Genomic DNA, 49,139 nt, shown 5'->3' with positions numbered 1-49,139 from the left:
GCTGGCCGAGCTGGCGGGCCAGGCCGCCGAAGTCGATGGCGCGGATCGGTCGCCCGCGCCGGGTGAGGAACCGTAGCGAGTCGAAGGCCTGGGCGCGGGTAAGGTCAGGGCGCACGCCGACCCTCTCCAGGGCGGTCAGCGCGTTGGGCATCAGCGACAGCGCCGAGCCGACCGCGCGCAGCTCCCTGGCCCGCTCGTAGAGTTCGACCTCGAAGCCGGCGGCCTTCAGGCAGGCGGCCGCGGCGAGCCCGCCGATGCCGGCGCCGGCGATGACGATCTTCAGGGGATGTCTGCTCATGGGCGGGTCCGTTCGCTGGAGGTGGAGGGTTCGAGCAACGCGGCGATCTCTGCCGCGACCGTCTCGACATAGGGTTCTTTCATCAGCACCAGGTGGTCGCCGGGTACGTCGATCACATCGAGGCGGCCGCTGGTCCAGTGCTGCCAGCCGTTCTTCGGGTCGCCGTAGTGGGTGCCGGCGGCGTCGTGCATCGGCTTCAGCGCCAGCGGCAGCGGGCCGTCCGCGCGCAGCAGGGTCATGTCCTGGTCGCTGACTTCCGGGCGATAGCCGATGAGTGCCTGCCAGCTCGCCCGGAACAGCTCGTAGAGCCGCTGCACGGTGGCGCGCGGGGTGCCGGCGGGAAGTACGCCGGCCTCGATGGCGCGTTCGACGATGTGGTCGAGTTTCTGCTCCAGGCTCGCGCCTTCAGGCAGCGGCTCGACTTCCTCGTCGCTGCGCTCGAACCAGACCAGTTCCCAGTAGAAGAACAGCAGCAGGGCTTCGTCGCTGGCGCTGCCGGCGTGGTTGCGGTCGACGGTGATGGAGTCGAGCACGATCAGTTGGGCGACCGCCTGCGGGTCGAGCGCGCGCAGTTGCCGGGCCATCTCGTAGGCGACGAAGCCGCCGAACGACCAGCCGCCGAGGTAATAGGGGCCTTCCGGCTGCACCCGGCGGATCGCCGCGAGGTAACTGGCGGCGATGTCCTCGAGGACCGCCAGCGGCGTACTGCCCTGGCCGGTGCCGGCCGCCTGCAGGGCATATACCGGCTGGTCCGGCGGCAGTGCGCGGACCAGCGGCAGGTAGCAGAGTACGTGGCCGCCGAGCGGGTGGACGAGGAACAGAGGCGGGCGGCTGCCGCCGGCACGGATCGGTACCAGCGGGTCGAAGGCGCGCACCGCCGAGCGTTCCCGCAGGCGTTCGGCCAGGCCCTCCACGGTCGGCGTCTCGATCAGCGCGGCCATCGGCAGGTCGACGCCATAGCGCTTCTCGATCAGCAGCATGAAGCGCATCGCGCTGAGCGAGGTGCCGCCGAGGTCGAAGAAGCTGTCGCGGATGCCTACCCGGGGACGATCCAGCAACTCGCCGAGGAGTCCGGCCAGGGTGCGCTCGTAGTCGTCGCGCGGGGCCAGGTACTCGATGTTCGACCCGTGCTCCAGCGGCAGCGCGCGCAGGGCGGCGTCGTCGCGCTTGCCGCTGGGAGTGAGGGCGAAGCCGTCGACCCAGGCGAAGTGCGCCGGCACCATGTGTTCCGGCAGTTCGCTGCGCAGCGCCTGCTTCAGTTCGGCGAGATCCACCGCCTCGGGCTCGCCGAGCAGGAAGGCAGCGAGGAATGCATCGTTGCCCTGGCGCTCGCGAGCCACCACCGCCGCGCCGCGCAGGCCCGGCTGGCGCTCGGCCTGGCGCATGATCGCCAGCTCGACCTCGGCCGGCTCGATGCGGAAGCCGCGGACCTTGACCTGGGTATCGGCGCGGCCGAGCCAGACGATCTCGCCGTTGCCGAGGATGCGACCGAGGTCGCCGGTGCGGTAGAGCCTGGCGCCGGGGCGCCAGGGATGTTCGACGAAGCGCTCGGCGGTGAGTTCGGGGGCGCGGTGGTAGCCGCGCGCGAGGCAGTCGCCGCCGAAGTACAGCTCGCCGGTAACGCCGACCGGTACCGGGCGCAGCGCGGCGTCGAGCACCTGCACCTCGACCCCGTCCAGCGGCCGGCCGATCGGCGGCAGGTCCGGGTAGTGCGCCGGATCGCCGCTCAGCGAGTGGTAGGTGACCTGGTGCGTCTCGGTGGGACCGTACTGGTTCTCCAGCAGTAGCCCGGGCATCGCCGCGCAGAACGTGCGGACGTCTTCGGTGATGCGCAACTGCTCGCCGGAGGACACCACCACGCGCAGGGCGCCGGGGCGTACGCCCAGGGTGTTGGAGGCCTCGGCGAGGCGTTGCAGGGCGACGAAGGGCAACAGCACGCGCTGGACCTGGCGGCGTTCGAGGACATGCAGCAGCGCGGAGGGGTCCATCCGCTCGCGGTTGGAGATGAGTTGCAGCTCGCCGCCGCCGCACAGCGTGGAGAAGATCTCCTGGAAGGCCATGTCGAAGCTCAGCGGCGCGAACTGCAGGGTGCGCAGCCCCGGTACGCCGCTGGCGACGCGCAATTGCCACTGGGTGTAGTTGGCCCACATCCGGTGGCTAAGCTCGACGCCCTTCGGCCGCCCGGTGGAACCGGAGGTGAACAGCAGCATGGCCAGCTCGTCGAGCTGCGGCGCGGCGAAGGTCTCGGGCTCGATGTCGGCGACCAGTTCCTCTACCGGCAGCACCCGTTCCGCCGCGGCGACATGGGCGTGCTCGGGATGCGCGACCACCCGGAACGGCTGTGCGGTCTCCAGGATCAGCGCCAGGCGCTGCGCGGGATAGCTGACGTCCAGCGGCACGCAGACCAGGCCGGCGCGCAGGATGCCCCAGATCGTCGCGATCATCTCCGGCGAACGGTTCAGCGCCACTCCGATCGCATCGCCGCGGCGCGCGCCGGCGCGGACCAGGCGGGTGGCCACGCAGCGCGCCACATGGTCGAGGTCGCGATAGGTCCAGCGTTGCTCCTCGAAGGCCAGCGCGGCGCTGCCCGGCAGCGCCTCGACCTGGCGTTCGAACAGGCTGACGACGTCGACCAGCGGCTCGGGCTGGGAAGCGGCGTCGCGGCGAGGGGCGAGGAAGGCGAAGTCGGCGGCTTCGTCGGGATGCTCGGCGAGGCGCCACAGGAGTTCGACGAAGGTCGCGCCGATCAGCGCGGCCTGGCTGCGGCTGATGCCGCGGCCGTCGCTGTCGATGCGCAGGTACATGCCGTCGCTGGGCGTGGCGATCACGTTGACCAGCAGGGCGAAGTTGGTTTCTTCCCAGACGCGGAAGTCGCGCAATTGCCACAGCGGTTCGAGGACATGCAGGTTGACGTAGTTGAAGGCGCTGCTCAGTTCGTCGCCGACGATCTGCTGGATGGCGCTGAGCGGATAGCGGCGATGGGCGTGTCCGTCGCGCTCCTGGCGGAACAGCGCATCGGCTACCTCGATCCAGCTATGCCCGGCAATCTCCGAGCGGACCGGCACGGTATTCAGGAACAGGCCGACCATGCGGTCGGCGTCGGGCAGTTCGGGGCGGCCGTTGCTGATCGCGCCGGTGACCACGCTGTCGCTGCGGGAGAACAGATGCAGGGTCAGGCAATGGGCGGCGAGCAGCAGCGATTTCAATGGCAGTCCGCGTTGCGCCGCAGTGGCCTTGAGTCGTTCGAGCAGCCCGTCCGGCAGCGCTTCGCGATGGCTGGCCGGACCTTGCGCGGCTTGCGGCTCGTGGGCGCCGAAGCCGTCGAGGCGGGTCATCCTCGCGCCCTCCAGCAGCCCGGTCCAGTACCCCACGGCGGCCGGCGAAGCCAGCGCGGCCAGCTCCTCGCGGACATGGCAGGCCAGCGCCGGCGCGGGGCTCGGCAGCGGCTCGCCACGGTAGGCGGCGACCAGCGCGACGATCAGGTTGGCCACGCTCCAGCCGTCGAGGATCGCATGGTGGAAGCTGAACACCAGGTCCAGGCCGTCCTCGCGGACGAACGCGGCGAACAGGAACAGCCCGGGCTGTTGCAGCGAATAGCGATGGAAGCGGCGTTGGCGGATGTGCTCGTCGAGCACCGTCCCGGCCTCCGGGTTGCCGCGCAGGTCCAGGATCAGCGGTTCGCTGCGCGCCTGGGCATGCACCAGTTGCAGCGGTTCGGATGCGCCGCTGAGGTCGAACGACGAACGCAGCGCGGGATAGGCGGCGACCACCCGGTCCAGCGCGTGGCGGAACGCGGCTTCGTCCCAGGCCAGATCGAAGCGGTAGTGGAACACGTCGTGGTAGACCGACGAGTCGGGGCGCTGGCGGCTATGGAAGAGCAGGCCGAGACTCAGCCGGCTGGTCGGGAAGGCGTCCTCCAGCCCTTCCAGGCGCGGCTTGTCGACTTCGGAAACCAGTTCGAACGGCTGGTAGCTTCGCTCCGCGAGCGGACGCACCAGGCGCTCGGCAAGACCCGCCACCGTCGGGTTGCGCATCAGGTCGGCGAGTTCGAAGCCCAGGCCGCGCCGCTGTGCGGCGGCGCGGATGCGCAGCATCAGGATCGAGTCGCCGCCGAGGGCGTAGAAGTCGTCGTGCACGCCGACCTCCGCCACGCCGAGGACATCGGCCCACACCGCCGCCAGTTCGGCCTCGGTCGCCGTGCGCGGCGCAACCGCCGCCACCTGTTCCGGCGGTGCCGGCAGTTGCCGGCGGTCGAGCTTGCCGTTGGCGCTGAGCGGGAGGCTGTCGATGCGCACGAAGAAGGCTGGCAGCATGAAGTCCGGCAGCGTCGCCGAAAGTCCGGCGCGCAATTGACCGGCGTCGAGTTCCGCCGCAGCCACGTAGTAGCCGACCAGGTGCGTGCCGCGTACCGCCGAATCGCGTGCCACGACCGCGGCGTCGCGTACGCCGGGAAGCGCGGCGAGGCGGTCGCGTACTTCGTCGGGTTCGACCCGGTTGCCGCGGATCTTCACCTGGTCGTCGGCGCGGCCGAGGTATTCGAGGTTGCCGTCGGCCAGCCAGCGGGCCAGGTCGCCGGTACGGTAGAGACGGCCGCCGGCGACGAAGGGGTCGGCGAGGAAGCGCTCGGCGTTCAACTCCGGCCGGTTCAGGTAGCCGCGGGCGACGCCGACGCCTCCTATATATAGCTCGCCGACGGCGCCGAGGGGCTGCGGCCTGAGCGCGCGGTCGAGGACGTACAGGCGCAGGTTGTCGATCGGCCGGCCGATCGGGACCCGCGTGGGGTTGTCGCTGGCGCACTCATGGTCGGACACGTCGACGGTGGCCTCGGTCGGTCCGTACAGGTTGACCAGTCGCACGGCGTCGCCGAACAGCCGGCGGAAGCGCGCGACCTGCAACGGCGCGAGGGCTTCGCCGCTGCAGAACACCAGGCGCAGCGAGCTTGCCGCCGCGCGGGCGGTCGGGTCGCCGTCGAGCAGGTCGAGGAACGGCGTCAGCATCGACGGCACGAAGTGGATGACCGTGACCGCGTCGCGCTGGATGCTCCGCAGCATTTCCCGCGGGTCCTTCTCGGCGCCGGGCGGCAACAGCGACAGGCGGGCGCCGGTGAAGCTCCACCAGAACAGTTCCCAGACGGATACGTCGAACGTCACCGGAGTCTTTTGCAGAAGCACGTCGCGTTCGCCGATCGGATAACGACGCTGCATCCAGTTCAGGCGGTTGACCACCGAGCGGTGTTCGACCATCACGCCCTTGGGCACGCCGGTCGAACCGGAGGTATAGATGATATAGGCCAGGTCGCTGGGCGCCACGTTGGCCGCCGGCAGGTCGCCGGTGCTCTGCGGCAGGCGTTCGAGGTGCAGCACGCGCGTCTCGCCGAGGCTCTCGCCGAGTGTCGCCGCGCGTTCGTCCACCAGCACCACGCGGGCGCCGCAGTCTTCCAGCAGCAGGCGGACGCGCTCCAGGGGATGGTCGGGATTGATCGGCACATAGGCGCCGCCGGCGCGCTGCACGCCGAGGATCGCCGGCAGCAGGTGGGGACCGCGGGCGACCAGTAGCGCTACCCGCTCGTCGGCGCTAACACCCGCTGCGCGCAAGGCGTCGGCCACGGCCTGGACCTTGGCGTCCAGCTCGGCATAGCTGAGCGTGCCGCCGTCGGCTTCCAGCAGCGCGGTGCGTTGCGGGGTGCGTGCCACCTGCTCGGCAAACAGCGTGGGCAGGGTAGCCTGCTCGGGGAATGCCTGGTCGGTGGCGTTGCGGGTGTGGATCAGTTCCTCGCGCTCGGCGGCCGACAGCGGATCGAGTTCGCCGAGGCGGCGCTCGCCGCCCTCCACCAGGGCGCGCAGGAAGGTTTCGATATGCCGCGCCGCGGCGTCCATGGGGAAGTCGGCGTCGAACACATCGCAGGCGTATTCGAAATCCACCTGCGCGTCGCTGTGCCCGTCGAACTCGGAGACCCAGATGGCCAACGCGTCCGGGTCATGGGCGTGGGTCTGCGCCACGGTCTCGACGCTGGCGTTCGGGATCGCCTGGGCGGCGGGCCAGCGCATGTAGGAAAGGGTGGTGTCGAACAGTGGCGAGGCGCCGCGCAACAGGTCGCCGAGGGGCATCTTCTGGTGGCGCAGCAGCGTCCGGGTCGCCTCGCGCAACTGCGCCAGGAATTCGTCGACGGTCTGTTCCGGCGCGGTGCGGATGCGTAGCGGCAGGGTATTGGCGAAGTGCCCGACCACTTGCTTGGCCGCGCGGTCGGCGCGGTTCAGCACCGGTACGCCGAGGACCACGTCGTCGTTCTGGTGGATCCGCGCCAGGTACAGCGCCACGGCGGCGGAGAGGAACAGGAAGGGCGATTCGCCACGATCGCGGATCGCATCGAGCAGTGTGCGTTCCAGCGTCAGCCTGTGGCGCGCGGTGCGGCGCAGCCCGGCCGGGCGCCTGCGGGTGAAGAGGGCCGGCTCCAGGCCCTCCAGGGCCTCGGCGAAATAGGCGCGGTCGTCGCGGTACTGTTCCGAACCGGAGTAGTCGTCGGTCTCGAGCTGCGCCAGGAGGGAAGCCGTCGGCATCTGCGCCTGCGGCTCGCCTAGCTCGCCCAGGTAGCCGGCGCGCACCCGGCTGAGGAATAGCTGCAGGCCCCAGGCGTCGCTGACGATATGGTGGGTGCGCACGTAGACGTAGAGCGCCTGGTCGCTATGCAGCAGGGCCAGGTCCACCAGGCTGCGGCCGTCCAGCGGGTAGGCGTGACGGAAGGCGTCGCGCAGCCAGGATCGCACGGCGGCCTCGGGGTCGCGGTCGGCGCGCAGGTCGACGTGGCGCGCCTCGAACTCGGCATCCGCGTCCAGCCACTGGTACGGCGTACCGTCCGTCTCGCCGAGGCGCAGGCGGAACGCCTCGGTGTCTCGCGCCGCCTGCAGCAGCGCCCGTTCCAGGGCCTGGGTATCGACCTCGCCGGTGAAGCGGTCGTAGCTGAAGATGGTGTACTGGTCGAGTTCCGGAAACTGCGCGGCGGCGACCCAGATGTCCCGTTGGTAGGGCGATAGCGGCAAGCGAGCGAAACGAACCATCCCTGCGTCCTCTTCAACAATCCATCGATTCGGCGAACACGGGCACCGCACGCCTCGCCGGACAGGTTCCACCCGTCGACGTTTCAGCGCGCCGTAGCCAGCGTGGTTGGCAGGGAAGCGGCGGCACCCGAAGCAAGAGCGGGGTGTACTATTACTTTTGGCAGGCTCGAAGAAATAGCTGTTAATTCTTGCAGGGTAATCGCGTTGTTAACTGTTAATTCTGGTAGGTATTTACGAGGCAACTTACAAATCTGTTAGGTTCCGGGAAACGTACGTCGCGGCCCTGCATGGCTATGCTTCACGAGATTACCTTCGCCGGTCTTTTCGAAGTTGAAGCAAGCCTTTCGAAAGTGTCTGGCTGATGCATAATGGGGCGCTCGGAAGAGGCGCATTAACGGATATATATCCGCGCCCTGGCGAACAACGAACGCATGCCCTGAAAGGTTTGCCGGATGGATTACCAACAGTTCCAGGAGGTTGCATGAAAACCGATGACAAGGACCGCGAAGGCGGCGACTCCCACGGCGCCATCGGCGCCAAGCTGATGGAGTACGCGCTCAAGGTCAGGAAGGTGTTCGTCACCGGCGGGGTCGACGAGAAGATGGCCAAGGACGTCGTCCAGCAGCTGCACATCCTCGCCTCGATCAGCGACGATCCGATCTACATGTTCGTCAATTCTCCGGGTGGCCACGTCGAGTCCGGCGACATGATCTTCGACGCGATCCGCTTCATCACACCGAAGGTCATCATGATCGGTTCCGGCAGCGTAGCCAGCGCCGGCGCGCTGATTTACGCCGCGGCGGACAAGGAAAACCGCTATTCGCTGCCCAATACCCGCTTCCTTCTGCACCAGCCGTCGGGCGGCATCCAGGGGCCGGCGAGCAACATCGAGATCTACCGCCGCGAGATCGTGCGGATGAAGGAACGCCTCGACCGGATCTTCGCCGAAGCCACCGGGCAGACGCCGGAGAAGATCAGCGCCGACACCGAGCGCGATTTCTGGCTGAACGCGGAAGAAGCCGTGCAGTACGGCCTGGTCAACAAGATCATCGTTTCGGAACGGGAGATCACGCTGCCTGGCCAGTGAGTCACCGCAGGTCGGACAAATACGAAGGCGGGCGCGAAGAGCGTATTTCTCGATTCTCTTCTCGCTCGCTTTTCTTTCTTTAATTTCCGATCGATAGGGTAACTTTTCTTACTTTTATTTTGCTTGTCTTCAAAATGCCATCAGAAGAATGGCTGGCTTTTTGCAAAGTCTCGCCTCACGCGCCCGTTATTTTCAATCATTCTATCGAGCACCATTTTTCAGGCTTACGGAAATTACCTTCCGTCTGCCGGCCTTGTTTGACGTCGACCTGACGTAAGCAATGGGCAAGCGCCGCGAAAGTTCCAACTTTCGCGGCGCTTGCCGGTATTTCCAGTGAATTGTTTTCAGGCGTTCGCCGCGCGCCGGGCCGCCGGCGAGTTGGCCAGGTATTCCAGGGCTTCCTGGGTATTCGCCTCGTGCTCGGGGTGGTACCAGGGATTGAAGTAGCGGGCGACGTCGCGGAAGGTGTGCGCGAGGTTCGGCAGCAGGCCCTGCTTGCCGAGCCGCCACCAGGTTCGTAGGAATCCCTGGCGCTTGGCGCCGCGCAGGCTCGGGTCCTGGTCGAGGAGGGTGCGGGTGCCGTCGGCGAGCAGGTAGACCAGTATCGCGATGACCAACAGCATGGTCAGTTGCCGGGTGACGAAGCTGCCGCCCAGGTGCACGTGCAGGTCGTGGGCGACGCTGCGGTGCTCGACTTCCTCGGCGCCGTGCCAGCGCAGCAGGTCGAGCATCACCGGGTCGCTGCCGCGGCGATCCAGCTCCCGGGCCTCCAGCACCCACTTGCCGAGCACGCAGGTGAAATGCTCCACCGCGGCGATGATCGCGCAGCGCTGGCGCAGCCACCAGCCGTCGAGGGCGCGGGTCAGGCGGTTCTGCCCCAGCGGGTAGTCGCAGAGCAGGCGTTCGAAAAGGAAATCCATCTTGTCGGTGAACGGCTTGGAGTCGATGTCGAACCTGCTCAGGTAGCGCTGGATCGCGCCGTCGTGGGCCCGCGAATGCATCGCTTCCTGGCGGATGAAACCCTGCACGTCGTCGCGCAGGCGGGCGTCGCTAACCAGCGGCAGGGCCTTGTTGTAGAGGCGGCAGAACCACAGTTCGCCCGAAGGCAGGAGCATGTGCAGGACGTTCATCACCTGGGACGCTTCCGCTTCGCCGGGAACCCAGTGCAGGGGGGTATCGCTGAAGTCGAAGCGGACCTTGCGCTGGACCAGCTTGTGGTGGAATTCGCTCATGGCAGGCTCTCAGGAAGTCAGGTCGAAGCGCGCGAGAAACCGCGTGGCCCAGGGCGCGAAGCGCCATTGCAGGGCGCCGAGGTGCACCTCGCTGCCCACCGAGACCACCGCCTTGTTGCGCTCCACGGCGCGCACCAGCTTTTCCCCAACGGTGTCCGGGCTGAGCCGGCGTCGCTTGTAGAAGCGCTGGATCTTCGCCTGGCGCCGCGCCTGGCGTTCGGCGTCCATGCCGACGAAGCGGGTGGCCTGGACGATGCCGGTATCGACGAAGCCCGGGCACACCGCGGTGACTCCGATCGAACGTCCGGCCAGTTCCGCCCGCAGGCATTCGCTGAGCATCAGTACCGCGGCCTTGCTGGTGGCGTAGGCGGGGTAGTTGCGCGACGGCGCGAAGGCCACGCCGGAGGCGACATTGACCAGGTGCCCCGGCTTGTTCGCCGCGATCATCTGCCGGCCGAACAGGCGGCAGCCGTCGATCACGCTCCACAGGTTGACCCGCAGCAGGCGCTCCCATTCCGCGGGCGAGGTGTCGAGCATCGGTCCGGCCATGCCGATGCCGGCATTGCTGACCACCACATCCGGGACTCCGAGGGTGTCGCGGACCCACTCGGCGAAGCGCTCCATGGCCTGGGTATCGCCGACGTCGACCTGGTAGGCATGGGCCGTGGCGCCAAGGGCGCGGGCCAGTTCGGCGCTGCGTTCGGCGGCTTCCAGGTCGAGATCGGCGGCGAGCAGGCTGGCGCCGCGCTCGGCGAAGCTGAGCAGGGTCGAACGGCCGATGCCGCCGCCGGCGCCGGTGACCACCACCAGCTTGCCGCTCATCGAGCGCGCGTCGGGGCGGACCTGTGCGCGTTGCAGGGCCGGCGGCGACTCGCCGGTTTCCTGGGCGTCGATGAACTCGCCAAGCCAGCCGGCCAGTTGCTCCGGCTCGGCCAGCAGTTGCCAATGGCCGACGCTCGCCTCGCGCCGCCACAGGCGTGGCGCCCACAGGCTGAGGTGCTGGAACAGCTGGGCGCCGACGTAACGGTCGCGGGTCGGTACGATCAGTTGCACCGGCACTTCGGTGTGGCGCTTGCGCGGACGGAACAGGCTGCGGATGAAGTTGCCGCGGTACAGCTTGACCCCGTGCCGGCCGTCGCTGGCCTGGGTCGGGTTGACCTGTGGATGGCGGACGCCTTCGGCGCGCTTCAAGAACTGCGGCCAGAGCCGGGCCAGGCCGACGCTCCAGAGCAGCTCGGGTACGACGGGGGTATGGAAGAAGGCGATGTACCAGGAGTGGAGCAACTGGCCGAATACCGCTTTCAGGGCCTTCGGACTGCGCTGCCTGAGGTGTTCGCGCATCCAGAAGCCGACATGGTCCAGGCAGGGCCCGGAGATCGAGGTATAGGACGCGATCAGCGGGCGGCACTGCGGATCGGTGACGCTTTCCCAGGTCTGGATCGAGCCCCAGTCATGGGCCAGCAGGTGCACCGGGCGATCCGGGCTGGTGGCGCGAATCACCGCCTGCAGGTCTTCGCTGAGCCGTTGCAGGTGGTAGTCGCGGCTCCAGCGTGGCTTGTCCGAAGCGCCGGCGCCGCGCACGTCGTAGGCGACGATGCGGTAGCGCCCAGCCAGTTGGCGGATCAGCGGCAGCCAGGTCTCGTGGTTGTCCGGGTAGCCATGCACCATCAGCAGCGTCGGCTTGTCGTTGTCCGGCGCGCCCCAGCAATGAACCGCCAGGCGCACGTCGCCGGACTGCACGAACAGCCGTTCCGGCTGCAGGTCGGGGAGGGCGAGGAGCGCGTTCATGCGGCCTCCCGTGCTTGCGGCAGCAGGCCGCGCGCCTGCCAGCGGCGGACGTGCGGCAGGTCGTCGTCGAGCCAGTAGGCGTCGTCTTCGGTGACTACCAGCAGTTCCTCGAACTTGGCGCCCACCCCGCGTAGCCCCAGGTGCGGTTCCACCGCCCAGAGACCGGGCGTCGGCGGGTGCTCGGAGCGCTTGCCGCTGGACCACAGCGGCGACCAGCCTTCGCGCTTGCCGGTGACCAGCGCGTTGCGCGTCAGGGTGTACAGGTTGCGCACGCCGAAGCGCGCCACCGAGGGACCGCGGCGGTTGCCGAGCTTTTCCACGCGATGGGCGAGCACTTCGAAGGGATAGGCCTTGTGCCGTGGCAGGGTGCCCTGGATCACGCAGAGCCGGTCGACCGCCTGGCTGACTTCGGCCAGGGGGCGCCGTTCGCGGACCAGGTCGAGGATGGTGCGTCGGTGTATCAGCAGGTCGTCCATCAGCCGCTCCTGCAACAGGTTGTGGCCGAGCGCGCCGGAGTAGCCGACATCGGCGGTATAGGCGCCGAGGGTCGGCGCGCAGTCGAGGATGAACGGCATGCCTTCCTCCAGGCGCTGCTTGCCGGGGTAGAAGGCCAGGTTGAAGCCACCGAGATGACGCAGGCCGTCGAAGCCCTTGAACGAGGTGCGGCTGCCGAACCAGGCGAAGGGCTGGTGGAACCAGTCGTCGACGCCGTGATCCTGCAACCAGGTCTTCATCAGCGCCGCGGCTTCCCTCTCGCTGATGCCGGGGCGCAGTTCGCCGTGGATGGTTTCGCAGCAGGTATAGGCCAGTCGCTGGACCTGGCGGAAGTGATCGAGATCGTCGGGAGTGGGTACCCAGGCGCCTTGGGACATGGCTCTCTCCAGGCTGGCTTGTCGTTATTGTGACATTGATTGATGTCATGGTTGATGCTGGCCCATAAGCAGGCGTTGCGCCAGCCCTGGGAAGTCTCTTCACGCCGGTGTTACGGCACTTGCTACCGGCGCCGGAAGGCCCGGGGCAGAAGGCTCGGGACGTTTCCCCCGGGTTGTGGCGGCGGTGCCGGAGGAGCGGCTGACCGACGAGTCCAGTCTTTGGTTGGCGCCCGCGCATCCCGACGCCGGCAAAGAGCGTTGCACCCCCGGAGGTTGTGGCCGTTCGGCGGGCCTCGTTATGATCCGCCTCCATGAGCACACCCCTGACCCTCCTGCAGCGCCTGCTGCAACGTGGCGAGCAGCCGTCCGCCGAGGATGCCCGCGAATACAGTGTCGACGAACTGGCGCGCGCGGCCGGCAGCAGCGTGCGCAACGTGCGTGCCTACCAGGACCGCGGCCTGCTGCCGCCGCCGGAGCGGCGCGGCCGGGTCGGCGTGTATTTCGACAGCCATCTCAAGCGCCTGCGGCTGATCAACCAGTTGCTCGAACGCGGCTATTCCAGCGCCAACATCAAGGAATTGCTGGAGGCCTGGGAACAGGGCCGCGACCTCGACCACGTGCTCGGCCTGGACCAGGCGATCATCGGCGAGTGGAACCTGGAGACGCCCGGCAGCATCGGCTTCGACGAACTCCAGGCGATCTTCGGCGACGAACTGAACGACCGGGTGATCGACAAGGCCCAGGCGCTGGGCCTGCTGCTGTTCGACGGCGAGTGCATGAAGATCCCCAGTCCGCGGCTGTTCCAGGCCGGGCTGGAGCTGTACCGCAGCGGCATCCCGCTGGAGGCGTTGCTCGATCACCTCGGCGAGTTGCGTAGCGACACCGAGCACCTGGCGGCGGGGATCGTCCGCCTGATCGTCACCCACCTGGTGGACGGCCGCGGCACCGACCTGCTGCCCGGGGCGCCGGACCTGCAGGAGCTGGCCAAGGTATTCCTGCGCCTGCGTCCGCTGGCGGAACACGTGGTCCAGGTGGAACTGGCGCGCGGCCTCAAGCTGTCGGCCAACGAAATGCTCGGCGAGCGTGTCGGCGAGATGCTGCGCAAGCTGGAAAAGCCTTCCTGACTCTTCTTCAGATCTTCCGCGCCGCCGCCTGGATCTGTTCCCGCAGCCAGGCGCCGGCCGCTTCGCGCTCGGCGTCGCCGCGCCAGATCTGCACGTAGTCGAAGCGCGGGATCGCCAGCGGCGGCTCGCAGACCGCCAGTTCCTCGGGTAACCGCAGGCGTTCGAGGATGCGCTCGGCGATGGTCAGTACCAGGTCGGTGCCGGCCAGCAGCGCCGGGGCCACGGTGAAGTGCGGCAGGGTCAGCGCTACCTGCCGGCGCAGGCCGCGCTTTTCCAGGGCGCTGTCGACTTCCTCGGCCGGGTTGTCCTGTAGCGAGACGCGCACGTGGCGGGCCGCCAGGTAGCGGTCGAGGGACAGGCCGTCGGGGCGGTCGAACAGGCTGCGCCGACAGACGCAGACGAAACGCTCCTCGAACAGGCGCCTGGCGCGCACGCCCTCCGGAAGCAGGGGGAATACCCCCAGCGCGCAGTCCAGTTGTCCTTCGGCGACCTGCCGGGCGGTTTCCAGGCGCGGTTCCTGGACTATCCCGAAGCTCACCCCGGGCGCCAGCGCCTGTTGCTGGCGCAGCAGCGCCGGCAGCACCACCCAGGCGCCGTAGTCGGACATGCCCAGGCGGAAGTGGCGCCGGCTGCGCACCGGCTCGAAGGCCGGCCCGCCGATCACCCCGCGCACCTGGTCGAGGCTGGCCTGGAGCTTCGGCGCCAGCTCCAGCGCCAGGCTGGTCAACTGCATGCGGCTTTTCACCCGCACCAGCAGCGGATCGCCGAACAGTTCGCGGAGACGCCCGAGGGCGTGGCTGACCGCCGGCTGCGACATGGCCAGGCGCTGCGCCGCGCGGGACACGTGGCGCTCGCTGAGGAGCGCGTCGAGCACCACCAGCAGGTTGAGGTCGATACGGCGTAGGTCATGAATCTGCTGCATGGAGGCTGTACCAACTATCGATTTCCATTCGCGAAGTGGATAGCAAAAACTCCGCTCCAGAGGCAATGGCCGGAGGAGGAGAATCAGCATGCCCAATTATCTGATGGTACTGATGGCAGTTTCGGTGGGCGGCATGGTGGTGCTGCAGGCCGGCAGCAACGCCTTGCTCGGGCGCCTGCTCGGCCATCCGCTGAGCGCCAGCCTGACTTCGCTGGGCGTCAGCCTCGGGGCGGTCTGCCTGGGCCTGCTGCTGGTGCGGGTGCCGCTGCCGGCTACCGCCAGCCTCGGCGGCGCGCCCTGGTGGAGCTGGCTCGGCGGGCTGTTCGGCGCGGCCTACCTGACGGTGGCGATCCTGGTCGCGCCGCGCCTGGGCGCCGCCACTTTCATCGCGTGCGTGGTGGCCGGGCAGATGCTGGTCTCGGCGCTCTGCGACCAGTTCGGCTGGGCCGGTTTCCCGGTGCGCCGTTTGTCCTGGGAGGGCTATCTCGGCCTGGCGCTGGTGGTGGCGGGGGTATTGCTCCTGCAATGGCGGGGAAGAGCGTGAGGAGAGTGCCGGCGAGGGCTGTCAAGTGGAATCTGGCCTAGACCAAAAACTTGATCTGAAATTGTGACGAAGTTGGCATGAATAGTTGTTGCAAAGCGTGTTGAAACCAAAGCGTCTTTTTCCCTCACTAGCGTCGTCGGGGTTCGAACAGCTTGCTGCCGAGTGAGCCTGCGGGCGTCATGGATGCGCTCGGCAGCCCTGTGCCACACCCTGACCTGGTGAGTCCCCCCGATGATTTCGAAAAGCAGAAGAAGCTTCATCCGCCTGGCCGCCGGTACGGTCGGCGCCACCGTCGCCACCAGCATGCTGCCGTCGAGCATCCAGGCGGCCCTGGCGATTCCCGCGCACCGCCGGCATGGCAACCTCAAGGACGTCGAGCACGTGGTGATCCTGATGCAGGAGAACCGCTCCTTCGACCACTATTTCGGCACCCTCAAGGGCGTCCGCGGCTTCGGCGACCGCATGGCGATCCCGCTGCCCGACGGCCAGCGGGTCTGGCACCAGAAGGGCAGCAAGGGCGAGATCCTGCCCTACCACTTCGACACCAGCACCACCAGCGCCCAGCGCGTCGACGGTACCCCGCACACCTGGCCGGACGCCCAGCAGGCCTGGAACGAAGGGCGCATGGACAAGTGGTTGCCGGCCAAGACCGAGCGTTCCCTGGGCTACTACAAGGAGCAGGACATCGCCTTCCAGTTCGCGATGGCCAACGCCTTCACCATCTGCGACGCCTATCACTGCTCGTTCCAGGGCGGCACCAACCCCAACCGGCTGTTCCTCTGGACCGGCACCAACGACCCGCTCGGCCAGCATGGCGGCCCGGTAACCACCAACGACCACGACAGCAACGGCCCGGTGGAGCAGGGCTACACCTGGACCACCTATCCCGAGCGCCTGCAGGCCGCCGGCATCACCTGGCGGGTCTACCAGGACATGGCCGACAACTTCTCCGACAACCCGCTGATCGGCTTCCGCCAGTACCGCGCCGCGGCGCCTGACTCGCCGCTGATCGTCAACGGCCTGAGCACCTGGAAGCTCGATGCGCTGAAGCGCGACGTGCTGGCCAACAGCCTGCCGCAGGTGTCCTGGATCGTCGCCCCGGCCAAGTACTCCGAACACCCCGGCCCGTCCAGCCCGATCTGGGGGGCCGAGTACACTTCCTGGGTACTCGACGCGCTGACCGCCAACCCGGAGGTCTGGAGCAAGACCGCGCTGCTGGTGATGTTCGACGAGAACGACGGCTTCTTCGACCACATCGCCCCGCCGGCCGCGCCGAGCCTGAACAAGGACGGCACGCTGCGCGGCAAGACCACCGCCGACGCCACCCTCGAATGGCACACCAAGGGCGATATCCGTTATCGCAACCAGCCCTACGGCCTCGGCCCGCGGGTGCCGATGTACGTGATCTCGCCGTGGAGCAAGGGCGGCTGGGTCAACTCCCAGGTGTTCGACCACACCTCGGTGATCCGCTTCCTGGAGCAGCGCTTCGGGGTCATGGAGCCGAATATCAGTCCCTGGCGTCGTGCGGTCTGCGGCGACCTGACCTCGGCGTTCAACTTCGCCAACCCGAACAACGAGCCGTTCCCCGAACTGCCCGACACCAGCCAGGCCGACGCCATCGTCGCCAGCCAGATCAAGCTGCCGAAGCCGAAGCCGCCGGCGGTGGCCGCCATGCCCAAGCAGGAAATGGGCATCCGTCCGGCCCGCGCCTTGCCCTACGAGTTGGGCGTGCATGCGCGCTACCGCAGCGGCGGAGACGCGCTGAGCCTGACCTTCGCCAACACCGGCAAGGCCGGCGCGGTGTTCCAGGTGTTCGACCTGCTCGACAGCGAGAACCCGCCGAAACGCTACACCGTTGGCGCGCGCAAGCGCCTGCACGACAGCTTCCAGGGCGACGCCAGCGGCGACTACCACCTGGAAGTGCACGGTCCGAACGGTTTCCTCCGGGTCTTCCGCGGCAACCTGCGGCGCGACCTGGCGGAGCGCAAGGCGCCGCTGCCGGAAGTGCGGATCGACTACGAGCCGCTGTTCGGCAACCTGCGCGTGCAACTGATCAACCGTGGCCGCCATCCGGTCAAGCTGACGGTCAAGGACAACGTCTATCGCCAGGGCGAGCGGCGTACCGTCAACGTGCCGCCGGGACAGCGTCGGGAAGTCCGCTATTCGCTGCGCAGCAGCGGCAACTGGTACGACTTCAGCGTCAGCGCGCAGGGGTCGGACAGCTTCCTGCGGCGTTTCAGCGGTCGCATGGAAGATGGTCGCTCCGGCTTCAGCGACCCGGGCATGGGCCTGGGCACGCTGACCTTCTGACCCGGACGGCCGCGCCGGCTCCCTGCAATGGGGCGGCCGGCGCGGACGGCCTGCGCCCTAGTCGAGGGGAACCGGGTAGAGGGTATTGAGGATCCACTTGCCGTCCTTCAGGACGAAACCGTACGAAATCTCCTTGGCCATGTACGTATCCCAGCGCGTGCAGACGCCCTGGCCGTCGGCCTGCTTGCAGGAGTAGGCATCGATCTTGCCCATGTGCAGCTTCTCCAGGGAAACCACCTGGAACTTGCTGTTGCCGCTGCAGGCCACCGGATTGTCGATGTATCCGTACTGGCGCCAGGCCGCGTCGTAGTTGCCTCTCGACTTGAACAGGGTCTTGTCTTTCTGCGACGAGCCGGACGGCGGCGTCATCCCGTAGATGTGCTGGGTCACGTGGCCGCCCATCGAGGTATTGCGCGTGGCGTCGGCGCTTTGCTGCACGCTGGTGATGTCGCGGCAGGCGGCGGCGTTGGCCGAGGAGGCCAGCAGCAGAAGGGCGGAGAAACCCAGGCCGGCGACGCACTGGCGTGCGTCGGGGCGGGGCAGTGAAAAGCGGTTCATCGGCGGCTCCTGTGAGATGGATTGCTTATGGAGGAACGCCGCCGCGCAGTTTTCGTGAAGATGCCTCAGTCGCGATAGCGTGGCGGCGGCGCGTAGCCGCCGCCGTTCCGGGCGTCGGCGGGAAATGCCTGCGGTCCGTCGGCCGGCGCCTCGCGACCGCTGGCCGGAGCGTCCAGCTCGAACAGGGCCACGCCGATCACGCCGAGGTTGCGGCTGTCGCCGGCCGCGCTGTTGCTGGCGTAGGCATCGTCGGGACTGGCGAAGCGGAATGCCGCGACTTCCCGTTCGCTCTTGCGGAAGCCCTCGATCACCAGGTTCTCGCCCGGTTCCAGCACATAGCCGCGGTTCTTCAGGCTGCCCGGCTGGCCGTTGAGCACGTCCAGGCCGTCTACCGTGGCGACCACCTCGTAGGTCGCGCCGCCGAGGTTGTTCAGCCACAGTCGGTAGCGCTGGCCTTCACGACCCTGGAGTTGCAGGGTGCTGCGGTGCTGCACCAGGTCGAACTTGCCGCCATCCTCGTCGAGTACGGCGAAGCCGACCCGGCCCTTGGCCAGGGGCAGTTCCTTGATGGCACGTCCATCGAAGCGGCTCGCGCTGTAGAACACCTGGCGGCGATCGACCGGTTGCTCCGATAGACGTCGCAGGGCCACCGAGGTGACCGGCGAGGCGACGCCTTCGCCCCATTGGGTGCCGAGCCGCTGCTCGGTCGGCGCGCCGGCCTGCTGTTGGGGCAGGCTGCAGCCGCCGAGGGCCAGCAGGCCCAGCAGTAGCGCGGATAGCAGTGGTGTACGCATGATTTTCCTCTCCCTGGATGAGCGGAGGCGCAAGCCGCCTCCCCGATGTCTCTGACCGTCGATGATGGCCGATCTTCGACGGGATTCGGAAATTTCTTAAGGGAGGTTATTGACTGACCCAGCGCTGCCGGGCCCAGGCGCTCAGGCTGTCGACCCCGAGCACCAGGATCAGCATGGCCAGGATCACCGTGGCGGCCTGGGCCTGCTGGAACAGGCTGAGGCTGAAATAGAGCATCTGCCCGAGCCCGCCGGCACCGACGAAGCCGAGCACGCTGGCCATGCGGATATTGTTCTCCCAGCGGTACAGGGTATAGGCCACCAGTTGCGGCCAGACCCCCGGCAGGGTGCCATAGGCGAATGCCGCGAGGCGTCCGCTGCCGGCCAGGCGCAAGGCCTCGGCGGGCTGCGCCGGGGTGTTCTCCAGGGCTTCGGCGAACAGCCGGCCGAGCACGCCGCCGGTGTGCAGCGCCAGGGCGAGGGTCCCGGCGTTCGGCCCGAGCCCGGCCGCCAGCACCATCAGCGCACCCCAGACCAGCTCCGGCACGGCGCGCAGCGCATTGAGCAGGAGTCGCGCCAGGCTCTGCGCCGGCACGCCGAAGCGACCCGCCGCCGGCAGCGCGAAGAGCAGGCCGAGCAGCGCCGCCAGCAGGGTGCCGATGGCCGACATGGCCAGGGTTTCCAGCAGCCCCCGGCCAATCGCCCGCAGGTGCGGGGCGGACAGGTCGGGCGGGAAGAACTCGCTGGCGTAGGCGGCCATCTGGCCCAGTCCCTTGCCGCTGAAAAGACCTGCGGTGGCCATGTCCAGGTAGGCGAACGAGGCGCCCACCGCGGCCACCACCAGCAGCGGCCAGAGCAGCAGGCGCCAGGTCCGGCTCATGCCAGCCTCCCGCGCAGGAAGCGGCTCAGCAGGTCGGCGAGGAGGACTAGCAGGAGGAAGGTCAGCAGGATGCTGGCAACCTCGCCGCCGGCGAACATCCGCAGCGACAGGTCGATCTGCTGGCCGAGGCCGCCGGCGCCGACGAAGCCCATCACCACCGAAGCGCGGATCGCGCACTCCCAGCGATAGACGGTGTAGGAAATCATTTCCCCGGCGGCGTTCGGCAGCACCCCGTAGGCGAACGCCGCCAGCCGCGATCCGCCGCCCAGCAGCAGGGCGCGGGTGGGGCGCGGATCCACCGACTCGAAGATTTCCGCGTAGACCTTGCCGAGCATGCCGGCATAGGTGATGGCGATGGCCAGCACCCCGGCGGTGGGCCCCAGGCCCACGGCGCGGACGAACAGCAGCGCCCAGACGATTTCCGGCACGCTGCGCAGGAGGATCAGCAGGCCACGCACCGGCCAGCGCAGCGCCCGTGCCCACCAGGCCGGCAGGCCGCCGCGCGGCAGCGCCGAGAGCGACAGGGCGCGGGTCGCCAGCAGTGCGGCGGGAAACGCCAGGAGCCAGGCCAGGGCCATGCCGGCGGTGGCGATGGCGAGGGTTTCCAGGGTCGCGCGGCCGAGCAGGGCGAGGAACTCGGGATCGTGCGCCAGCGGCCAGAAGCCGGCGAGGAAACCGCCCATGGTGCGCGCGTTGTCGCCGCTGAACAGGCCGGGGATATCCAGTTCGCTGAGGCGCAGCCCCGGCCAGAGCAGCAGCAACGCGGCCAGGGTCAGCAGCAGGCGCGGCAGGGCGGCGGGATCGCGCGGTGGAGAAGCGGCGTTCAGCATCGTGGGATGTGCACCACGGCGGGTTCGCTGGCCGGGCTGGCGCGCTCGGCCTGCAGTTGTTCGTTGGCGTAGAGGGCGTCCAGCGCGGCGCGGTCGACTTCGCCGGCGGGCAGGTCGAAGGCGATGCGTCCGGCGCGCAGGCCGATCACCCGGGGGAAGTGTTGCAACGCCAGGTCCACCGCGTGCAGGCTGGCCAGCAGGGTGCTGCCGCGCGCGGCGGCCTCGCGGTTGAGCAGGGCCAGGGTATGGCCGGCGAGCACTGGGTCCATGGCCGAGACCGGTTCGTCGGCGAGGATCAGCTCGGCGCGCTGGTAGAGCACCCGGGCGATGCCGACCCGCTGCAACTGGCCGCCGGAAAGCTGGTCGCAGCGCTGGAACAGCTTGTCGCCGAGATCCAGGCGTTGCAGCGCGTCGTGGGCGCCGGCGCGGTCCAGCGGATAGACCAGGCTGGCCAGGCTCTTCCACAGCGGCCACTGGCCGAGGCGTCCGGCCAGTACCGCGCTGACCACCCGCTGCCGTGGCGGCAGCGGCGGCGCCTGGTGGACCAGGCCGATGCGCGCGCGCAGGCGTTGGCGGGCGGCGGCGGATAGCGCCCAGGGCTCCTCGCCGAGCAGTTCGACACGGCCGGCGCTGGGCCGCCATTGGCTGGCGAGCACCCGCAGCAGGCTGGTCTTGCCGGCGCCGGAAGGTCCGATCAGGGCCACCCGTTCGCCAGCGGCCAGGCGCAGGCGGATGTCGGCAAGGGCGCGTTGGCCGTCGGCGTGGACCAGGTCCACGCCGTCGAGGCTCAGGCTCACTTCAGCAGGCCGGCGGCGCGTGCGGACTCCTCGATGCCCTTGTAGTTGTCCGGATTGGTCTCGATGAAGCGGCTGGCGGCCTGCAGGTCGAGGATCTCCTTGTCGGCCGGTTTCGCCGGGTCGAGGGCGAGGAAGGCCTGCTTGATCTTCTCGGCCAGGGCCGGGTCGAGGTTGCCGCGCACGGTCCAGTTGTAGTCGTAGTAGGTCGGCGTGGTGGCGAAGACCTTGACCTTGGCGGTATCGACCTTGCCGCTGTCCACCAGCTTCTGCCAGACCGAGGCGTTCAGCACGCCGGCGTCGACCTTGCCGGCCTGGACCCAGGCCGCGGTGGCGTCGTGGGCGCCGGAGTAGGCGACGCGGGAGAAGAACTGCTCGGGGACGATGCCGTCCTTCTGCATGAAGTAGCGCGGCATCAGGCTGCCCGAGGTGGAGGAGACCGAGCCGAAGGCGAAGGTCTTGCCCTTCAGGTCCTGCAGGGATTTCACTTGGGGATCGGCCGTGATGAATTTGCTGGTGAACTGCTGGTCCTGCTCGCGCTGCACCAGGGGGATGGCGTTGCCGGTCTTCAGCCGCGCCTGGACGAAGGTGAAGCCACCCAGCCAGGCCATGTCCAGGCGGTCGGCGGCCAGCGCCTCGACCACCCCGGCGTAGTCGGCCACCGGGACGAACTTCACCGGCATGCCGAGTTGCTTCTCCAGATAGGCGCCGAGCGGCTTGAACTTGCGCAGCAGTTCGGTGGGCGCTTCGTCGGGGATCGCCGAGACCTTGAGTTCTTTCAGGGCTTCGGCGTGGGCGAGCGCGGCGGACAGGGACAGGGCGATGCCGGCGGCGAGCGCCAGGGAGCGTTTCAACATGGGAGAGTTCTCCGGTTCAATGGCGGAAAAAACCCGGGGAGTATAGTGGTGCGCGGCCCGCTTGGGCAGCCGTCGCGGCGTTGCTCGCCGGCGCCTCGCGGGTAATATGGCGCTCCCCGTGCCCATTCGCTGCGTATTGGAGTCCGCCATGTCCGCTTCCCTGCCTTCCCTTGCCTTCGCCGGTCTCGGCCTGATGGGCGTGCCCATGTGCCGCCGGCTGCTGGCCGCCGGCTATCCGCTGGCGGTGTGGAACCGTTCGCCGGGCAAACGCGAGTTGCTCGCGGCCGAGGGCGCGAAAGCCGTGGAGGTCCCGGCCGAACTGGCCGCCGACGCGGAAATCCTGATGCTTTGCCTGGCCGATACCGCGGCGGTGCGCGAAGTGGTGTTCGGCGCCGGCGGCATCGTCGAGAACGCCAGGCCCGGGCAGTTGCTGGTGGATTTCTCCAGCGCCGAGCCGGCCGCCACCCGCGAGATGGCCGCCGAGCTGGAGGCGCGCTGCGGCGTGCGCTGGGTCGACGCGCCGGTCTCCGGCGGCACGCCGGGCGCGGAAAGCGGCAGCCTGGCGATCATGGCCGGCGGACGCGCAGCGGATATCGAGCGCCTGCGGCCGGTCCTCTCCCGGCTCGGCCAGCGCCTGACGCGCATGGGCGAGGTGGGCGCCGGGCAGGTGACCAAGGTCTGCAACCAGATGATCGTTGCCTGCAACGCCCTGGTGATCGCCGAAGTGGTGGCGCTGGCGGAGCGGGCCGGGGTCGACGCCAGCCTGGTCGCTCCGGCGCTGGCGGGCGGCTTCGCCGACTCGAAGCCGTTGCAGATCCTCGCCCCGCAAATGGCCGAGAGCCGTTACGAGCCGGTCAAGTGGCACGTACGGACCCTGCTCAAGGATCTCGATACCGCGGTGAAGCTGTCCCGCGAGCAAGGCGCGGCCACCCCGATGAGCGGGTTGGCCGCGCAGTTGATGCGTCTGCACGGCAGCCAGGGCTATCTCGAACGCGATCCGGCGACCCTGGTGGAGCAATACCGGACCGCCGTCGAGTGAACCTCAGGCCTGGTTCAGGCTGCGCAGCGGCGGCGCGGCGTCGAAGCGGTAGGCGCGGAGGAACTCTTCCAGGGCCGCCAGCGGCAGCGGCCGGCTGAACAGGTAGCCCTGCACCAGCTCGCAATGGTTCTCCCGCAGGAACGCCAGTTGCTGCGGGGTCTCCACGCCCTCGGCGACGACTTTCAGATGGAGCTTCTGGGCCATCGCGATGATCGCCTGGGCGATTTCCATGTCCCGCTGCGAGGCGGGGATGTCCATGATGAACGAGCGATCCACCTTCAGCGCGTCCAGCGGCAGGCGGCGCAGGTAGGCGAGCGACGAATAGCCGGTGCCGAAGTCGTCGATCGACAGGCTGACGCCCAGCTCGCGGAGGCGTTCGAGCAGCGGGATGGTCTGGTCGATGTTGTACATCAGCGCGTCCTCGGTCACCTCCAGTTCGAGGAAGCGCGCCGCCAGCCCGGCCTGGTCCAGCGCATGACGGACTTCGTCGACCAGGCTGGCCCGGCCGAGATTGCTGGCGCAGCAGTTGACCGCCACCCGCAGCCGTTCGTGGCCGGCCAGGTGCAGGCTGCGCAGGTCGCGGCAGGCGCGTCGCAGCACCCAGTCGTCGAGCTGGTCGATCATGCCGTTGGCTTCGGCCAGGCCGATGAAGCGGTCCGGACCGAGCAGGCCCTGGGTCGGATGGCGCCAGCGCACCAATGCCTCCAACTGGTGTACCTCGCCGTCGGCGAGGGCGAGGATCGGCTGGTAGTGCAGCTCCAGCTGGTCGTCGCGCAGGGCCTGGCGCAGTTCCTCCTCCATCTGCAGTTCCTGGGTCGCCCGCACCAGCAGTTGCCGGCTGAAGAACTGCGCGTTGTTGCGCCCGCAGGCCTTGGACTGGTGCAGGGCCAGGCCGGCGTTCTTCAGCAGCTCCTCGCACTGCTCGCCGTCGTTCGGGTAGAGGCTGACGCCGACGCTGGCGGTCATCACCAGGGTGCGCCCGTCCAGGGCGATGGGTTCCTTCATCTTCTGCATCAGGCGTTGCGAGAGGATGTGCGCCTCGTGGTCCTGGGTGAGGTCGGCGAGCACGCAGAACTCGTCGCCGGCGAAGCGCGCCACCACGTCGCTATCGCGCAACACGCTGCGGATGCGTTCGGAGACGATCTTCAGCAGCTCGTCGCCGGAGTCGTGGCCGAGGGAATCGTTGATCCGCTTGAAGTGATCGAGGTCGAGGAACATCACCGCCAGGCCCTTGCCTCTCAGGCGACAGTTCTCCAGGTGCTGGACGAACACTTCGTTGAATGCCGTGCGGTTCTGCAGGCCGGTCAGGCTGTCGTAGCGAGCCATCTGGCGCAGCGAGGCGTGGGCGTGGTCGAGCTGGTTGAGCAGGGCGTTGACCCGGCTGTTTTCGCTGAGCCGGCGCTCCCGTTGTTTCTCCGACCATGCGGCCCAGATGCCGCAGGCGGCGATGGCGCTGGCGAGCACTCCGGTGAGCCAGCCCAGGCGCAGCGAGTCGGCGCTGGCTTGCAGTTCCAGCGGCGTGCCGGCGGGTACGCTGAGCACCAGCGCGGCCATCCCGGTGAAATGCATGGCGGCGATGGCGCCGGCCAGCAGCAGGCTGGCGATCAGTTTCATGTAGCGGTAGCGCGCGCTGCGCCGGCCGCGCAGGTAGGGGACCGCGGCGAGGGCGGTGAAGGCGGCGCCGATGGCGATCAGTACCGAAAGGGCGAACAGCGATGGCTGGTAGTACTGGGTGGCCACCGAGCGCATCGCCGCCATCCCGGTGTAGTGCATGGCGGCGATGCCCAGGCCGATGCAGCAGGCGGCGAGCAGGCAGGGCAGTAGGCCGAAGCGCGGGCGGGCGGTCATGTACATCGCCAGGTACGAGGCGGCGACGGCGATCAGCAGCGACAGGCCGGTGATCGGCAGGTCGTAGCGCAGGGCGATCGGCGCGTGGAACGCGAGCATGGCGACGAAATGCGTGGCCCAGATGCCGCTGCCCAGGCAGAACGCCCCGACCCATTGCCAGCGGCGCGGGTGGCTCAGGCTGTTGCCGACCCGCTCGACCATGTCCAGCGCCGTGTACCCGGCGAGGCAGGCGACGAGGAAGGCGAGCGCCACCAGCGACGGAGAATAGGTGCAGTTCTGCAGCACGTAGCCGTCGACGGGAGACTCTCCGAGGAAGCGCAGGCCTTGCCAATCCATAGCGGTGTCTCCCTGGACACGGAAAACCCGCGGACGGCGCGGGCGCGGGCTGGGGATGGGGGTGGCATTGTGCTTCCAGTATAGATAGCGGGAGCCACCTGCAAGGTCGGCATGGAAGGAAGTCGCTGGCCGCCGACATACGGCCGGTTTCGGCATCTTCCCAGGGAGAAAAGGCATAGCTGAGCTTGTTCCGGCTCCATCGCCACGGGCATGATCGCTGCGCCCGCGAGGGCTCGCGAGGCTTCACGAAATTTTGACCAGGCGCCCGATAGAGTTCGGGCGCCCCGCCACGGGGGTGGCGGCGGTCCGTTACGTTTCAGGAGTTGCTTCAATGGGTGGGGGTATCAAGCGTTTCTTGCCGGCTATCGGTTCGACCCGGCTGGTGATGCTGTTCGCGCTGGTTCTGGTGGTGTTCTACAACGCGGCGACCTGGAAGGCCCTGCATGGCCTGGTGCCGCTGCAAGGCTTGAAGGGCTTCGCGTTCTTCGCTTCGTTCGCGGCGTTCCTGTGGGCCGCCTTCACGCTCCTGCTGACCCTGGTTTCCTTCCGCCCGCTGCTCAAGCCGGCCTTGACCCTGGTCGCCCTGTGCTCGGCCGGCGCGACCTACTTCATGGGTAGCTACGGCATCAGCATCGACACGGTGATGGTGCAGAACGTCTTCGAGACCAACGCCACCGAGGCCGGCGACCTGGTCAACCCAACCCTGCTCGGCTATCTGCTGTTGCTCGGTGTCCTGCCTTCGCTGCTGATCTGGCTCTGGCCGGTACGCTACCGGCCGTTCTTCCGCGGCCTGCTGAACAAGATCCTGACGCTGCTCGGCTGCCTGCTGATCGTCGCGGTAATGGTAGGCAGCTTCTATTCCACCTACGCGCCGATCTTCCGCGAGGAAGACAAGCTGACCCACTTCATCAACCCGACCAACTACATCTACGCGGTGGGCAAGTACGCCAAGCAGCGCCTGGTGATCAAGGAGCACCTGGTGGTCGAGCCGATCGGCCTGGACGCCCGCCAGGCGCCGGCTGCGCTGCAGCGACAGAAGAAATCGCTGCTGGTGTTCGTGGTCGGCGAGACCGCCCGTGCCGACCATTTCTCGCTGAACGGCTACGCCCGCGAGACCAACCCGGAGCTGAGCAAGCAGGACATCGTCAACTTCACCCAGGTCCGTTCCTGCGGCACTTCCACCGCGGTCTCGGTGCCCTGCATGTTCTCCCAGTACCCGCGCGAGGACTACAGCGACAAGAAGGCCAAGACCCACGAAGGCCTGCTGGACATTCTCCAGCGTGCCGGCGTGCAGGTGTTGTGGCTGGAGAACAACAGCGACTGCAAGGGCACCTGCCTGCGGGTGCCCAACCGGGACATCCCGAAGACCCAGCCGAGTCCGTTCTGCGACGGCAAGAACTGCCTGGACGAGTCGCTGCTGGTAGGCCTGCAGGAGTACATCGACGGGTTGCAGGACGACGCCATCATCGTCCTGCACTCCGATGGCAGCCACGGTCCCGAGTACTACGAGCGCTACCCGAAGGAGATGGAGCGCTTCCAGCCGGTATGCCGGACCAACCAGCTCGGCAGTTGCAGCAAGGAAGAGCTGGTGAACGTCTACGACAACACCATCCTCTATACCGACCACTTCCTGACGAAGGTGATCGAATTGCTCAAGCGGAATGCCGACAAGCGCGATACGGCGATGATCTACGTGTCCGACCACGGCGAGTCGCTGGGCGAGAATGGCGTCTACCTGCACGCGGCGCCCTATTCGATCGCGCCCCAGGCGCAGATCCACGTGCCGATGGTCATGTGGTTCGCCCCGCAGGCGCTGGGCAACTGGGGCATCCAGCGCAGTTGCCTGGACGGCAAGCGCGACGACAAGGACCTGAGCCACGACAACCTGTTCCACTCGGTTCTCGGCCTGCTGGACGTACAGACTTCGTTGTACCAGCCGGCGCTGGACATCTTCGCCAGTTGCCGCGCGCCCAGGGCAGCCCAGTGAGCGACGGGGGCTGAAAGAAAAAAGGCCGTGGAGGATTCCCCCCACGGCCTTTTTCGTCGGCTTTCGCCTTATTTGTCGCGGACCAGCAGGACCGGACGCGAAGCCACGCGGATCAGGCCTTCCGCCACGCTGCCGAGCATCAGGCGGCGCATGCCGCGACGACCATGGGTGCCCATGACCACCACGTCGGCATCGCTGGCCTGGGCCTCGAGCTCGATGCGCTCGGCGATTTCCTCGCTGGCGCGCTCCTGGCAGACGCGATCGAAGGTGGCGCCTTCGACGTTGCTCGCCTCGACCTTCTCGCGGGCCTTGGCCAGGACGTCATCGGCGGCTTTCAGCGCGGCTTCGCGCAGCGGCTCGGGGTTGTAGTACACCGCGTAGTCGGGAAGGTGGCGCAGCGGGCTGTCGACGATGGTGATGACGCGCAGCTTGCCGCCGCTGAGGCCGGCCAGCTTGATGGCCTCTTCCAGGGCGCGGTCGGAGACCGGGCTGCCGTCCACGGCTACCAGAATGCGATCGTACATAAGGTGTCCCTCCAGAGTGAGTGTCCGCCCGCCGGGCGTTCTTGAAACTTCAAGGACACTGTAGACCCTCGCGGCCGGCGGACCTTTGCCGGAGGTCAATAAGTCGCAGGGCGACCGTCGCGATTCCGCTGCGACGCCTGGCTCGCGGCCCGGCGGGGGCCGGGGAACGGGGCGAACGGTCGCCGCGCGGCCATTCGCCGTTGCGGCCTTCGCTGGAAATGAAATGAAAGAAGCCATGGGGGATGCCCATGGCTTCTCGTTTCGCGCAGCCGTTGCCGGGCGTCAGCCGGCGACCAGGATGCGGATCGCCTCGAGGCGCAGGGAGGCCTTGTCGAGCAGGGCCAGGCCTTCCTCGCGCTGGGTGCGCAGGCTGTCCAGCTCGCTGTCGCGGACGCTCGGGTTGACCGCCTTGAGCGCGGTCAGGCGCGCCAGTTCCTCGTCCATGGCGGCGGCGAACTGCTGCTTGGCCCTGGCCACGCGTTCCTCGTGGCGCGGGACGATCTTGCCCTCGGCCACGTCGAACTGCTTGGCCAGCACATCGCGCTGGGCCTGGACGAACTTGTTGGCGCTGACCCGTGGCACGCTTTCCAGCTGGTCGTTGAGGGTTTCCAGGGACACCCGGCCGGCCAGGTCGTTGCCGTTGGCGTCGAGCAGGCAGCGCAGGGCCTGCGGCGGCAGCCAGCGGCCGAGCTGGAGGGCGCGCGGTGCCACGGCTTCGCTGACGAACAGGAGTTCGAGCAGCACGGTGCCGGGCTTCAGCGCCTTGTTCTTGATCAGCGCCACCGAGGTGTTGCCCATCGAGCCGGACAGCACCAGGTCCATGCCGCCCTGAACCATCGGATGTTCCCAGGTGAGGAACTGCATGTCCTCGCGGGCCAGCGCCTGGGCACGGTCGTAGGTGATGGTCACGCCTTCGTCGTCGCCGAGGGGGAAGCCGGCGTCGAGCATCTTCTCGCTTGGCTTGAGGATCAGGGCATTTTCCGAATGGTCTTCGCTGTGGATGCCGTAGGCGTCGAACAGGCGCTCCATGTAGATCGGCAGGGCGAAGTCGTCGTCCTGTTCCTCGATGGCCTCCACCAGCGCCTCGCCTTCGCCGGCGCCGCCGGAGTTCAGCTCCAGCAGGCGGTCGCGACCGCTGTGCAGCTCCGCTTCGAGGGCTTCGCGACGGGCGCGGCCTTCGGCGAGCAGCGCGTCCCAGGCCTTGTCCTCGCCGCCGTCGAGCAGCGGCAGCAGGCGCGGGCCGAACTCGTGTTGCAGGGCGTTGCCGGTGGGGCAGGTATTGAGGAAGGCGTTCAGCGCCTGGTTATACCACTGGAACAGGCGCTGCTGGGCGCTGTTCTCCAGGTGCGGTACGTGCAACTGGATGGTGTGTCGCTGGCCGATCCGGTCGAGGCGGCCGATGCGCTGCTCGAGCAGGTCCGGGTGGGCCGGCAGGTCGAACAGCACCAGATGGTGGGCGAACTGGAAGTTGCGGCCTTCGCTGCCGATTTCCGAGCAGATCAGCACCTGGGCGCCGAACTCTTCGTCGGCGAAGTAGGCGGCGGCGCGGTCGCGCTCGAGAATGCTCATGCCTTCGTGGAACACCGTGGCGGAGATGCCCGAACGCAGGCGCAGGGCGTCTTCCAGGTCGAGGGCCGTCTCGGCGTGGGCACAGATGACCAGGACCTTGAACTGCTTGAGCATCTTCAGGGTATCGATCAGCCACTCGACGCGCGGGTCGAAGCGCCACCAGCGGTTGTTGTCGTCGCCGTCTTCCCACTGCTGCTGGAAATTCACTTCCGGATACAGGTCCGGGTGTTCGCCGGCCGGCAATTCCTCGTACTGGCTCGGCATCGGCAACGGATAGGCGTGCAGTTCGCGCTGGGGGAAGCCCTGCACGGCGGCACGGGTGTTGCGGAACAGCACGCGGCCGGTGCCGTGGCGGTCGAGCAGTTCGCGGACCAGGCGCGAGCGAGCTTCTTCATCGCCGCCCTCGACGCTGGCCAGCAGCTCGTCGCCCTCGCTGCCGAGGAAGCCGTGGATGGCCTTGCGCGCGCCGGCGGAAAGACTGCCGTGGTCGAGCAGTTCCTGCACCGCTTCGGCGACCGGACGATATTGCTCGCTCTCCCGGCGGAACGCTTCGAGGTCGTGGAAACGATTCGGATCGAGCAGGCGCAGGCGCGCGAAGTGGCTGTCCTGGCCGAGTTGCTCCGGGGTCGCGGTGAGCAACAGGACGCCGGGAATGATCTCCGCCAGTTGCTCGACCAGCGCGTATTCGGCGCTGACCTGGTCCTGGTGCCAGACCAGGTGGTGGGCTTCGTCGACCACCAGCAGGTCCCAGCCGGCGGCGAACAGGGCGTCCTGGGCGCGTTCGTCTTCCTTCAGCCACTCCAGGGCGACCAGGGCCAACTGGGTGTCCTCGAAGGGATTGCTGGCATCGCTTTCGGCGAAGCGCTCCTTGTCGAACAGGGCCACCTGCAGGTTGAAGCGCCGGCGCATCTCCACCAGCCACTGGTGCTGGAGGTTTTCCGGAACCAGGATCAGCACCCGCCCGGCGCGGCCGGAAAGCAACTGGCGATGGATGATCAGGCCGGCCTCGATGGTCTTGCCCAGGCCCACTTCGTCGGCCAGCAGGACGCGCGGCGCCATGCGGTCGGCGACTTCGCGGGCGATGTGCAACTGGTGGGCGATCGGCTGGGCGCGGGCGCCGCCGAGGCCCCAGAGCGAGGACTGGAGCAGTTGGCTGCGGCGTTCGAGAGTGTGGTAGCGCAGGGAGAACCAGGGCAGGGGATCGATCTGTCCGGCGAACAGACGGTCGCTGGCGAGGCGGAACTGGATGAAGTTGGAGAGCTGGGTTTCCGGCAGGGTGCGCTGCTCGTTCTGCGCGGTGAGGCCGTGGTACACCAATAGGCCCTCGCTTTCCTCGACCTCGCGGACGGTCATCTTCCAGCCTTCGAAGTGCGTCACTTCATCGCCGGGGGCGAAGCGCACGCGGGTCAGCGGCGCATTGCGCAAGGCGTACTGGCGGGTATCGCCGGTCGCCGGATAGAGCACGGTGAGCAGGCGGCCATCCTGGGCCAGGATGGTCCCCAGGCCCAATTCCGCTTCACTGTCGCTGATCCAGCGTTGCCCCGGTTGATACTGCGCCATGTCCACCTCCCAAAAAAGCCGGGTATGGTACCGCAACGCGTGGCGTTGAGCGACGCTTGGCGATGGATTGCGTGTTGCGCCAGGGCTTCGTCGGAGAGCCGTCCGTCGGTACGGGAGCGACCGCCTGGCGGCTGGTTCTCAAGTCGAGCGGCGGGTCGACCGATAACCCTTGTAGAAGAACGCCGCAAACCGGCACGCTGCGAGAACCCATGACGCGGCACTACCCAGAGAGGTTGCCTGCATGCTTCCGCCGATCCCCCAGGGCCTGATCCCGGTCACCGTCCAGCAGGACCCGCCCAAGCCCCGTCCGGCCACGCCGCCGGTCGCGCCGACCCAGGCTGGCGCGGGCAGCGATGGCGTCGCCTTGCGCCAGGAGCGCGACGAGGAAAGCTGGCTGGAAGAGGAATACCGCCGTCGCCAGCGCCGCCAGGGCGGCGAGGCGCACGCGCGGAGCGACGAGGGGGACGAGGCGCCGGCTGACGAGGCGGGGGAGAGCGCCCAGGCGGACGAGCCGCCGCGCAAGGGACAATTGATCGACATCGAAGTGTAACCCTGGTTTTCCAGGCTTCAGCAGCGGCCTTGCGGCGTAGTAACCTGCGGCCCATGGACCTGTTCGCCGACGCACCCCTGACCCTGCCGGACGCCGACCTGCGCTATCTCCCGCATTGGCTGGATGCGCCGCTGGCGAGCGCCTGGCTGTTGCGCCTGGAACAGGAAACGCCCTGGGAACAGCCGATCCTGCGCATCCATGGCGAGGAGCACCCGACCCCGCGCCTGGTGGCCTGGTACGGTGACCCGGAAGCCGCCTACCGTTATTCCGGCCAGGTCCACCGGCCGCTGCCATGGACCGCGTTGCTCGGCGAGATCCGCGAGCGCGTGGAGCGCGAGATCGGCCAGCGGGTCAACGGCGTGCTGCTGAACTACTACCGCGACGGCCAGGACTCCATGGGCTGGCACAGCGACGACGAGCCAGAGCTGCGCCGCGATCCGCTGGTCGCCTCGCTCAGTCTCGGCGGCAGCCGCCGCTTCGACCTGCGGCGCAAGGGCCAGACCCGCATCGCCCATTCCCTGGAACTGACCCATGGCAGCCTGCTGGTCATGCGCGGCGCAACCCAGCATCATTGGCAACATCAGGTGGCGAAGACCCGCCGCTCCTGCATGCCCCGTTTGAACCTGACCTTCCGCCTGGTGTATCCCCAGCCATGAACGACGACGACAAGGTGATCGACCTCAGCGCCGAGCGCGACAAGCGCATCCACGACGTGCACGAGAAGCGCCTGCAGGAGGTCCGCAAGGCCTTCGAACAGGTGTTGCCGCTGGGCAAGCCGCGGAAGAAGCCGAAAGGCAAGCCGAAGAAGCGCTGAAGCCTCCGCCGCCGCGTTCGCCGGCGGCGCATTCCTGCGGGCAACGTGCGGCGATCGGGCAGGTTTCTCCCGGTTATCTGCGGCGTCCGACCGCATTCTCCCTCCTGCGAAACTTGACCTGGGTCAGTGTCATGCACCTGGCCGAAAAAGCCCGTCCGGGCGATTGATCCAGGTCAATATTGCGCCGCCGCGCCTCGCTAATCTGAGCCCATCGAGCAACACCCAACCGGCAACTGGAGGCCATCAACATGTTCATCGACGAAGTGGTTCTCGCAGGGATTCTTACGGTAGGCCTCATGGTCGCTTTCTTCGGTGGGGTCGGTTACTTCATCTGGAAGGATTCCCATAGCCGCAAAGGCTGATCCTCCCGGATACACAGAGCACGCAAGGCACTTAGGGCGACTTCGGTCGCCCGTTTTTTTGCGCCTGGAAAAACACCGGCGCAGCGATCGGGATACTACGAATGTCGCTGGACGATATTGTTAGCAACCTAATAATATAGGCTGCACATATCGCCTCGGCGTTCGCCGGCTATCTATGCTGATGTAGACCCCGTTTCGGAAGACCCTGTGCCCATTCACTGGAAGCCGTTCCTGGCACCCTCGACGCTGGCGCTCAAGTTCGCCATCAAGACGCTCCTGGCCGGCGGCCTGGCGTTGTGGTGCGCCTTTCGCTTCGACCTGGAGCAGCCGCAATGGGCGCTGATGACCGTGCTGATCGTGTCCCAGCCGTTGTCCGGCATGGTGGTGGCGAAGGGCTTGTTCCGCCTGCTCGGCACCCTGGTCGGCACCGCGATGTCGGTGCTGATGATCGCGCTGTTCGCCCAGGCGCCCTGGTTGTTCCTGCTGGCCATCTCGCTCTGGCTGGGGCTCTGCACGGCGGCCTCGACCTCCCTGCGCAACCACGTTTCCTATGCCTTCGTACTTTCCGGCTATACCGTGGCGATCATTGGCCTGCCAGCGGTGGACCAGCCGCTGCTGGTCTTCGAGCAGGCGGTGGCGCGTTGTACCGAGATCTGCCTGGGGATCATCTGCGCCTCGGCGGTCAGTGCGATCCTCTGGCCGCAGCGGGTCGAGCAGAACCTCGACAAGCAGGCCCACGCCACCTGGCTGCTGGGCATGCAGGCCGCGCGCGGCGAGATCGACCCGCGCCAGCGGCAGCCGCAGGGGCTGCTCAACGCGCTGAGCAAGATCGTCGAGGTCGATGCGCAGCGCGACCATGCCTGGTTCGAGGGCGAGCGCGGGCGGCGCCGGGCCGGCGCCCTGGCGTTGCTCTCGCGCGACCTGCTCAGCCTGTTGCGCACCGCGCGCGGCGTGGCCCGGCAACGGGCGCGGCTGAGCGACGAGGATGAGCGCCAGGTGGAGCGCTGGCTGGCCGCGCTGGCCAGCGCCCTGGAAGGAACCGATCCGGCGTCGATGCAGGCGCTGCGCGAGGAGTTGGCGCAGGTCGCGGTCGAGCCGCAGTGGAGCAACGACCAGCGTTACCTGCTGACCCGCTGCTCGGTGCTGCTGCTCAAGGCGGTGAATGCCGAGAAGGGCATGCGCGCGGTGGCCAGCGGCGAGGTCGAGGGGCGGGTGGGCAGCGCCGGCACCCTGTCCTGGCACCGCGACCTGCAGATGGCGCTGTTCTACGGCGCGCGTAGCGCCCTGGCGTTGCTCGGGCTGTCGGTCTACTGGATCTATACCGCGTGGCCGGCGGCGTCCGGCGCGATGCTGCTGGCGGCGGTGGTGTGCAGCCTGTTCGCCAACCGCGACAACGCGGTGGCCATCGGCCTGAGCTTCCTGCGCGGCATCGTCTACGCGATCCCGGCGGCGATGCTGGTCAGCCAGTGGCTGCTGCCGCAGTGGAATGGCTTCCCGCTGCTCTGCCTGGCGATGGGCGTGCCGCTGTTCTTCGCCACCCTGGGCATGGCCGTACCGGTCACCGCCGGCACCGCCACCTCGTTCGCGATCCACTTCATCGTCCTGGTCGCGCCGCGCAACCAGATGGACTACGACCTCGCGACCCTGCTGAATTCCGCCCAGGGCGTGCTGATCGGAGTCGGCTTCGCGGTGGTGATCTTCCGCTTGCTGACCTTGCGTCCGGGCTGGCTGACCCGACGCCTGCTGGACGCCACCTGCGTCGACCTCGGCCGCCTCACCCGGCGCCCGCTGGCGCAGGCGGAGAACTGGTTCGGCGGGCGCATGGCCGACCGCCTGTTGCGCCTGGCGCGGCACGCCAACCTGTTGCCGGAGCAGGAGCGGCGGCGTTGGGACGATGGCCTCCTGGCGCTCGACCTGGGTAACGAACTGATCCACCTGCGGGCCTGCCTGGAAGGCGCCCGTGGCGTCCTGCGCAAGGCGCGCGACCGCTTCCTCGGGGAACTGGGCGAACTGCTTGAGGCCGGTCCCGCGGGGCCGCGCAGCGACCGCCTGGAACGGATCAGCCTGCCGTTGCGCGAAGCCCTGGAGCGCGACGCTCGCCACGACGACGAAGCCAGCCGCCTGGCGCGCGCGGCCCTGGCGCAACTGCTGTTCACCTGGCAGCAGTGGTGCCATCAGGAGGAAAGCCATGAGTCTGCATGAGTCGGCCTGGGGCGGCGTCTACCTCAGCCCGCTGTTCGTCTATGCCCTGCTGGCGCTGGCGGCCACCGCCGCGCTGCGGGTGCTGATCCAGAAAACGCCGTTGCGTCGCTGGGTCTGGCACGAGGCGCTGTTCGACTGCGCCCTGTTCATTTTGATGTTGAGTGGCATTACCTGGGCGGCCACGACCTGAATCCGTCGCCCCGAGAAGGAGATTCGCATGCGTGCATCGCTTCGCGTCGTCGTCACCCTGCTGGTGGTCGCTGCCGCCGTCCTCGCCGGCATCTGGCTCTGGCGCTACTACATGCTCTCGCCCTGGACCCGCGATGCCCGGGTGCGGGCCGACGTGGTGGTGGTGGCGCCGGACGTGTCCGGCTGGGTGACCGACCTGGAAGTCAAGGACAACCAGGTGGTCAAGGTCGGCGACGTGCTGATGCGCATCGACCAGGAACGCTACCAGGCCAACCTGGAGCAGGCCCGCGCCGTCGCCGAGACCCGTCACCAGCAATACCTGTTGCGCCAGAACGAGGCGGCCCGGCGCAGCCGCCTGGGCATCGGCGCGATCAGCGCCGAGGACAAGGAAAACGCCCAGATCAATGCCGCCATCGCTCGCAGCGAGTACCAGGAAGCACTGGCCCAGGTGAAGATCGCCGAACTCAACCTCAAGCGCAGCGAACTGCGCGCTGCGCGCAACGGACAGGTGACCAACCTGCGCCTGGCCCAGGGCAACTACGCCACGGCGGGCCAGGCGGTGATGGCGCTGGTCGACCAGCAGTCCTTCTATGTGGTCGCCTACTTCGAGGAAACCAAGCTGCCCGGCATCCGCGTCGGCATGCGCGCCCAGGTCCGCCTGATGAGCGGCGATCAGCCGATCGACGGCACGGTGGAGAGCATCAGCAGCGGTATCACCGACCGCAACTCGACGCCGGACGGCCAGTTGCTGGCCAATGTCGAGCCGACCTTCAACTGGGTGCGCCTGGCGCAGCGCATTCCGGTGCGCATCCGCCTCGACCAGGTGCCGGCGGATGTCCACCTGAGCGCCGGGATGACCGCCAGCGTCACCGTGCAGGGGGACTGAGCGGCAGCGCTTGCGTGGCGCCATCCAGCGTGCTGGCGCCAAGCGCGCAGGCCAGTGCCGCCAGCACCAGGGCGAGGCCGACCCAGGGCGTCGCGGCGACTCCCAGTGCCGCCACCACCAGGCCGCCCAGCGCCGCGCCGAGGCCCACGCCCAGGTGCATGGCCGAGGTGTTCAGGGCGACGCCGGCGGAACCGCTGGCCGGATCGCTGCGCAGCAGGAAGCTCTGCACCACCGGCGAGATCATCCAACTGATCGCGCTCCAGACCATCAGTACCGGCAGGAACCCAATGCTGCCCAGGCTCAGCGGCACCGCCGCCAGCGCCAGGGCGAAGGCCGCCGGCACCAGACGCAGGGCGCGCCGGTGGCCGAGGCGGTCGGCCAGCCAGCCGCCGATATAGCCGCCGCTCAGCGCTGCCAGGCCGATCAGCAGGAGGATCAGGCTGATCTCGCCGGGCGAGCGAATACCGGCCATGCTCGCCAGGTACGGGGTGAAATAGGCGAACAGGGTGAAGTGCCCGCCGAGCAACAGGATCGATACCAGTTGCGCGAGCCACAGCGCGGGCTGGCGCAACTGCCGCAGATAGCCTTCGCGGCCGGGCAGGTCGCCGGCCTGGCGTTGCGGCAGGTAGCGCCAGAGCAGCAGGCACAAGGGCAGCGAATAGACCGCGATGCCGGCGAAGATCCAGCGCCAGCCGAACCAGTCGCTGATCTGTACGCCCAGTGGCACGCCGAACACCAGCGAACCGCTGATGCCCATGAAGATCAGGCCGATCGCCCGGCCGCGCTGGGCCGGGGCGGCCAGCTCGGCGGCGAGCAGGCTGGCGAGGACGATCAGCAGCCCGCAACAGGCCGACATGCCCAGGCGAGCCAGGAGCAGGCCGAGATAGCCCGGAGCGAGGGCGGCGAGCGCGTTGCTGAGGGCGAACAGCAGCAGGGTCGCCAGCAGCAGGCGGCGGCGTTCGATGCGCCGGGTCAGCCAGCCGAGCAGCGGTGCGGCGAGGGCGAAGCCGAGGGAGAACAGGGTAGTGAGCTGGCCGGCCAGGCTGATGGAGACCCGCAGGTCTTCGGCCAGGGGCGGCAGGATGCCGATCAGGATGCTTTCCGCCAGGCCGGCGGCGAAGGTGGTCAGGGATAGCAACAGCAAGCGAAGGTCCATGGCGGCTCCGATTCCCGGTAAGGGGTTTCGGGCGGTGGAGTGCCTTCGGTTATCCCTGGTGATTGAGGTGAGACAGCGGACAGGGTAGAGCAGCGCGCGGCGGCCCGGCAAGTCCGCCGGGCCGGATGGCCCGACGGCAGGGAAGGCTGCTCAGCCGATGCTGATCGGCGGCAGTTCGGCCAGCTCGACGCTGAGCTTCTCTTCCGGCGCCATGATCTCCGCTTCGCCGTCGACCACCTGCTTGCCTGCCTGGTTGAACACCCGCGTGGCCATGCGCACGCGGTTCTTCGGCAGCTTCTCGAGGACTTCCAGTTCGACCTTCAGGTCGTCGCCGAGCTTGACCGGACGGGTGAAGCGCAGGGTCTGGCCGAGATAGATGGTGCCTGGGCCGGGCAGCACGGTGGCGATCGCCGCGCTGATCAGGGCGCCGCTGAGCATGCCGTGGGCGATGCGTTCCTTGAACTGGGTGGTGGCCGCGTAGGCGGCGTCCAGGTGCACCGGGTTGCGGTCGCCGGAGACTGCGGCGAACAACTGCAGGTCGCGCTCGGCGATGCTGCTGGTGTACTCGGCCTTTTGCCCGACCTCTAGCTCGGCGTAGGGAATGTTCTGGACCTGGCTCATGTTCTCTCCTTTGTCGAATGATCCCGGCGGTGGCGCAGGGCCTGTTCCAGCCAGTCGATCAGGTCTTGGGTGACCGCGTCGCGGTTGCTCTCGTTGAACAGCTCGTGACGGGCCTCGGGATAGGTCTTCAGGGTCACCTGGCGCAGCCCGGCGCCGCGCAGGGCGTCGGCCAGGTCGCCCAGGCGCCTGCCCTGGCTGACCGGGTCGCGTTCGCCGCCGATGACCAGCAGCGGCAGGCCGGCATCGATCTGCCGCAGGTGGGTGGGCGGGGTGATATCGGCCAGGCCGCCGAGCAGGTCCACCCACAACTGGTTGCTGCAGCGGAAGCCGCACAGCGGGTCGGCCACGTACCTGTCGACTTCCTGCGGATCGCGACTGAGCCAGTCGAAGGCCGTGCGATTGGGCTTGAACGCCTTGTTGAACGAGCCGAACGAGAGGAAGTCGATCAGCGCGCTCTTGCCCAGCGGCCCCTGGCGCCAGCGCTCGAAGCGGGCGATCAGGCGGGCGACCCGGTAGAGCGCTTGCGGCTGGTAGTTGGAGCCGGAAAGGATCGCCCCTTGCAGGCTGCAGCTGTGGTGCAGCAGGTAGGCCATGGAGATGTAGCTGCCCATGCTGTGGCCCAGCAGGAAGATCGGCAGTTCCGGGTGCTGCTGGCGGATATGGTGGTTCAGGCTGGCCAGGTCGCCGACCACCTTGCCCCAGCCGCCCTGGTCGGCGAAGTGGCCCAGCTCGTCGGCTTCGGCGGTCCGGCCGTGGCCGCGCTGGTCGATCGCATAGAAGTGGTAGCCGGCAGCGTTCAGCGCGGCGGCGAGACGCTCGTAGCGACCGGCGTGCTCGGCCATGCCGTGGGACAGCATCACCGCGCCGACGGCCGTTGCGCTCGGCCAGTGGCGGGTGTACAGCGGGGTTTCGTCGCTGGCGGGGAGCCAGTAGGCAGCGGCGGGCATGTTCGTTCCTTGTGCCGGGCGGACGCGTTCCGGCGCATTCTAGCAGCGTGCGCGGTTTCGTCCCGGAAAAGCGCCACCCTTGGGCACGGGCCGCTCTGGAATGGCGGGCGGCGAAGAGCGACAGGCTGGAGATTCACACTATCAATAAGGGCAGGAGGAGTATTTGCGCTGTCCGATGCAACTGCTAAGTTGCCCGATACCCCGCACACGCGGGCCAGACCCGCTCAGGTAAGAGGACAAGAATAAATGCAACCTGAATTCTGGAACGACAAACGCCCGGCCGGCGTACCCGACAGTCTCGACTTCGCCGCCTACCGTTCCGTGGTCGAGGTCTTCGAGCGCTCCTGCAAGAAATTCGCCGACCGCCCGGCCTTCAGCAATCTCGGCGTGACGCTCAGCTACGCCGAACTCGATCGTCTGTCCGCCGCCTTCGCCGCCTACCTGCAGAAACAGACCGATCTCCAGCCCGGCGACCGCATCGCGGTGCAGATGCCCAATGTCCTGCAATATCCCATCGCGGTGTTCGGCGCCTTGCGCGCGGGGCTGGTGGTGGTCAACACCAATCCGCTGTACACCGCCCGCGAAATGCGCCACCAGTTCAAGGACGCCGGCGTGCGTGCGCTGGTCTACCTGAACGTGTTCGGCAAGCTGGTCGAGGAAGTGCTCCCGGATACGCGGATCGAGTACCTGATCGAGGCGCGCATGGGCGACCTGTTGCCGGCGCTGAAGGGTTGGCTGGTGAACAGCGTGGTGAAGTCGGTGAAGAAGATGGTCCCCGATTATCGCTTGCCCCAGGCGCTGCCGTTCAGGCAGGCCTTGAAGCAAGGCCAGGGCCATGCCCTGCAGCCGGTCAGGGTCGGCCTGGAGGATGTCGCCGTGTTGCAGTACACCGGCGGCACCACCGGGGTCTCGAAGGGGGCGATGCTCACCCACGGCAACCTGGTGGCGAACATGCTGCAGGTCCACGCCCAGCTTTCCCAGCTCGGCAAGGATGGCCTGCCGCTGATGAAGGAGGCGCAGGAGGTGATGATCGCGCCGCTGCCGCTCTACCACATCTATGCCTTCACCGCGAACTGCATGTGCATGATGGTCAGCGGCAACCATAACGTGCTGATCACCAACCCGCGCGACATCCCCGGTTTCGTCAAGGAACTGAAGAAGTGGCGTTTCTCCGCGCTGCTCGGCCTCAACACCCTGTTCGTCGCGCTGATGGAGCATCCCGGGTTCAAGGACGTCGATTTCTCCAACCTGAAGCTCACCAACTCCGGCGGCACTGCACTGGTCAGCGCCACCGCCGAGCGCTGGAAGGGTGTCACCGGCTGCACCGTGGTGGAAGGCTATGGCCTCACCGAATGCTCGCCGGTGGTGACCACCAACCCCTACGGCGAGCAGGCGCGCCTGGGCACGGTGGGGATTCCGGTCGTGGGCACGGCGCTCAAGGTGATCGACGAGCAGGGCAACGAGCTGCCTGTCGGCGAACGTGGCGAACTCTGTGTGAAAGGTCCGCAAGTGATGAAGGGGTACTGGCAGCGTCCCGAGGCCACCGAGGAGATTCTCGATGCCGAAGGCTGGCTGAAGACCGGCGACATCGCGGTGATCGACGAGGACGGCTTCGTGCGTATCGTCGATCGCAAGAAGGACCTGATCCTGGTCTCTGGCTTCAATGTCTACCCCAACGAGATCGAAGACGTGGTGATGGCCCATCCGAAGGTGGCCAGTTGCGCGGCGGTGGGCATTCCCGACGAGAAGTCCGGCGAGGCGGTGAAGCTGTTCGTGGTGGCCCGCGACCCCAGCCTGTCGGTCGAGGAGCTCAAGGCCTACTGCAAGGAAAACCTCACCGGATACAAAATTCCGCGACAGATTGTGCTCAAGGATGCATTACCGATGACGCCTGTGGGTAAAATCCTCCGTCGTGAGCTGCGCGAAATCGCCTGATAGCCTTACAAGGCTCTGAAACGGGCATTTGCCGGGGACAGGAAAGACCGTGACCGAGACTAATGTCTCGGTCATTTTTTTGACCGAATAGGTCATGTTTGGTGCTGGTCTGCCTCTGGCAAAGCTGATAATCTCGGCGCGCCTAATAGCCCTGGGTCCAGGGTTAGCGAGCAGATCACAACAAGATGCCGCCATGAGCGGTGAAGATTAGCTGTTGCTTAGGAGTGGGCTTCCATGATCGAAAACTTCTGGAAGGACAAGTACCCAGCGGGTATTGCTGCCGAGATCAATCCCGACCAGTACCCGAACATCCTGTCGGTACTGAAGGAGTCCTGCCAACGTTTTGCCACCAAGCCCGCGTTCACCAACCTGGGCAAGACCCTGACCTACGGCGAGCTGTACAAGCTGTCCGGCGACTTCGCCGCCTACCTGCAGCAGCACACCGATCTCAAGCCCGGCGACCGCATCGCCGTCCAGTTGCCCAACGTCCTGCAATACCCGATCGTGGTCTTCGGCGCCATGCGCGCCGGCCTCATCGTGGTCAACACCAACCCGCTGTACACCGCGCGCGAACTGGAACACCAGTTCAACGACTCCGGCGCCAAGGCGGTGGTCTGCCTGGCCAACATGGCCCACCTGGTCGAGGGCGTACTGCCGAAGACCGGCGTCAAGCAGGTGATCGTCACCGAAGTCGGCGACATCCTGCCGCCGCTGAAGCGCTTCATCGTCAACTTCGTGGTCAAGCACATCAAGAAGATGGTGCCGGCCTACAGCCTGCCGCAAGCCACCAATCTGACCGACGCGCTGGCCAGGGGCGCCGGCAAGTCGTTCCAGGAAGCCGCGCCGCAGGCCGACGACGTCGCCGTGCTGCAATACACCGGCGGCACCACCGGGGTCGCCAAGGGCGCCATGCTGACCCACCGCAACCTGGTGGCCAACATGTTGCAGTGCAAGGCGCTGATGGGCGCCAACCTCAACGAGGGCTGCGAGATCCTCATCGCGCCGCTGCCGCTGTACCACATCTATGCCTTCACCTTCCATTGCATGGCGATGATGCTCACCGGCAACCACAACATCCTGATCACCAACCCGCGCGACCTGCCGTCGATGCTCAAGGACCTCGGCCAGTGGAAGTTCACCGGCTTCGTCGGCCTGAACACCCTGTTCGTCGCCCTGTGCAACAACGAGACCTTCCGCAAGCTGGACTTCTCCGCGCTGAAACTGACCCTCTCCGGCGGCATGGCACTGCAGCTGGCCACCGCGGAGCGCTGGAAGGAAGTCACCGGCTGCGCCATCTGCGAAGGCTACGGCATGACCGAGACCGCGCCGGTGGTATCGGTCAACCCGTTCCAGAACATCCAGGTCGGCACCATCGGTATTCCGGTGCCCTCGACCCTGTGCAAGGTGATCGGCGACGACGGCCAGGAAGTGCCCCTGGGCGAGCGCGGCGAACTCTGCGTGAAAGGCCCGCAGGTGATGAAGGGCTACTGGCAGCGCCAGGAAGCCACCGACGAGATCCTCGACGCCGATGGTTGGCTGAAGACCGGCGATATCGCGATCATCCAGGAAGACGGCTACATGCGCATCGTCGACCGGAAGAAGGACATGATCCTGGTCTCCGGCTTCAATGTTTACCCGAACGAGCTGGAAGACGTGCTGGCGACCCTGCCGGGCGTCCTGCAGTGTGCCGCGATCGGCATCCCCGACGAGAAGTCCGGCGAGTCGATCAAGGTCTTCGTGGTGGTCAAGCCGGGGGCGACCCTGACCAAGGAACAGGTCATGCAGCACATGCATGACAACCTGACCGGCTACAAGCGGCCGAAGGCCGTGGAGTTCCGTGACAGCCTGCCGACCACCAACGTCGGCAAGATCCTGCGCCGCGAACTGCGCGACGAAGAGCTGAAGAAAGCGGGCCAGAAGTAAGTCCGCCGTTGCCTGAAGAAGCCCCGCCAATGCGGGGCTTCTTCGTTGCTGGCAGTCGGTTGCGGGGTGAGCGGGCCTGTGCGGACGTGCCTGCAGCGCATCACCTGCCGGAGGAAACCCCCATGGCCCGCCTCGATCCTGCCCTGGCCGAAGAAATACGCCGTCTGCCGATCAGCCGGTGTCTGGAACTGATCCAGGCATTGCTGCATCGCGCCGGCCCCGAGGTGGAGCGCCAATGGCTGCGAGTGGCCGAGGATCGCCTCGCCGACTGCCGGGCGGGCACCGCCGATGCGCTGCCGTTGGCCGAGGTGCTCAAGCGACTGGGGCGCTGAGAGGGCCATCGCCCACCAGCAGCGTCGGCCGTATCGCGGCAGCGAGCGTTAACCGGGATTCGTCCTCTTCCGCTCAAATCTGCGACAATTCCGAATATTTTTCGCCTCGGCAGTGGCCGGAGCTTCTTCCCGTCCTCCGCGACTGCGGCACGCTCACAGCATTCGAAAAGCCTAGATGACCGACCAGACTCCTTCCCTCGACCAACTCGTCCGGCGCCTCGACCAGGCCCAGATCAGCGACCGCCACCGCTTGCGCCGGCAGCTCCACGAACTGCGCAAGCAGCCCGACGACGCGCGCCTGGCGCAGTGGGTCGAGCGCTTCCAGGCCTCCTGCGCCAAGGTCGAGGCGCGGCGCGCCAGCGTGCCGGCGATCCGCTACGACGACAGCCTGCCGATCGCCGCCAAGCGCGACGAGATCAAGGCCGCCATCGCCGCCCACCAGGTGGTGGTGATCGCCGGCGAGACCGGCTCGGGCAAGACCACCCAGTTGCCGAAGATCTGCCTGGAGCTGGGGCGCGGCATCCACGGCCTGATCGGCCATACCCAGCCGCGTCGGCTGGCGGCGCGCAGCGTGGCGACGCGGGTCGCGGAAGAGATCGGCACGCCGCTGGGCGCGCTGGTCGGCTACCAGGTGCGCTTCGAGGACCAGAGCGACGACAGCACCCTGGTCAAGCTGATGACCGACGGCATCCTCCTGGCCGAGACCCAGCACGACCGCTACCTGGAGCGCTACGACACGCTGATCGTCGACGAAGCCCACGAGCGCAGCCTGAACATCGACTTCCTCCTCGGCTACCTGAAGACCCTGTTGCACCGGCGTCCGGACCTGAAGCTGATCATCACCTCGGCGACCATCGACCTGGAGCGTTTCTCCCGGCATTTCGACGGCGCCCCGGTGATCGAGGTTTCCGGCCGCACCTATCCGGTGGAGACCTGGTACCGGCCGCTGGCGGCGGAAACCGACGAGGAGGGCAACCGGGTCGAGGACGACCTGTCGGTGGACCAGGGCATCCTCGCCGCCCTCGACGAGATCGCCGCCCACGAACGCGAGGTCGGCAAGCGGCCCGGCGACGTGCTGGTGTTCCTCCCCGGCGAGCGGGAGATCCGCGACGCCGCGGAGATGCTGCGCAAGGCCAACCTGCGCCACACCGAGGTGCTGCCGCTGTACGCGCGACTGACCCCGGCCGAGCAGCAGAAGATCTTCCAGCCGCGCCCGGGACGCAAGATCGTGCTGTCCACCAACGTCGCGGAAACCTCGCTGACGGTGCCGGGCATCCGTTACGTGATCGACAGCGGCACCGCGCGGATCAGCCGCTACAGCTACCGCGCCAAGGTCCAGCGGCTGCCCATCGAGGCGGTGTCGCAGGCCAGCGCCAACCAGCGCAAGGGCCGTTGCGGACGGGTCGAGCCGGGCATATGCGTGCGCCTCTACAGCGAGGAGGACTTCAACGCGCGTCCGGCCTTCACCGACCCGGAAATCCTCCGCACCAACCTGGCCGCGGTGATCCTGCAGATGCTGCACCTGCGCCTCGGCGACATCGAGGCGTTCCCCTTCATCGAGCCGCCGGACGGCAAGGCGATCAAGGACGGCTTCACCCTTCTGCAGGAACTGTCGGCGGTCAACCGCGAAGGCCAGCTGACCCCGCTGGGGCGCCAACTGGCGCGCCTGCCGATCGACCCGAGGCTGGGCCGCATGCTGCTGGAGGCGGCCCAGCAGGGTAGCCTCGAGGAAGTGTTGACGGTGGCCAGCGCGCTGTCCGTGCAGGACCCGCGCGAGCGTCCGGTGGAGCGGCAGCAGGCCGCCGACCAGGCGCACGCGCAATGGAAGGATCCGGATTCCGACTTCGCCGCGCTGATCAATCTCTGGCGTGGCTTCGAGGAACAGCGCCAGGCGCTGGGCTCCAACGCCCTGCGCAGCTGGTGCCGGAAGAACTTCCTCAACTACCTGCGCCTGCGTGAGTGGCGCGACGCCCACCGCCAACTGACCCTGATCTGCCGCGAACTGAAGCTGCCGTTCGGGCGTCCGGCCAAGGCCGAGGCGCGCAAGCCGGAGGCGAAGAAAGGCGCGTCGGCCGACAACGAACGCGAGGTACCGGGGATCGATTACGCGGCGGTCCACAAAGCGATCCTGTCCGGCCTGCTCAGCCAGATCGGGCAGAAGGCCGAGGAAGGCGACTACCTCGGCGCTCGCCAGCGACGTTTCTGGATCCATCCGTCCAGCGGCATCGCTCGCAAGCGCCCGCAATGGATCATGGCCGCGGAACTGGTGGAGACCACCAAGCTGTTCGCCCGAATGGTCGCGAAGATCGAGCCGGACTGGCTGGAGCCGCTGGCCGGGCACCTGATCAAGACCAACCACTTCGAGCCGCACTGGGAGAAGCGTCGCGGCCAGGTGGTGGCGTTCGAGCAGGTCACCCTCTACGGCCTCATCGTCATCGGTCGACGTCCGGTGCACTATGGTCCGATCGACCCGCCGGTGGCGCGCGAGCTGTTCATCCGCGAAGGCCTGGTGCGCGGCGAGATCAACAGCCGCGCCAGGTGCCTGAGCGCCAACCGGCAGTTGCTGGAAAAGCTCGACGAGCTGGAAGCCAAGGCACGCCGGCGCGACATCCTGGCCGACGAGGAAACCCTGTTCGCCTATTACGACGCGCGCCTGCCGGCGGACATCTACCAGACCGCCAGTTTCGAGAAATGGTACGCCCGCGAGCGGCAGAACCAGCCGGACCTGCTGCTGATGCGCGAGGAAGACGTGCTGGCCCGCGAAGCCAGCGAAGTCACTGCGGCGCAGTACCCGGATCGCCTGCGCCTGGGCGATCTGCACCTGTCGCTGAGCTACCAGTTCGAGCCCGGCACCGCGCGCGACGGCGTCACCGTGCGGGTACCGGCGCCGCTGCTGCCGCAATTGCCGGCCGAACGCATCGACTGGCTGGTGCCCGGCCTGCTCTACGACAAGGCGGTGGCGCTGGTGCGCAACCTGCCGAAGGCGATCCGCAAGAGCTTCGTGCCGGTACCGGACTTCGTCCGCGCCGCCCTGGAGCGCATCACCTTCGGCGAAGGTTCGCTGCCGCAGGCGCTGGGCCGCGAGCTTCAGCGCATGACCGGCGTGCGGGTAGCCGATGAGGCCTGGGCCGAGGCGGCGACGCAGTTGGACGATCACCTGCGGATGAACATCGAGGTGGTCGACGCCCAGGGCAAGTTCCTCGGCGAGGGCCGCGACCTGGCCGAACTCACCGCGCGTTTCGCCGAAGCCAGCCAGGCGGCCCTGGCGATACCCCAGGCCGACAAGGAACAGCAGCGTCCGGTGGAGGCCAAGGCCTTCGCCAGCGTCGCCGAGAAAGCCCAGCAGAAGGTCGCCGGATTGTCGATGACGGTATACCCGGCGCTGGTGGAGGAGCAGGGCGAGGTCAAGGAAGGGCGCTTCCCGACCCAGGCCGAGGCCGACTACCAACACCGCCGCGCCCTGCAACGACTGCTGTTGCAGCAACTGGCCGAGCCGGCCAAGTACCTGCGCGCCAAGCTGCCGGGGCAGACCGAGATGGGTCTGCTGTACCGCGAGCTGGGACGGGTCGAGGCGCTGGTCGAGGACATCCTCCTGGCCAGTCTCGACAGTTGCGTGCTGCAGGGCGAAGGCCTGCCGCGCGACGGCGCCGCCCTGGCCGCGCTGGCCGAGCGCAAGCGCGCTGCCTGGAACGAGCACGCCGAGCGCCTGGCACGCCTGGTGCTGGATATCCTCAAGCTCTGGCACGGCCTGCAGAAGCGCTTCAAGGGCAAGGTCGAGCTGGCCATGACCGTGCCGCTGAACGACGTCAAGGGCCAACTGGCCAACCTGGTGTATCCGGGGTTCGTCCGCGCCACCCCGCTGGAGTGGTTGAAGGAGTATCCGCGTTACCTCAAGGCCATCGAGCAGCGCCTGGACAAGGTCGCCGGCCAGGTCCAGCGCGACCGGGTGTGGAGCGGCGAGCTGGGCGAACTCTGGGCGCAATACCAGGCGCGCCTCGCCAAGCACGCCCAGGAAGGCAAGCGCGACGCCGAGTTGCAGGTGTATCGCTGGATGCTGGAGGAGTACCGGGTCTCGTTGTTCGCCCAGCAACTGGGGACCCGGCTGCCGGTCTCGGACAAGCGCCTGGCCAAGCAGTGGAGCCAGGTCGAGGGCTAGTTCCAGGGATGCCGCGCGAAATGAAAAAGGCGCGCCGGTCGAAACCGGCGCGCCTTTTTCGTTCTGGTCCGATCAGTCGCGCAGGTTCAGTGCGCGACGGATGGTGAAGAACAGGTCGGTCTGGTCGGTCAGGCCGGTGACATTGGCGGCCTGCGGGCCGTAGGCGGCGATGCGCAACTGGGTGCCGGTGTGCTCCTGGGAGCCTTCCTCGGAGTTGCCGTAGCTGATCGCCAGCGGCGCGCCGTCCTTGGTCGTGAGCAGTTGGGTCAGCCCCGGCGCGGCGGTTTCCGGCGGGATGATCTGGCTGGAGTGGGCGTGGTCGGCGGTGACGATCACCAGGGTCTCGCCATCGGCCTTGGCGAAGGCCAGGGCCTTCTGCACGGCTTCGTCGAGGTCGACGGTCTCGCCGATCTGGCCGCACGGATTCGCGGCGTGGTCCTGTTTGTCGATGGACGCGCCCTCGACCTGCAGGAAGAAGCCGTTCGGATTGTCCTTCAGCAGCTCGATGGCCTTGCTGGTCATTTGCGCCAGGGTCGGGATGTCGGCGGTGCGCTTCGGGTTCGCCTCGCAGCTCACCGCCGGCTGGTTCAGGTTGCCGTGGTAGGTGGCGGTCGGACCGAGCCAGCGCACCGGCATGTTGCCCGGCGCGAACAGGCCGATCAGCGGCTGCTTCTGGTTGGCGCGGCGCACGGCTTTCAGCTCGTCGAGGTTCTCGACGATCCGGTAGCCGCGGGCCTCGGCCTGGGCGCGGAGGGTCTTGCCGGCATAGCGGCCAGCCTTGGCGGTTTCCGCGAAGGTCGCGGCGCCGCCGCCGAGGACCACGTCAGGGCGGGTCTTCAGCCATTGCTCGGTGATCGAGCCGGCGCCGCCGTTCTCCAGGGCATTGCTCGGGCACTGCTTGCTGGTGGCTTCGGGGCCGTAGCACTTGCGAGCGGTGACGTGGGCGAGCAGGGCGGCCGGGGTGGCGTCCTGCAGCTCGGCGGTGGAGACGTTGCCGGTGGCCTTGCCGTTGAGCTTGGCCAGCTCCAGCAGGTTGCGGTGTGGCTGTTCGTGGATATCCACGCCGATTGCGCCGTTGTACGACTTGACCCCGGTGGTCCAGGCGGTGGCGGAGGCGGCGGAATCGGTCACGTAGTCCGGCAGGCCGCTGTCCTTGTGCAGGGAGTAGTGGGTGTACTGGCCGGTCAGCGGCAGCGCATCGATACCCTTGAAGTAGCCGCCCGCGCCGCGCGCGTAGTTGCGCGCCACGGTGATCTCGGAGTCGCCCATGCCGTCGCCGATCAGCAGGATCACGTTCTTCGCCTTCTTCTTCGACAGCGACTGCTTCAGGGCCTGGGTCAGGTCCTGCTCGACGCGCCGTGCGCCGCCGTACTCGCTGAGTTCGCCACGGGCCTGGCGGTTGAACAGCGACGGATCGTCCTGGCGCGCCTGGGCCGGCAAGGCGCTGCCGAGCACGGCCATGGAGACGGCAAGAGAGAGGGCGAGGGGATAACCTGGGGTCATGACGCATTTCCCTATGTTGAGGAGGTGGCTGTGCGAGACGGCAGGGCCATCCGGCGAGTGCTACGAAAGTAGGGAAGGGTGATGACGGGCTTGTGACAATTTCTTTCGAAGTGTGTGGAGCGCGCGACGCATCACGTCGTGACGAGCGGGGAGCGAGCCGGTATGGTGCGCAGGTCTATTCCGGTTCGTTCAAGGAAAGCCTCCATGAGTTTGCACGGCGTTTACGATTCCCAGAACATCTTCGCCAAGATCATTCGCGGCGAAGCTCCCTGCTACAAGGTCTACGAAGACGAGGACGTGCTCGCTTTCCTCGATCTGTTCCCGCAGTCCTACGGGCATACCCTGGTGATTCCCAAGCACGCCGAGGCGCGCAACCTGCTCGAGATCGATGCGCAGAACCTGGCCAAGGTCATGGCCGTGGTCCAGCGCCTGACCCGCGCCCTGGTCGAGGAGGTGCAGCCGGACGGCGTGCAGGTCGCCCAGTTCAACGGCGCCCCTGCCGGGCAGACGGTCTTCCACATCCATTTCCACGTCATCCCGCGCTTCAGCGGCGAGAATCTCGGCATCCATGCGGCGAAGCAGGGCGACCCGGAAGTGCTCGCACAACTTCAGGAGCGTTTGGCGCAGCGTCTGCAAGGCTGATTGCGCATGGGCCGGCCCGGTTCGGGGGCGGTCCTTCGCTCGTCGGATTTTTCTGAAATATTTTGTTACATACTGTCGAGGGTCAGGCGCGCCGCGGTTTTCCGGCGATGTGCGCA

At 67.6% G+C, this 49,139-nt stretch carries 37 protein-coding genes; 18 read left to right on the top strand and 19 right to left on the bottom strand.

Annotated elements, in window-relative coordinates:
- Together HMPREF2581_RS08185 and HMPREF2581_RS08180 are read right to left on the bottom strand one after the other, a co-directional pair.
- Positions 1–298 (bottom strand): NAD(P)-binding protein (locus HMPREF2581_RS08185; RefSeq protein WP_168173293.1); only part of this gene is annotated, 298 nt, incomplete at its 3' end.
- Positions 295–7,353: an amino acid adenylation domain-containing protein gene (locus tag HMPREF2581_RS08180; protein WP_003138271.1), complete on the bottom strand. Its 7,059-nt coding sequence runs from the start codon at positions 7,351–7,353 to the stop codon at positions 295–297. The genes HMPREF2581_RS08185 and HMPREF2581_RS08180, both read right to left, overlap by 4 nt.
- 481 nt (positions 7,354–7,834) lie before the next feature.
- Between HMPREF2581_RS08180 and HMPREF2581_RS08175 the strand changes: the two genes are divergently transcribed.
- Positions 7,835–8,440 carry an ATP-dependent Clp protease proteolytic subunit gene (locus HMPREF2581_RS08175; RefSeq protein ID WP_003091706.1) on the top strand — a complete coding sequence of 202 codons (606 nt, stop codon included), beginning with the start codon at positions 7,835–7,837 and terminating at the stop codon, positions 8,438–8,440.
- A 344-nt stretch (positions 8,441–8,784) separates the two neighbouring features.
- On the opposite strand, the gene HMPREF2581_RS08170 is transcribed toward HMPREF2581_RS08175, so the two are convergent.
- Genes HMPREF2581_RS08170 through HMPREF2581_RS08160 form a run of 3 tightly spaced genes read right to left on the bottom strand, consistent with a single transcriptional unit; the run spans position 8,785 to position 12,332 of the window.
- Positions 8,785–9,672: a metal-dependent hydrolase gene (locus tag HMPREF2581_RS08170; RefSeq protein WP_003091705.1), complete on the bottom strand. Its 888-nt coding sequence runs from the start codon at positions 9,670–9,672 to the stop codon at positions 8,785–8,787.
- Positions 9,673–9,681: 9 nt separating this feature from the next.
- Entirely contained in the window at positions 9,682–11,460 is a 1,779-nt protein-coding gene (locus tag HMPREF2581_RS08165; protein ID WP_003110958.1) for an SDR family oxidoreductase, read from the bottom strand.
- Positions 11,457–12,332: a M24 family metallopeptidase gene (locus HMPREF2581_RS08160; protein WP_003138275.1), complete on the bottom strand. Its 876-nt coding sequence runs from the start codon at positions 12,330–12,332 to the stop codon at positions 11,457–11,459. The genes HMPREF2581_RS08165 and HMPREF2581_RS08160 overlap by 4 nt, the downstream gene beginning before the upstream one ends.
- 311 nt (positions 12,333–12,643) lie before the next feature.
- Between HMPREF2581_RS08160 and HMPREF2581_RS08155 the strand changes: the two genes are divergently transcribed.
- Positions 12,644–13,456, top strand: a complete 813-nt coding sequence (locus tag HMPREF2581_RS08155) for a MerR family transcriptional regulator (RefSeq protein ID WP_009313699.1) — start codon at positions 12,644–12,646, stop codon at positions 13,454–13,456.
- Between the two features lie 7 nt (positions 13,457–13,463).
- Here HMPREF2581_RS08155 and HMPREF2581_RS08150 read toward each other — a convergent pair whose 3' ends face one another.
- On the bottom strand, positions 13,464–14,378 hold the full coding sequence (locus tag HMPREF2581_RS08150; protein ID WP_003138279.1) for a LysR substrate-binding domain-containing protein: 915 nt from the start codon (positions 14,376–14,378) through the stop codon (positions 13,464–13,466).
- Between the two features lie 88 nt (positions 14,379–14,466).
- On the opposite strand from HMPREF2581_RS08150, the gene HMPREF2581_RS08145 reads away from it, so the two are divergent.
- Both HMPREF2581_RS08145 and HMPREF2581_RS08140 read left to right on the top strand, forming a co-directional pair.
- Complete coding sequence (locus HMPREF2581_RS08145; protein WP_003110952.1) at positions 14,467–14,922, top strand: DMT family transporter; 456 nt, start codon at positions 14,467–14,469, stop codon at positions 14,920–14,922.
- Between the two features lie 231 nt (positions 14,923–15,153).
- Complete coding sequence (locus HMPREF2581_RS08140; RefSeq protein ID WP_003138281.1) at positions 15,154–17,232, top strand: phosphocholine-specific phospholipase C; 2,079 nt, start codon at positions 15,154–15,156, stop codon at positions 17,230–17,232.
- Positions 17,233–17,289: 57 nt separating this feature from the next.
- Here the strand turns inward: HMPREF2581_RS08140 and HMPREF2581_RS08135 are convergent, their stop codons facing one another.
- The 6 genes from HMPREF2581_RS08135 to HMPREF2581_RS08110 all read right to left on the bottom strand — a co-directional run bounded on the left by HMPREF2581_RS08135 (position 17,290) and on the right by HMPREF2581_RS08110 (position 21,942).
- Positions 17,290–17,790 (bottom strand): hypothetical protein, encoded by a 501-nt coding sequence (locus tag HMPREF2581_RS08135; RefSeq protein WP_003091690.1) that lies wholly within the window; start codon positions 17,788–17,790, stop codon positions 17,290–17,292.
- A gap of 65 nt (positions 17,791–17,855) precedes the next feature.
- Positions 17,856–18,584 (bottom strand): hypothetical protein, encoded by a 729-nt coding sequence (locus HMPREF2581_RS08130; protein ID WP_003138283.1) that lies wholly within the window; start codon positions 18,582–18,584, stop codon positions 17,856–17,858.
- A gap of 106 nt (positions 18,585–18,690) precedes the next feature.
- Complete coding sequence (phnE, locus tag HMPREF2581_RS08125; protein WP_003138285.1) at positions 18,691–19,461, bottom strand: phosphonate ABC transporter, permease protein PhnE; 771 nt, start codon at positions 19,459–19,461, stop codon at positions 18,691–18,693.
- The gene (locus HMPREF2581_RS08120) at positions 19,458–20,291 is read right to left on the bottom strand and encodes a PhnE/PtxC family ABC transporter permease (protein ID WP_003091683.1); all 834 of its coding nucleotides are present in this window, start codon (positions 20,289–20,291) and stop codon (positions 19,458–19,460) included. Before HMPREF2581_RS08120 ends, phnE begins: the two co-directional genes overlap by 4 nt.
- A complete protein-coding gene (locus tag HMPREF2581_RS08115) occupies positions 20,285–21,088 on the bottom strand; it encodes a phosphonate ABC transporter ATP-binding protein (protein WP_003138286.1) in 804 nt (267 codons plus the stop codon). The genes HMPREF2581_RS08120 and HMPREF2581_RS08115 overlap by 7 nt, the downstream gene beginning before the upstream one ends.
- Positions 21,085–21,942, bottom strand: a complete 858-nt coding sequence (locus HMPREF2581_RS08110) for a putative selenate ABC transporter substrate-binding protein (RefSeq protein WP_003111582.1) — start codon at positions 21,940–21,942, stop codon at positions 21,085–21,087. The genes HMPREF2581_RS08115 and HMPREF2581_RS08110 overlap by 4 nt, the downstream gene beginning before the upstream one ends.
- 148 nt (positions 21,943–22,090) lie before the next feature.
- Between HMPREF2581_RS08110 and HMPREF2581_RS08105 the strand changes: the two genes are divergently transcribed.
- Positions 22,091–22,981: an NAD(P)-dependent oxidoreductase gene (locus HMPREF2581_RS08105; RefSeq protein ID WP_003113156.1), complete on the top strand. Its 891-nt coding sequence runs from the start codon at positions 22,091–22,093 to the stop codon at positions 22,979–22,981.
- Between the two features lie 3 nt (positions 22,982–22,984).
- Here the strand turns inward: HMPREF2581_RS08105 and HMPREF2581_RS08100 are convergent, their stop codons facing one another.
- Positions 22,985–25,165 carry a putative bifunctional diguanylate cyclase/phosphodiesterase gene (locus HMPREF2581_RS08100; RefSeq protein WP_016254263.1) on the bottom strand — a complete coding sequence of 727 codons (2,181 nt, stop codon included), beginning with the start codon at positions 25,163–25,165 and terminating at the stop codon, positions 22,985–22,987.
- Between the two features lie 331 nt (positions 25,166–25,496).
- On the opposite strand from HMPREF2581_RS08100, the gene HMPREF2581_RS08095 reads away from it, so the two are divergent.
- Positions 25,497–27,152: a phosphoethanolamine transferase gene (locus tag HMPREF2581_RS08095; protein ID WP_003091675.1), complete on the top strand. Its 1,656-nt coding sequence runs from the start codon at positions 25,497–25,499 to the stop codon at positions 27,150–27,152.
- Positions 27,153–27,220: 68 nt separating this feature from the next.
- On the opposite strand, the gene HMPREF2581_RS08090 is transcribed toward HMPREF2581_RS08095, so the two are convergent.
- Together HMPREF2581_RS08090 and rapA are read right to left on the bottom strand one after the other, a co-directional pair.
- On the bottom strand, positions 27,221–27,676 hold the full coding sequence (locus tag HMPREF2581_RS08090) for a universal stress protein (protein ID WP_003091672.1): 456 nt from the start codon (positions 27,674–27,676) through the stop codon (positions 27,221–27,223).
- Between the two features lie 282 nt (positions 27,677–27,958).
- The gene (gene rapA / locus HMPREF2581_RS08085; RefSeq protein WP_003138288.1) at positions 27,959–30,811 is read right to left on the bottom strand and encodes an RNA polymerase-associated protein RapA; all 2,853 of its coding nucleotides are present in this window, start codon (positions 30,809–30,811) and stop codon (positions 27,959–27,961) included.
- A gap of 235 nt (positions 30,812–31,046) precedes the next feature.
- On the opposite strand from rapA, the gene HMPREF2581_RS08080 reads away from it, so the two are divergent.
- The 7 genes from HMPREF2581_RS08080 to HMPREF2581_RS08060 all read left to right on the top strand — a co-directional run bounded on the left by HMPREF2581_RS08080 (position 31,047) and on the right by HMPREF2581_RS08060 (position 35,808).
- Complete coding sequence (locus tag HMPREF2581_RS08080; RefSeq protein ID WP_003122428.1) at positions 31,047–31,355, top strand: hypothetical protein; 309 nt, start codon at positions 31,047–31,049, stop codon at positions 31,353–31,355.
- Between the two features lie 53 nt (positions 31,356–31,408).
- A complete protein-coding gene (locus tag HMPREF2581_RS08075) occupies positions 31,409–32,011 on the top strand; it encodes an alpha-ketoglutarate-dependent dioxygenase AlkB family protein (protein WP_003138289.1) in 603 nt (200 codons plus the stop codon).
- Positions 32,008–32,169: a hypothetical protein gene (locus HMPREF2581_RS33140; RefSeq protein ID WP_003091659.1), complete on the top strand. Its 162-nt coding sequence runs from the start codon at positions 32,008–32,010 to the stop codon at positions 32,167–32,169. Before HMPREF2581_RS08075 ends, HMPREF2581_RS33140 begins: the two co-directional genes overlap by 4 nt.
- A gap of 248 nt (positions 32,170–32,417) precedes the next feature.
- The gene (gene ccoM, locus HMPREF2581_RS33725) at positions 32,418–32,531 is read left to right on the top strand and encodes a cytochrome c oxidase subunit CcoM (protein ID WP_003091657.1); all 114 of its coding nucleotides are present in this window, start codon (positions 32,418–32,420) and stop codon (positions 32,529–32,531) included.
- Positions 32,532–32,738: 207 nt separating this feature from the next.
- On the top strand, positions 32,739–34,733 hold the full coding sequence (locus HMPREF2581_RS08070) for an FUSC family protein (RefSeq protein WP_003138290.1): 1,995 nt from the start codon (positions 32,739–32,741) through the stop codon (positions 34,731–34,733).
- A complete protein-coding gene (locus HMPREF2581_RS08065) occupies positions 34,720–34,923 on the top strand; it encodes a DUF1656 domain-containing protein (protein ID WP_003091655.1) in 204 nt (67 codons plus the stop codon). Before HMPREF2581_RS08070 ends, HMPREF2581_RS08065 begins: the two co-directional genes overlap by 14 nt.
- Before the next feature lie 27 nt (positions 34,924–34,950).
- Positions 34,951–35,808, top strand: coding sequence for an efflux RND transporter periplasmic adaptor subunit (locus HMPREF2581_RS08060; protein ID WP_003091654.1), 858 nt, complete (start codon positions 34,951–34,953; stop codon positions 35,806–35,808).
- Here HMPREF2581_RS08060 and HMPREF2581_RS08055 read toward each other — a convergent pair.
- From HMPREF2581_RS08055 to HMPREF2581_RS08045, 3 genes are all read right to left on the bottom strand, one after another.
- Complete coding sequence (locus HMPREF2581_RS08055) at positions 35,789–36,964, bottom strand: MFS transporter (protein ID WP_003130346.1); 1,176 nt, start codon at positions 36,962–36,964, stop codon at positions 35,789–35,791. The genes HMPREF2581_RS08060 and HMPREF2581_RS08055 overlap by 20 nt on opposite strands.
- Before the next feature lie 150 nt (positions 36,965–37,114).
- Positions 37,115–37,585, bottom strand: coding sequence for a MaoC family dehydratase (locus HMPREF2581_RS08050; RefSeq protein WP_003091647.1), 471 nt, complete (start codon positions 37,583–37,585; stop codon positions 37,115–37,117).
- A complete protein-coding gene (locus tag HMPREF2581_RS08045) occupies positions 37,582–38,532 on the bottom strand; it encodes an alpha/beta hydrolase (protein ID WP_003138291.1) in 951 nt (316 codons plus the stop codon). Before HMPREF2581_RS08045 ends, HMPREF2581_RS08050 begins: the two co-directional genes overlap by 4 nt.
- 246 nt (positions 38,533–38,778) lie before the next feature.
- On the opposite strand from HMPREF2581_RS08045, the gene fadD2 reads away from it, so the two are divergent.
- The 4 genes from fadD2 (at position 38,779) to hrpA (ending at position 46,878) form a co-directional block, all read left to right on the top strand.
- Positions 38,779–40,467 (top strand): long-chain-fatty-acid--CoA ligase FadD2, encoded by a 1,689-nt coding sequence (gene fadD2, locus HMPREF2581_RS08040; RefSeq protein ID WP_003091644.1) that lies wholly within the window; start codon positions 38,779–38,781, stop codon positions 40,465–40,467.
- 234 nt (positions 40,468–40,701) lie between these two features.
- Positions 40,702–42,390: a long-chain-fatty-acid--CoA ligase FadD1 gene (gene fadD1 / locus HMPREF2581_RS08035; protein WP_003138294.1), complete on the top strand. Its 1,689-nt coding sequence runs from the start codon at positions 40,702–40,704 to the stop codon at positions 42,388–42,390.
- Positions 42,391–42,512: 122 nt separating this feature from the next.
- Entirely contained in the window at positions 42,513–42,722 is a 210-nt protein-coding gene (locus HMPREF2581_RS08030; protein WP_016254261.1) for an addiction module protein, read from the top strand.
- 175 nt (positions 42,723–42,897) lie between these two features.
- Positions 42,898–46,878, top strand: a complete 3,981-nt coding sequence (gene hrpA / locus HMPREF2581_RS08025) for an ATP-dependent RNA helicase HrpA (RefSeq protein ID WP_003138298.1) — start codon at positions 42,898–42,900, stop codon at positions 46,876–46,878.
- Between the two features lie 72 nt (positions 46,879–46,950).
- Here hrpA and phoA read toward each other — a convergent pair whose 3' ends face one another.
- Positions 46,951–48,381, bottom strand: a complete 1,431-nt coding sequence (gene phoA, locus HMPREF2581_RS08020) for an alkaline phosphatase (RefSeq protein WP_003112133.1) — start codon at positions 48,379–48,381, stop codon at positions 46,951–46,953.
- A gap of 204 nt (positions 48,382–48,585) precedes the next feature.
- Here phoA and HMPREF2581_RS08015 point away from each other — a divergent pair, with 204 nt between their 5' ends.
- The gene (locus HMPREF2581_RS08015; protein ID WP_003105490.1) at positions 48,586–49,023 is read left to right on the top strand and encodes an HIT family protein; all 438 of its coding nucleotides are present in this window, start codon (positions 48,586–48,588) and stop codon (positions 49,021–49,023) included.
- The last annotated feature ends 116 nt before the right edge of the window (positions 49,024–49,139 follow it).

The sequence above is a fragment of the Pseudomonas sp. HMSC057H01 genome, assembly GCF_001836405.1.
Classification (GTDB): domain Bacteria; phylum Pseudomonadota; class Gammaproteobacteria; order Pseudomonadales; family Pseudomonadaceae; genus Pseudomonas; species Pseudomonas aeruginosa.
Note: the sequence above shows the minus strand (reverse complement) of the source record. Positions and strands in the feature narration are given on the sequence as shown.

Excerpts from the sequence above, each read along its gene's own strand:
- HMPREF2581_RS08180 (WP_003138271.1), bottom strand. The coding sequence starts at position 7,353 with ATGGTTCGTTTCGCTCGCTTGCCGCTATCGCCCTACCAACGGGACATC.
- HMPREF2581_RS08175 (WP_003091706.1), top strand. The coding sequence starts at position 7,835 with ATGAAAACCGATGACAAGGACCGCGAAGGCGGCGACTCCCACGGCGCC.
- HMPREF2581_RS08170 (WP_003091705.1), bottom strand. The coding sequence starts at position 9,672 with ATGAGCGAATTCCACCACAAGCTGGTCCAGCGCAAGGTCCGCTTCGAC.
- HMPREF2581_RS08165 (WP_003110958.1), bottom strand. The coding sequence starts at position 11,460 with ATGAACGCGCTCCTCGCCCTCCCCGACCTGCAGCCGGAACGGCTGTTC.
- HMPREF2581_RS08160 (WP_003138275.1), bottom strand. The coding sequence starts at position 12,332 with ATGTCCCAAGGCGCCTGGGTACCCACTCCCGACGATCTCGATCACTTC.
- HMPREF2581_RS08155 (WP_009313699.1), top strand. The coding sequence starts at position 12,644 with ATGAGCACACCCCTGACCCTCCTGCAGCGCCTGCTGCAACGTGGCGAG.
- HMPREF2581_RS08150 (WP_003138279.1), bottom strand. The coding sequence starts at position 14,378 with ATGCAGCAGATTCATGACCTACGCCGTATCGACCTCAACCTGCTGGTG.
- HMPREF2581_RS08145 (WP_003110952.1), top strand. The coding sequence starts at position 14,467 with ATGCCCAATTATCTGATGGTACTGATGGCAGTTTCGGTGGGCGGCATG.
- HMPREF2581_RS08140 (WP_003138281.1), top strand. The coding sequence starts at position 15,154 with ATGATTTCGAAAAGCAGAAGAAGCTTCATCCGCCTGGCCGCCGGTACG.
- HMPREF2581_RS08135 (WP_003091690.1), bottom strand. The coding sequence starts at position 17,790 with ATGAACCGCTTTTCACTGCCCCGCCCCGACGCACGCCAGTGCGTCGCC.
- HMPREF2581_RS08130 (WP_003138283.1), bottom strand. The coding sequence starts at position 18,584 with ATGCGTACACCACTGCTATCCGCGCTACTGCTGGGCCTGCTGGCCCTC.
- phnE (WP_003138285.1), bottom strand. The coding sequence starts at position 19,461 with ATGAGCCGGACCTGGCGCCTGCTGCTCTGGCCGCTGCTGGTGGTGGCC.
- HMPREF2581_RS08120 (WP_003091683.1), bottom strand. The coding sequence starts at position 20,291 with ATGCTGAACGCCGCTTCTCCACCGCGCGATCCCGCCGCCCTGCCGCGC.
- HMPREF2581_RS08110 (WP_003111582.1), bottom strand. The coding sequence starts at position 21,942 with ATGTTGAAACGCTCCCTGGCGCTCGCCGCCGGCATCGCCCTGTCCCTG.
- HMPREF2581_RS08105 (WP_003113156.1), top strand. The coding sequence starts at position 22,091 with ATGTCCGCTTCCCTGCCTTCCCTTGCCTTCGCCGGTCTCGGCCTGATG.
- HMPREF2581_RS08100 (WP_016254263.1), bottom strand. The coding sequence starts at position 25,165 with ATGGATTGGCAAGGCCTGCGCTTCCTCGGAGAGTCTCCCGTCGACGGC.
- HMPREF2581_RS08095 (WP_003091675.1), top strand. The coding sequence starts at position 25,497 with ATGGGTGGGGGTATCAAGCGTTTCTTGCCGGCTATCGGTTCGACCCGG.
- HMPREF2581_RS08090 (WP_003091672.1), bottom strand. The coding sequence starts at position 27,676 with ATGTACGATCGCATTCTGGTAGCCGTGGACGGCAGCCCGGTCTCCGAC.
- HMPREF2581_RS08080 (WP_003122428.1), top strand. The coding sequence starts at position 31,047 with ATGCTTCCGCCGATCCCCCAGGGCCTGATCCCGGTCACCGTCCAGCAG.
- HMPREF2581_RS08075 (WP_003138289.1), top strand. The coding sequence starts at position 31,409 with ATGGACCTGTTCGCCGACGCACCCCTGACCCTGCCGGACGCCGACCTG.
- HMPREF2581_RS33140 (WP_003091659.1), top strand. The coding sequence starts at position 32,008 with ATGAACGACGACGACAAGGTGATCGACCTCAGCGCCGAGCGCGACAAG.
- ccoM (WP_003091657.1), top strand. The coding sequence starts at position 32,418 with ATGTTCATCGACGAAGTGGTTCTCGCAGGGATTCTTACGGTAGGCCTC.
- HMPREF2581_RS08065 (WP_003091655.1), top strand. The coding sequence starts at position 34,720 with ATGAGTCTGCATGAGTCGGCCTGGGGCGGCGTCTACCTCAGCCCGCTG.
- HMPREF2581_RS08060 (WP_003091654.1), top strand. The coding sequence starts at position 34,951 with ATGCGTGCATCGCTTCGCGTCGTCGTCACCCTGCTGGTGGTCGCTGCC.
- HMPREF2581_RS08055 (WP_003130346.1), bottom strand. The coding sequence starts at position 36,964 with ATGGACCTTCGCTTGCTGTTGCTATCCCTGACCACCTTCGCCGCCGGC.
- HMPREF2581_RS08050 (WP_003091647.1), bottom strand. The coding sequence starts at position 37,585 with ATGAGCCAGGTCCAGAACATTCCCTACGCCGAGCTAGAGGTCGGGCAA.
- HMPREF2581_RS08045 (WP_003138291.1), bottom strand. The coding sequence starts at position 38,532 with ATGCCCGCCGCTGCCTACTGGCTCCCCGCCAGCGACGAAACCCCGCTG.
- fadD2 (WP_003091644.1), top strand. The coding sequence starts at position 38,779 with ATGCAACCTGAATTCTGGAACGACAAACGCCCGGCCGGCGTACCCGAC.
- fadD1 (WP_003138294.1), top strand. The coding sequence starts at position 40,702 with ATGATCGAAAACTTCTGGAAGGACAAGTACCCAGCGGGTATTGCTGCC.
- HMPREF2581_RS08030 (WP_016254261.1), top strand. The coding sequence starts at position 42,513 with ATGGCCCGCCTCGATCCTGCCCTGGCCGAAGAAATACGCCGTCTGCCG.
- hrpA (WP_003138298.1), top strand. The coding sequence starts at position 42,898 with ATGACCGACCAGACTCCTTCCCTCGACCAACTCGTCCGGCGCCTCGAC.
- phoA (WP_003112133.1), bottom strand. The coding sequence starts at position 48,381 with ATGACCCCAGGTTATCCCCTCGCCCTCTCTCTTGCCGTCTCCATGGCC.
- HMPREF2581_RS08015 (WP_003105490.1), top strand. The coding sequence starts at position 48,586 with ATGAGTTTGCACGGCGTTTACGATTCCCAGAACATCTTCGCCAAGATC.